This is a genomic window from Leifsonia sp. NPDC056665 (assembly GCF_042791795.1).
Lineage (GTDB): Bacteria > Actinomycetota > Actinomycetes > Actinomycetales > Microbacteriaceae > Leifsonia.
The window spans coordinates 1-54,335 of sequence record NZ_JBHTXK010000006.1 but is presented as its reverse complement, the minus strand read 5'-3'; the positions used below and the strand labels follow the sequence as shown (position 1 = coordinate 54,335).

Here is a 54,335-nt window from a genome sequence, read left to right as displayed (position 1 = left end):
GTGCCGGGCGACCTGCACCGGCGAGGCGCCGAGGACCCGGACGTTCGCCACCAGGTTCTGGTCGACCTCCCGCACGCCCTGGAAGGCGTTGAAGAAGACCACGAAGAACACGAGCACGGCGGCCAGCAGCACCTTGGGGAAGACGCCGAGGCCGAACGCGACGATGAAGATCGAGCCGAGCACGATGCGGGGGATCGAGTTCACGACCTTGATGTACGGGCCGAAGACCGACGCGAGGTAGCGGTTGGAGCCGAGCAGGATGCCGAACACGACGCCCAGCAGGGTGCCGAGCAGGAACCCGAGGAAGGCCTCCTGGACCGTGATCCAGAGGTTCTCCCAGATGGTCCCGAACGCGGTGCCCTGCGTGAACAGGTGCACCAGGCTGTCCCAGATGCCGGAGGGCTGGCCGTAGAAGAACTTGTCGACCCAGCCGACGGAGGTGAACCACTGCCAGCCACCGACCACGACGATGGCGACGGCGATGCGGCCCACCCACATCCAGGCGACCCGGCGCCGGTAGGCGCGGCGGCCTGCGACCCGGAGCTCGGTCTCGCGCTCGGCGAGCGGGGCTGAGGCGGGCGTGCCCGTCTTCTTGTCTGCGTTGTTCTTCTCTGCGTTGTTCTTCTCTGCGATCGTCATGGTGGTCACGCCGCCGCTCCCGCCGTCTGCTCGTAGGCCCGCGTGACCTCGTCACGGAGCGACTCCCAGATCCGGCCCTGGATGTCGAGGAACTTCTCCTCGTGCCGGATCTCCTGAACGTTGCCGCGCGGTCGCGGCAGGTCGATGTCGAAGATGTCCTTGACCGTTCCGGGGCTGCTGGTCATGATCACCACGCGGTCGGAGAGCGCGACGGCCTCGTCGAGGTCGTGGGTGATGAACAGCACCGACGGCCGCAGCTCCTCCCACAGGGTGAGCAGCTCGGTCTGCATGATCGCCTTCGTCTGCACGTCGAGCGCGCCGAAGGGCTCGTCCATGAGCAGGATGCGCGGGTTGTTGATCAGCGCGGCCGCCATCGCGACGCGCTTGCGCATGCCGCCGGAGAGCTGGTGCGGGTAGCGGTCCTCGAAGCCGGCCAGGCCGACGCGGCGCAGCCAGTCCATCGCGAGGGCCGTGGCCTCCTTCTTCGGCGTGCCGAGGAGGGTGGGGCCGATCATGACGTTGGCCAGCACGGTCTTCCACGGGAAGAGCGAGTCGGCCTGGAACATGTAGCTCACGCCGCTGGTGATGCCGTCCACGATCCGGCCGCCGACGCTGACGGAGCCGCCGCTCGGCCGCTCGAGGCCGGAGACCTGGGCGAGTGTGGTGGACTTGCCGCAGCCGGTCGGGCCGACGATGGCGCAGAACTGGCCGGGCTCGACCGTGAGGGTCACGTCGCGGATGGCCGTGAAGGTCTCACCCTTCGGCGTGAGGAAGCGTTTCGTCAGTCCGACGATGTCGATGCGCGCCGCCTCCTCGGCCGCGGGGGCCGCGGCGGCGCTTCTGGGTCGGTGTTCGACCATGGTTCAAGACCTCTCTGTCTTCGGATGCACGAGTTCCGTGTGCATGCCGTGTGATCACCGATGCTCCCCCGCGGGCCCCGCAGCTGTCTCGCTTGCGCCCGATTCACCCGCTTGTGTGCGTTGTCGCAGGTTTTGCGCATTCTGGGCGCACGCGCTCCCCAGCAGGAGATGAAACAATCTCGGGTGATGCGACGACGGATCAGACGACTCTCGAGCCAGATACTCCTGGCTCAATTGGCGATCCTCGTCGTCTCGATGCTGGTCGGCTTCCTCCTGCTGGCGCAGACCGCACGCAGCAACCTCGACTCCGACTACCAGGCGCGGGCCGCCGCGATCGCGCAGACCTTCGCGGGCATCCCGAACGTCCAGGACTGCATGGCGCACGGCGGGACGGGCTGCGACGCGACCATCCAGAACCTGGCGTCGCAGACCGCGAACAGCACCGGCGCGGCGTACGTCGTGGTGATCGACCGGAACCGCGTGCGGCACTCGCACCCCGACGCGGCGCTGATCGGGCAGAAGGTGGAGGAGCCCTTCGTCGCCGCCGACGGCAAGGTGCACCTGCGCACGGACACCGGCGCGACCGGCGTCAACGCGAACGCCCGGGTGCCCCTGTACGCACCGGCGTCGGACCAGATCATCGGTGAGGTCTCGGTCGGCATCCGGGAGAGCTCGGTGGCGAGCGAGCTGCTGTCCGAGCTGCCCGCCTACGGTTCGTGGTTCGTGCTGGCGCTCGCGATCGGCGCGCTCGCGTCGTTCGGGCTGGCCAGCCTCCTCAAGCGCCGCACCTTCGGCCTCGAACTCGACGAGATCGCGCGGCTGCTGCAGGAGCGCGAGGCCACGCTGCACGGCATCCGGGAGGGCGTCATCGCCATCGACCCGGCAGGCCGGATCACCGTCGTCAACGACGAGGCCCAGCGGCTGCTGCGGCTGCCGGAGGGCGCCAGGGGACGACTACTGGCGGACGTGCTGGTCGCCGGCCCGATCCGCGACACCCTGACCGGCACGTCAGAAGTGAAGGACGCGATCGCGATCACCGACGACCACGTGCTCGTGATCAACCGGATGCCGGTGAAGCTGGGCAACCGACCGCACGGCGCCGTGTTCACCCTCCAGGACCGCACCGAGCTGATCGGGCTGACCCGCGAGCTCGACGGCGAGCGCAGCTTCAGCGAGTCCATCCGGGCGCAGCAGCACGAGTTCTCCAACCGGATGCACGCCGTGTCCGGCCTCCTGGAGCTCGGGAGGACGAAGGAGGCGCTGGAGTACCTCAACGAGATCCGCGGCACGACCGCCGACCTCGACGCCACCCTGCGCTCGCACATCGGCTCGCCGCTGATCGTCGGCCTCCTGCTGGGCAAGGCCGCGGAGGCGAACGAGCGCGGCATCGAGCTGGTGATCGCGCCGGACACCGACCTCGGCGAGGCGCCGGAGCGGGTGCAGGCGCTGACGACGATCCTCGGCAACCTGATCGACAACGCGTTCGACGCCCTGTCCGGGGCTCCCGCGCCGCGACGGACGGTGGTCAGCGTCGTGGAGACGCCGGAGTCGGTGACGGTGCGGGTCGCGGACAACGGACCGGGCGTCCCCAGCACGGAGCTCCCGCGGATCTTCGAGAGCGGGTACTCGACCAAGCGCGGCTCGCTCGTGCGGCACAGCGGGCTCGGGCTGTCGCTCGTGCACTCGACCGTGACCAAGCTCGGCGGGACCGTGACGGTCTCCGGCGGGCCCGGCGCGACGTTCACGATCGTGCTGCCGCGTCACGCGGCTGTGGAGGCTGCCCCCGCTCCCGCGCGCACGGAACGAGCCGCACGATGAGCGCGCAGCCGGGAACGCCGTCGCTGAGCGTGCTGGTGGTCGACGACGACTACCGCGTGGCCTCCGTGCACGTCGGGTTCGTGGAGGCCGTCCCCGGCTTCCGCGTCGCCGGCCAGGCCCACACGGCGGCCGACGCCCTCCGGCTGGCCGGCGAGCTGCGGCCCGACCTCGTGCTGATGGACGTCTACCTCCCGGACGGGGACGGCCTCCAGGTCGTGCGGAGCCTGCTCGGCGAGCCGTCGGCGCCCGCGGTGATCGTCATCTCGGCGGCGAACGACATCGCCACCGTGCGCAAGGCCGTACAACTCGGCGCGCTGCACTACCTGGTGAAGCCGTTCGGGTTCGCGCAGCTCGCGGAGCGGCTGCAGGCGTTCCGGCGGGCGAACGAGGATCTGGGCGGCTTCCCCGACGAGCCGACCCAGCACGACATCGACCGGGTCTTCGACCTGCTGCGTCCGGCGACGACCGTCCAGGCGGAGGAGCTGCGCAGGCTTGCGCCGACCCTCCAGGCGGTCTACGACGCGGTGGCGGCCGGCGACGGGAGCCAGTCGGCGAACGACGTCGCCGCGGCCGTGGGGATCAGCCGGACGACCGCGCAGCGCGCCCTCACCCAGCTGGAGCAGAGCGACGTGCTGAAGCTGGAGCTGCGGTACGGCGCGACCGGCCGTCCGGAGCACCGCTACGGGGTCAAGCGCCGCTGAGTCAGGAGCGCGTCTGCGCCGACTGCGGCACCAACGACGAACGCGCCGGCCACAAGGGCCAGCCCGATGTAGAGCAGCGTGCGGGTGGCGCGGTCCTCGGTCCGCTGCAGCGACTGGCCGGCCACGATGACGCCGGAGCCGACCGGCTGCGCCACGATCGCGAAGCGGAGGCCCTGCTCGGGCTCCCAGCTCACGGCGTCGCCCTCCCCCGTCGCCTTCGCGTCGTCCAGGACGCCCTGCGCCACCTGGGCCAGCCTGCCGTCGAGGTAGCCGTTCCCGGCGATCGGGGCGCCGTGCGCGTCGTACTGCACCCAGAACGTGCCGAGGTAGGAGGTGAGGTCCACACGGTCGGGCTGCGTGGTGGCCGCCGTGGCCTCCCCGGTGGAGAGCAGCGCGCGCGGGGCGTCCTCCACCGCGTTGCGGCCCGACTGCTGCTCGACGACGTAGAGCGTGGCGAGCCCGCCCGCGAAGAGGGCCTAGGCGGCGACGGCGACGACGATCCTGCGAAACCACATGCTCGAATGATGCGCCTGCGCGTGGCCCGGCGGCATCCGCCTTGCGAGTGATTCCCGGCATTCCGCGGCAGACGCGAACGCGCCCCCACTCCCTCCCGCGCGAACAGGAGGAGGTGAGGGCGCGACTGCTGCGGTGCGGCCTCAGTGGGCCGCGGTGACCGCCGACTCGACCTGGTCGGCGACCTGCTGCACCTGCGAGCCGTAGCCGCCGCTCAGGGCGGTGGTCGCGAGGTGCTGGAGGTCGGCGGACTGCGCCGAGGCCGGAGCCGAGGCGAGCTGCGACAGGTCGCTGCGCAGCGAGTCGGGGAGCTTCGACGCGAGCTGGCTGTCGCCGGTCACGGCCGAGGCGATGCCGGTGACCTCGGAGCTGAGCTGCGAGGTGGCGCCCGACGTCGAGCCGGAGCCGAGGAGGTCGCCGCTCTGCAGGCCGGAGAGCAGGCCCTTGACGTCGAGGCCCTTCAGGTCGAGGCCGCCCTGGGCGTTGCCGTCCTGGTGGTCGCCGGCCTGGTCGTCGCTGTGCTCGGTCGCGCCCTTGAGCTGGTCGGCGAGCTTCTGGATGGCGCTGCCGTAGCCGCCGCTCAGCGAGGTCGAGACGAGCTTCTTGGCGTCAGCCGTGCGGTCCTGCGACGCGGCGTTCGCGAGGGTCTTCAGGTCGCTCTGCAGGCTGTCCGGCAGCATCGAGAAGACCGGGGTGTCCGCCACGATCTTCTTGGCGAGCTTCTGCGCCTTGGCGCCGTTGATGTGCCCGTTGAAGAGCGCGTGCACCTGGCCGGACAGCGAGAAGCCGTGGCCGAGGTCGAACCCGGCGGAACCACCGGTCGAGCCCGAACCGCCGGGCGTCGAGGTCGAGACCGTCGCCGAGCCGGAGCCGGCAGCACCGGTGTCGCCGGTGGCCGCGAAAGCCCCCTGCGCCCCCACGCCGATGAGTGCTCCAGCCGCCACGATCGAGGCGGCGCCGATCACGACGCGACGAGCGCCGAACGCGGTGCGGGTGGTTCCGGAGGTGTTCTGGATGGTGTTCTTCACGTGGATCCTTTCCGTCGCCCACGACGAGGCCGGCAGGGGTGCCGGCCTGAGTCGACCGAGGGCATTCGGCGACGTTACGAGACCCGTCTGGGCCTCCCGTCCGTACCCTCTGCGAGGTCGCGAAGAGCACTTGAAGCCGCCGGGGCATCGCGGTAGCGGGCGAGCATACCGACCGGTATGGAGCCACTCACGGGGCTACCACGACCGGCCTCCGCGGGTGCACCATGAGGGCAGCGGCGGGCCAGGCCGTCCGGCCGAGCCGTGAGATAAGAGCGGGAGCACCGGGTTTCAGGCGGCCCACCCCACGGGCAGCGCCAAGCAGACAACGGCTGGTCCCACCCGCCGCCGGACGGCCGCGACAAGCCGAGAGGGGAACGACGATGGACGATCTCGAGGGGACGGCGGCAGAGCGCCTCGACCGGCTCGCCGCAGTGGACGCCGGCGAGGTGACCCACGACTGGACACGCCGCCAGCTCGAGCGCGCACTGCGGGACTGGTCGGAGGACCAGGACACGCTGTCCGTGCTGGGCGAGGGGCGCGAGGACTACTAGCGGTCAGGCGCATGACCTTTCATTTCACACCGGCCGGAAGGCTCTAGACAGGCGCGGTTCCGCAGCGCTACCTTCCGAACATGTCCAGCACTCAACCATCCGCGTTCGCGTCGTTCTCGCTCAACGGGCAGGACCTGACGAAGTCGGCCATCAACAGTGTCCGCGTCGCTCTCGGGATCAGCGGCGCCGTCGCCCTGATCATCGGCGTCATCATCGTGTTCTGGCCGAGGACCGCCGCGGTCGGCCTCACGGTCCTGATCGCCATCTCACTGCTCATCTCGGGCATCGCCTACCTCGGCATCGGCATCTTCGCGCGGGGGATCGGCGGCGGGGCGAGAGGGCTCGACATCGCCTTCGGCATCCTGCTGATCGTCGGCGCGATCGTGGCGTTCGCCAACCTGGCGGGCACGACGGCGTTCCTCGCGGTCTTCATCGGCATCCTGGTCGGCATCGCGTGGATCGTGGAGGGCGCGATGACGTTCGCCCAGCTCGGGGACGCGCCGTCGCGCGGCTGGTCGATCTTCTTCGGCATCCTGAGCATCGTCGCCGGCATCGTCCTGCTGTTCACCCCGCTGTGGGGGATCGTGGTGCTGTTCATCCTCGCCGGGATCAGCCTCATCGTGCTCGGGATCGTGCAGATCGTGCGCGCGATCACGTTCGGGCGCGGGATCGCGACGCCGGCGAGCTGAGGCGGAGCCGGCGTCGGCGGCCGGTGGCACACTGGGCCTGTGCTCCTCGACACGATCGTCACCACGCTGGAGACCGTCGCGGGAACGCGCTCGCGACTGGCCAAGGTCGACGCGCTCGCCGGCCTGCTCGGCGACCTGCGGCCCGACGAGCTCGCCCCGGCGGTCGGCTTCCTTGTCGGCAAGCCGCGCCAGGGCCGGGTCGGCGTCGGGTGGCGCAGCGTCGGGGCGATGATGGGCGGGGTGGGGGCGGACGCATCGACGTTGACGGTCCTCGACCTGGACGCCCTGCTCGGCGAACTGGCCGCGCTCGGCGGTGAGGGCTCCGCGCGCGACCGCAGTGCCGCGCTGCGCGACTTCGCGGCCCGCGCGACGCCGGGCGAGCAGGACCTCCTGGCCCGCGTCCTGCTCGGCGAGATGCGCACCGGCGCCCTGGAGGGCGTCCTCCTCGACGCCATCGCCCGCACTGCCGACCGACCCGCGCCGGACGTGCGCAGGGCCGCCATGCTGACGGGCGACCTCGGCGCGACCGTGGTGCTGGCGCTGACCGGCAGCGCCGAGGAGCTCGCCGCAGTCGGCCTCGTGGTCGGCCGGCCGGTGCTGCCGATGCTCGCGGCCACCGCATCCTCCGCCGCGGCCGCGCTGGAGACGACCGGCCGCGCGTCGGTCGAGTACAAGCTCGACGGCGCGCGCATCCAGGTGCACCGCTCGGGAGACAGCGTGCGGGTCTTCACCCGGACGCTCGCCGACATCACCCACCGTGTTCCGGAGGTCGTGGAGATCGTGCGCCGGCTGCCCGCCCGGGACCTCGTTCTCGACGGCGAGACGCTGGCCCTCGACGAGGACGGCGGCCCGCGACCTTTCCAGGAGACGATGTCCCGCTTCGGCGCGGACGGGCGCGAGACGTTGCTGCACCCGTGGTTCTTCGACATCCTCCATGTGGACGGGCGCGACCTGCTGGACGAGCCGCTGTCGGTCCGGCTCGCGGAGCTGGAGCGCGTCGCCGGCGAGCACCGCATCCCCGGCGAGGTCACCGACGACCCTGACACCGCCGAGCGCGTCTCCCGCGACGCCCTCGCCGCCGGCCAGGAGGGCGTCGTCGTCAAGGCGATCGACTCGCCGTACGCCGCGGGGCGCCGCGGCGCGAGCTGGATCAAGGTCAAGCCGGTGCTCACCTACGACCTGGTCGTGCTGGCGTGCGAGTGGGGTTCCGGGCGGCGCGTCGGGATGCTCTCCAACCTCCACCTCGGCGCGCGCGACCCGGACGGCGCGTTCGGCGAGCCCGGCGGCTTCGTGATGGTCGGCAAGACGTTCAAGGGCCTCACCGACGAGCTGCTGCGCTGGCAGACCGAGGAGTTCCAGCGGATCGAGGTGCGCCGCACGCCGGGGACCGTGTGGGTGGCGCCGACGACCGTGGTCGAGATCGCGATCGACGGCGTCCAGCGCTCGTCGCGCTACCCCGGCGGCATCGCCCTGCGCTTCGCCCGGGTCAAGCGCTACCGCGACGACAAGCCGGCGGCCGAGGCCGACACCATCGGCACCCTCCGCGCCCTCCTCCGCGAGTAGCCGCCGCGAACGGAGGAGTCCCACCCTCCTCCGCCCCGAATCTCCTCCGTTACCTGCTTTTGGCGGCGTGCCGGGCCGCGATCTCCTCCGTTGCCGATTTGCGGGAGGAGAGGGGGCGCTGGGGGTTGGGTCAGCGGGTGGGGATCGGGGTGGGGTCCTGTTCGGTGGCGGGGGCAGGGGCGGCGTCGGCGGGGTCGCCGGGGGCCGGGGCGGGCGGCTCGTGGTGGCGGCGCTCGAGGGCGGCGCCCTCGACGTCGACGTTGGGGAGGAGGCGGTCGAGCCACTTCGGGAGCCACCAGGCGGCGCGGCCGAGGAGGTGCATCAGGGCGGGCATCAGCAGCATCCGGACCACGAACGCGTCCACCAGCACGCCGAACGCCAGGCCGAAGCCGATCGAGCGGATCATGGTGGAGTCGCTGAAGATGAAGCCGCCGAAGACCGAGATCATGATCAGGCCCGCAGCGATCACGACCGAGCGGCCGGCGCGGAGGCCCTTCGCGACCGCGAGCCGGGCCGGGGCGCCGTGCACGTACGCCTCGCGCATCCCGGACGCCAGGAAGAGCTGGTAGTCCATCGCGAGCCCGAACAGGATCCCGACCAGGATCACCGGCAGGAAGCTGAGGATCGGGCCGGTGTGGATGCCGAGCTGCTCCGCTCCCCAGCCCCACTGGAACAGCGCCGTGATCGCGCCGTAGGTGGCGAACAGCGACAGGATGAAGCCTCCCGTCGCGATCAGCGGCACCAGGATCGACCGGAACACCAGGATCATGATGAGCAGCGACAGCCCGACCACGACCACCAGATAGAGCGGGAGGACGGCCGCCAGGTTCGCGGAGATGTCCTGGTTGATCGCGGTCTGGCCCGAGACGCCGAGCGTGAACGTCCCGTCGACCGTTCCGAGCTGGCGGAGGGAGGTCACGAGGTTCTCGGTCGACACGCTGTTGGGGCCCTCCTTCGGGACGACCTGGAACGCGAACAGCGTGCGGTCGCCGGAGACGGCGATGGGCGCGACGGCGACGACGTCCTTCTGGTCGGCGAGCGTGCGGGCGATGTCGAGCTGCGCACCGGTCACGGCGTCCTTCGCGACGCCGTGCTCGGTGGTCGCGGTCACCAGCAGCGGGCCGGTCGCCCCGGCGCCGAAGGCCTTCTCGGTGACGGTGAACGCCTCGTAGGTGGTCGAGCCGAGCGGCTCGGAGGAGCCGTCGGGGAGGCCGACGCGCATCGACAGCGTCGGGATGGCCACGATCAGCAGGGCCACCACCGCGCCGACTGCGGTGAGGACGGCGCGCCACGTCTTCATCGGCTTGGCCTTGCTGTCGTCGTGGTGCACGTTCCCCACCGATGCGCGGGCGCGGCGGCTCAGCACGCGGAAGCCGAGGAGGCCGAGGAGCGCGGGCGTGAGCGTGACGGCGATGAGCACGGCGAGCACCACAGCGATCGCGCCGACCGTGCCCATCAGGCCGAGGAAGGGCACGCCGGTGACGTTGAGCGCGAGCAGCGCGACGACGACGGTGGTGCCCGCGAAGACGACGGCGTTGCCGGAGGTGCCGTTCGCGAGCCCGATGGACTCCCGGGGCTCCGCGCCCTCCAGGAGCTGCTTGCGGTGCCGGTTGATGATGAACAGCGAGTAGTCGATGCCGACCGCGAGGCCGAGCATGATCGCGAGGACGGGCGTGACGGAGGCCATGTCGACCACGCCGGAGAAAGCGAGCGAGCCGAGCGCGGCCACCGCGACGCCGAACAGCGCGGTGATGAGTGGCAGCGCGGCGGCGATCACCGAGCCGAGCACGACGAGCAGCACGACGGCGGCGAACACGACACCGATCGCCTCCCCGACTCCGACGACCTGCGGGACGCCCTGCGCGATGTCGGTCGAGAACGACACAGTGACGCCGGCGACGGGCGTCGCCTGGAAGTGGTGGATGACCGCCTGCTTGGAGGCCTCGGAGAGCTCCAGGCGCGGCTTCGTGAAGGCGACGTTCACCAGCGCGGTCGAGCCGTCGGACGAGACGAGGCGGATGCCCGTGGAGAGCTTCAGCAGCTCGGCGCCCTGGTCGAGCTGCTTCTGGGACGCGGTGAGCTTCGTCTGCTGCGCGGCGAGCTGGGCGAGGCCGTCGTCGATGGTCTTCTGCTGCGCGGCGAGCTGCGCCTGGGCGGCCGCGGCCTGCGCTGCGGGCATGCTCCCCTGCGGCGCGGCGGCGAGCTGGGCCTTCGCGGCGTCGAGCTGCGCCTGGCCGGAGGTCAGCTGTGCCTTGGCGGCGTCGAGCTGAGTCTGCCCGGCCGTGAGCTGGGCCTGGCCGTCGGCGACCTGCGCGGCCCGCTGGGCGCGCTCGGCCTCCGTCGCGAACGGGTCGTTCACGCCGGAGACGTCGGGCAGGTGCGCGCCGTCCGCGGCGAGGGCGCTGATCTGCTTCTTCTGCGCGGCGGTGAGGGCGGAGCCGTCGTTCGCGCGGAACACCACGGTGCCGGAGGCGCCGGCGTAGTCGGGCAGCTTGGCCGAGAGCTCGTTCACGACGGCGCCGGCGGCGGTGCCGGGGATGTCGAACGACGAGGTGAGGCCCTTGAAGCCGATCAGGAAGCCGACCACGACGATGCCGAGAACCGCGAGCCAGGCCACGATCACCGTCCAGGCGCGGCGCGCGGAGAACTTTCCGAGGCGGTAGAGCAGTTCGGCCATGACGGTCCCTTCGACGATCCGTAGAAAATAATACGCAACGGTCCGTCTCGTTGAATGTGGATATGCTGTGAGCCATGTCCGAAAGTCGACGGGGAGCGCCCCGCAGTGAAGCGGCGCGCCTGGCGATCCTGGAGGCCACGGCCGCGCTCTTCGCCGAGCGCGGGTACGACCACCTCAGCATCGAGGGCATCGCGGCCCGCGCGGGCGTCGGCAAGCAGACGGTCTACCGCTGGTGGCCGGGTAAGAGCGCGCTCATCGCCGACTGCCTCCTGGAGGGGATGCTGCTGCCCGAGCGCTTCGCCGTTGCGGACACCGGCGACCTCCGCGCCGACCTCGTCGCCTGGCTGACCGAGGTGGAGGCCGTGCTCGAGAGCCCGGCCGGGGAGGGGCTGTTCCGCTCCCTGATCGCGGCGGCGACCGAGAACGCGGAGGTCGCCAGCCGGCTGCGCGAGTCGCTGGCAGACCCACGGCTGTTCGCGCCCCGGCTGCGGGCGGCGCGCGACTCCGGGGAGGTGCGGGCCGACCTCCCGGTGGACGAGGTCAGCGAGGCGCTGATCGGCGCGGTCATGCTCCGCGCGCTCGCCCACACGCCCGCCGACCCCGGCCTCCCGGAACGCCTGGTCGACCTCACCCTCGGCCCGCGCCCGGCCTGACCACCTCCTGCTGCCGAGGGGCACGTTGTTGTCACTTTTCGCGCCAAAAAGTGACAACGACGTGCCCCTCGACGGTCTGTTTCGGCGGGAGGGCGGAGCGTAGGATGCGGGGCACGCCGCACCGGAGAGGAGATCGACGTGTCGAACAAGACGCCTCGCGAAGAGGAGATCCAGAAGGAGCAGGAGGCGAAGGACGCCGAGAAGGAGCGCCTCGAACGCGAAGAGGAGGAGCGCCTCCGCTAGCGGCGGGCGGTCGCGCGGGCGCCGGCGTCGTGCGGGAGCTGGAAGGCGCCCGCCAGCGGGATGAGCAGCAGCGCCGCCGCGAGCGCGAACGCCCAGTGGTACCCCGGCAGCGCTGAGCCGGTGACGCCCTCCGACACCGCGGTGGACGCTCGCACGAACACGGCCACCACCGCGAGGCCCAGGGCGGTCGCGACCTGCTGCAGCGCGGAGGCGAGGGTATTCGCGTTGTTGGTGTCGGTGGCCGCCACGTCCGCGAACTGGAGGGTGTTGTACGCGCTGAACCCGATCGACCGGAACACGCCGCTCGCCACCAGCAGCAGGAGCAGCACCGGCAGCGGCGCCGCGGGCCCGATGCCGACGAACGCGGCGAGCACCAGCATCCCGAGCAGGTTCGACCAGATCAGGACGGTGCGGAAACCGAACCGGCGGATGAGCGGGGTCGTGAACGGCTTGATCGCCAGGTTCCCGACGAAGATCGCGATGACGGTGAGGCCGGCGAGGGTGGCGCTCCAGCCGTAGGCGAGCTGGAACAGCAGCGTGAACAGGAACGGGGCGCCCGTGATGATCATGCGGTAGACGCCGCCGCTGATGTTCCCTGCACGGAACGAGTGCAGCCGCAGCACGCTCCAGTCGAACAGCGCGTGCTCGCGGCCGCGCGAGCGCGTGATGGCGGCCCAGCCGATCGCGATGGCCACGAGGATGGCGGCGCCGCCGGCAAGCTGCAGCCGGCCGTCCTCCGCGCTCAGCCCCTCCGCTCCCGCGGTCAGCAGCACCAGCGCGAGCGCGATCGCCGCGTAGCCGCGCCCGTCGAACGGGAGGTCGCGCTGCCGTTCCGTGTGCGGCACGAGGACCAGCCCCGCCACGATCGCGGCGATGCCGAACGGGAGGTTGATCAGGAAGATCCAGCGCCAGCCGATCGTGTCCGACAGGATGCCGCCGAGCGCCGGCGCGATCACCGGGGCGATGAGCGCGGGCCAGGTCAGATAGGCGATCGCGTCGAGGAGGTCGACGGGGTCGGTGTCGCGCAGCACCGCCAGCCTCCCGACCGGCACCATGAGCGCGCCGCCGATGCCCTGCAGCACGCGCGCGACCGTCAGCAGCGTCAGCGTCGGCGCGAAGGCGCACAGCAGCGACGCGAGCGTGAACACGACGATCGCGGTCAGCAGCACCGGCCGGATCCCGAGCCGGCGGGACAGCCAGCCGGTCGCCGGGATGCCCGCGGCCACCGCGAGCAGGTAGGCGACCATCGCGACGCTCACGTCGGCCGGGGCGACGCCGAACTCGCGCGCCATCGTGGGGGCGGCGGTCTGGATGATCGTGCCGTCCAGGTTCTCCATGAAGAACGTGGCGGCCACGAGGAGCGCGAGGCCGCGGCTGAACGACACGGCCGTGCGCGTCACCGGTGCGGGCCCTCGCTCGCCGGCTTCGTCGCGGCCCCTGGCTCCACCGCGCGCCCGCGGTTGCGTCGCCGGACATCCCGCGGCGCCCGGCCCGCGAGGAACGAGCGGCCGGGGTCGACCACGAAGCCCTGGCGGAGGGCCTCCCGACCCACGAGCATCCGGAAGCCCATCTGGTCGCGGTTGCTCAGGGTGGTCTCGGCGAGAACGGTCCGTCCGCCGAGCACGAGCTCCAGCAGCACGACGAACCGGTCTTCGGCGTGACCCGACGAGCTGCGCACGACGCGGCGGTCGTGGATGGGGACCTCGACCACTGAGGCGTCGGTGTCGGCGTCCTGCCACGGATGCACCGTGAACCGCACGCGGTCGCCGGGGAGCTCCTCCAGATCGAAGGCGTGCAGCGCCGAGCTGCGGGCTCCGGTGTCGATCTTGACTTTGGTCCACGGAATGCCGATGCTGGGCAGGCTCGCCCATTCACGCCACCCCACGACCAGGGTGTTTGAATGGAGATCACCGGCCATTCCCCTATCTTTGCAGGATCCATCGATGAAGCTCGCCATCCTCTCCCGCGCTCCGCACGCGTACTCGACCCAGCGGCTGCGTGCGGCCGCGCGCGACCGCGGCCACACCGTGAAGGTGCTCAACACCCTCCGCTTCGCGATCGACCTCTCCGGCCCCGAGCCCGACCTGCAGTACCGCGGCCGGCTGCTGTCCGACTACGACGCGGTCCTGCCGCGCATCGGCAACTCGATCACCTACTACGGCACGGCCGTCGTGCGGCAGTTCGAGCAGATGGACGTCTACACGCCCAACACGGCGAACGGCATCACCAACTCGCGCGACAAGCTGCGGGCCAACCAGATCCTGTCGCGGCACAACATCGGGATGCCGGCGACCACGTTCGTGAACAGCCGCGCCGACGTGCGCATGGCCATCGAACAGGTCGGCGGCGCGCCTGTCGTCATCAAGCTGCTGGAGGGCACCCAGGGCATCGGCGTCATCCTGGCCCCGGAGGCGAAGATCGCCGAGTCGATCGTGGAGACGCTGCACTCGACCAAGCAGAACGTGCTCATCCAGAGCTTCATCTCGGAGAGCCGCGGCCGCGACATCCGCGCGCTCGTCGTCGGCGACCGCGTGGTCGCGGCGATGCGGCGGGTGGCGAGCGGCGACGAGTTCCGCTCCAACGTGCACCGCGGCGGCACGGTCGAGAAGGTCGAGCTGACGCCGGAGTACGAGGAGGCCGCGGTGCGGTCCGCCCAGATCATGGGCCTCCGCGTGGCCGGCGTCGACATGCTCGAAGGCCACGGCGGTCCGCTGGTGATGGAGGTCAACTCCTCGCCCGGCCTGGAGGGCATCGAGCGCGCGACCGGTCTCGACGTCGCGGGCGCGATCATCGACTTCATCTCCAACCAGGTCGCGTTCCCGGAGATCGACGTGCGCCAGCGGCTGACCGTCTCGCGCGGCTACGGCGTGGCCGAGCTGCTCGTGCACGGCGACGCGGACCTGATCGGCAAGACGATCAAGGAGTCCGGGCTGTGGGACCGCGACATCACGGTGCTCACGCTGCACCGCGGCGCCAACGTCATCCCGAACCCGCGCAGCGGCGTGGAGCTGCAGGCGGGCGACCGGCTGCTGTGCTTCGGCAAGCTGGAGGAGATGCGGTCGATGATCCCCGACCGGCGGAAGCGCCGGAGCAAGGTGCGCCGGCTGCCGAAGGACCACATGGCGGAGGCCGCGTCGGCGTAGTTCCAGTCGGCGTAGGGCCTACGCAGGGCCTACGCAGCCTGCGTCTCGGCGTCCCACCAGCGCAGCACGCGCAGCGCCCGCAGGGTGAGCCACCGGCTCGGCATCCCCTCGTTGTCGCCGAAGTCGAACCACGCCGGGCCCTCGTGCCGGTTCTCCAGGTTCCAGAGGCCGTCGGCGTCGGCCTTGCCGCGCAGCAGCTCCACCGCGTCCGCGAGGCGCGGGTCGCGGCGGTCGACGGCGCGGAAGTGCTCCAGGCCGCGCAGGATGTCGTGGAACCAGCGCACCGGGTTGCTGAGCATCGTCATCCTCGGGTCGGCGACCTCGCCGGTGCTCAGCCGGCGGAACAGGCCGCGCGCCAGGAGGTACTCCTCGCCTGTGCGGAGCGCGTCGGCCGCCGACGCGTCGCCGCTACCGGTCGCGTTCCAGGCGGCGAGGCCTTCCACCGCGCAGATGGTGGAGTGGAACGACGAGACCCGCGCGCCGTACTCGGCCCAGCAGTTCCAGGCGCCGTCGTCGAGGCGGCCGCCGGCGAGCGTGGCGGCGGCATTCGAGCCGTCCTGGCCGAAGTAGGCGGCGAGCGCGAGCACGACGCCGTTGATGCACGGCTCGGTCTCGCCGTCGAAGTAGGGCTCGCCGGCATGATCCCAGCGGACGTGGTCGCGCACGTGGGAGACGGCCGCCAGCGCACGCGGGTGCGCGGGGTCGACGCCGAACTCGGCGAGCTGCTGCAGCGTGAAGTGGGTGGCGGTCCAGGCGTCGAAGAACGGGCGGTCCTCCTGCGCCCATCCGGGCCGGTAGACGCCGCCGTCCCAGCGGCCGTCCGGTCCCTGGGCGTCGAGGAGCTTGGCGCCCCAGCCCTCGGTCGCGACGCGATCGCGCTCGGCGGCGACGGTCTCGTCGGACGCACCGGCGAGGTCGCGGAGCACCTGCCAGCGGATGCTCGGGTCGGAGTCGAGGAGCCACTCGATCGTGTCCATGCCCCGCATGCTACTCACCGTCGCAGACACCCGTCTCGCGCAGCGAGGGGACGCAACACGCCGCGTCGCCGCGCGGGAGGCGGCGTGTTGCGACCCCTGGATGCTTCACCGCCGCGGGCGCTCGGCCACCAGCACCAGGACGACGATCGTCAGCAGCGCGGCGATGAGCGCGATGCCGGGCAGCTCGCCCGCCCGCAGCGGCAGCATCCACGCCGCGAGGAGGCCGGCCACGAGGGCTCCCGCTGCCCCGATGAGCCGGTATGCCCACGGGCCCAGCCGCAGCTCGCGGCGGTACTCCGCGTCCCCGACCAGGTAGACGGCGACGCCGCCGGAGAGCAGCCAGGCCGCGGCCGGCGGCACGGGTGCGAACGCATCCTCCAGCGAGAGGTGGAGGCCGGCGGCCACCCCGACGAGGCCGAACAGCATCACGAAGTGCGCGACGTAGTACGCGGTGAGGGCCAGCGTCGTTCCGCCCTGAGTGGGCAGCGCGCCGAGCGACCGCTCCGCGCGCTCGTCGTCGCCCGAGAAGTAGCACCACCAGAGCGCGGCCACCATCGCGACGGTCGCGACCGCGCCGAGCACGACCTGTGGACTGATCCCCGACGCGGACAGTCCCGCGCCGACCGACACGATCGACTCGCCGAACGCGATGATCATCAGGAGGCCGTGACGTTCGACGAAATGCGCTGCACCGATCGCGAAGGGGTCGGCCCTGGTGACGAGGCCGGAGAGGAGGAAGAGCAGGAGCGGGGCCAGGAACAGAGCCCATTCCAGCCATCCGGTCGCGAAGCCGGACGCGATCAGGAAAAGTGCCGCCACGACGTTCAGCGGCCCGACGCGCAGCATCACCCGCACCGAGCCGCGGCCCCCGCGGGCGATGAAGAGCCCAGCGTGGATGATCACGACCGTCAGGTAGGCCACCCCGAACAGCACGCCCGACCCGGTGAACACGTCCGGGATGGCGAGCGACAGCACCAGGAACGCGGCCATCGCCGCGATCAGCAGCAGCCGCACGGGCACGGTGTCGGGCACGGCCTGGTTGGTGAGCCACGCGAACGCGTCGTACATCCACCATACCACGGCGAGGATGGCGGCGGCCCGCAGCACCGACTCGGCGCCGGGGTGCTGCACGATGACCGCGGTGAGCTGGCCGATCGTGAACACGAACACCAGGTCGAACAGCAGCTCGATCGTGGACACGCGCGACGCCACCCGCGCGATCCGGCCTCCGGTCACCCCGCTCACACGCCCACGGTAGCGGGCGGTGCGCCCTACTTGAGAGGGTTGGCGCGGAACATGATGTTCAGGACATCGAAGGTACGAGCGTCGATCTCGACCACGGGGACGCCGAGCGAGCCGAGGACCGCCAGCTTCTCGTTCCCGTTGACCCCGTCGGCATCGCCGATCGGGTAGTAGAACCCGGGGCCGAGCGTCAGGTAGCCGCGCGCGGCGTTGTGGTAGGTGGTGATCGTGTCTTTGAGTGCCATGAGACTCCCTGCAATGGTCGGCGGCACGCCTGTATACGTGCCGGTGTAGTTGAAGTGCCAGTGTTCGCTTTGGATGCCCGAATAGCCGTAGGTGGCGGCGACTGAGCGGACCCAGGACTGCTGGGACGCGGTGAAGGCGCCCGGCTCGAAATCGAACGCCTGGCCGAATCCGTGGTTCGACTTTCCCGGCTCGGCGGCCAGCGCAGTGTTGTAGCCGTGGTGCCTCCACCAGTAGTCCTGTCCCGCGAGGGTGCGGTATCCCTCGTTGACCCGGAGGTAGCCGCCTGTCTGCCGGTGGTATTCAGTCAGCATCGCCAGGAGAGCGACGCCGGCGTCGGCTTTCAGATACACCGCGCTCAGCGAACCCGGGAAGGAGTCGGGTACGACACCCGGGTAGTCGATGCGCAGGAGCGCGCTCTCGGGGATCGCGCCATTCGCGTAGCCGCCCCAGGGGCCGAGTACCGCTCGCGCTGCCTGTGGCGAGTCGAGAATCGAGCGCAGCAGCCCATAGCCGCCCAGAGCCGCGGCTCCCGCGATGACCGTGCGACGCGAGGCGAGGCCCCGCACGAGCGAATCGGAGTCGGGGTCCGTTGTTTCCATGTCTCCATACTGGACTCCCCACCTGACATTCATACTTAACATTCCAACCAGCGGAAAGAATTAGCGCCCTCTAGGCTGGCCCCATGCCCACTCCTTTCGTCGCCGATCCCGCCCGCTACGACTCGCTGCCCTACCGCCGCGCCGGACGCAGCGGCCTCCAGCTCCCGCCGCTCTCGCTCGGGCTGTGGCAGAACTTCGGCACGGCGCGGTCGTTCGACACCCAGCGCGCCATCGTGCTGCGGGCCTTCGACCTGGGAGTGACGCACTTCGACCTCGCCAACAACTACGGGCCGCCTCCCGGCGCCGCCGAGGAGTTCTTCGGCCGGATCCTCGCCACCGACCTGCGCGCCTACCGCGACGAGATCGTGGTGTCGACCAAGGCCGGCTACCTGATGTGGCCGGGGCCGTACGGCGACTTCGGCTCGCGCAAGTACCTGCTGTCGTCGCTCGACCAGAGCCTCCGCCGGCTGGGGCTGGAGTACGTGGACGTGTTCTACCACCACCGCCCTGACCAGCAGACGCCGCTCGAGGAGTCGATGGGCGCGCTGACGACCGCCGTCGCCCACGGCAAGGCGCTCTACACCGGCGTCTCGAACTACGACCCGGCGCAGACCACCGCGGCGGCGGCGCTGCTCGCCGACGCCGGGACCCCGCTGCTGCTGCACCAGCCGCGCTACTCGATGTTCGACCGGCACGTGGAGGACGGAACCCTGAACGCGGTGGAGGCCGCAGGCGCCGCCGCGATCGTGTTCTCGCCGCTGGCCCAGGGGATGCTGACCGACCGCTACCTGAACGGCGTGCCTGACGGCTCGCGGGCGGTCACGAGCGTGTTCCTGCACGAGTCGGACCTGACCGAGGACGTGCTGGCGAAGGTGCGTGCGCTCAACGACATCGCGGCCGGGCGCGGCCAGAGCCTGGCGCAGCTCGCGCTGCAGTGGGTGCTGCGGAACCCGGTGGTGGTGTCCGCGATCATCGGGGCGAGCAGCGTGGCGCAGCTCGAGCAGAACCTCGGCGCGGTGCACGCGCCGGCGCTGGAGGCCGGCGAGCTGGCGGCGATCGACCGCGTGCTCGGGTAGCTCGACGCGGCGCCGCTAGGCGAGCGTCGGCAGCGTCGCGAGCGCCTCGTCGACGTGGGAGGCCAGCGTCGCGTCGGCGGGGCCGGCGATCCACTGCGCGAAGCCCACGTGGAACGCGCCCACCGCGGCCTGACCGGCAAGGCTGGCCGCGGGCTCGGCGACGCCGCGGGCGCGCAGTGCCGCTCCCGACGCGGTGGCGAGCGAGGCCAGCTTGAGCAGCTCGCGCTCCTGCAGGCTCGGGTTCGCCGCGATGACCGCCGAGCGGCGGCGCGGGAAGTCCGCACCGCGGCTGTCGATCAGCGCGGCCGCGGCGCGCATCCCGGCGGCGGCCACCGCGAAGGGCGGCGCATCGGAGGGCGCGGCGGCGATGGCGGCGAGCACGGCCTCCTGCATCACGGTCGAGCCGGCGAAGAGCACCTCGCGCTTGTCGGCGTAGTGGCGGAAGAATGTGCGCTCGGTCACGCCGGCGCGCTCGGCGATGTCGGCGACGGTGGTCCCCTCGAAGCCGCGCTCGGCGTACAGCTCGATGGCCGCCCTCTCCAGGCGGCCGCGCGCATCCGGTGTCCAGCGTCCCACGGGACGAGTCTAGCCGGTTCTCGCCGGGTGATGACAGTTGCTGACATCAGTGCTATCGTGATGTCAGTCACTGACGACAGTCACTGACATCATCGACACCCACCAACGATCCCATGACTCGGGAGGTCATCCCCATGCGCGTCTTCGTCACTGGAGCATCCGGCTGGATCGGCTCCGCCGTCGTCCCCGAACTGCTCGCCGCCGGCCACCAGGTGACCGGCCTCGCCCGCTCCGAGGCGTCCGCCGAGCGCATCCGCGCCACCGGGGCGACCGCCGTCCCCGGCTCGCTCGACGACCTGGAGAGCATCCGCTCCGGCGCCGCGGCGTCCGACGCGGTCATCCACCTCGGCTTCAAGCACGACTTCTCCGACTACGCCGGCGCCGGCCGCACCGAGCGCGCCGTGGTCGCCACGATCGGCGACGAGCTCGCCGGCTCCGACCGGCCGTTCCTCTTCGCGTCGGGCATCGTGGCGCGTCCAGGCGAGCTGCTGACCGAGGATGTGCCGTCGCCCTACGTCGGCCCGGATGCCCCGCGCGGCGGCGGCGAGGCGTTCGCGTTCGAGTACGCCGACCGCGGCGTGCGGCCGGTCGCGCTGCGGTTCTCGCCGACCGTCCACGGCCGCGGCGACCACGGCTTCAGCGCCGAGCTGGTCCGCATCGCCCGCGAGAAGGGCGTCGCCGGGTACGTGGGCGACGGCTCCAACCGCTGGCCGGCGGTCCACCGGCTCGACGCCGGACGGCTGGTCCGGCTCGCGCTGGAGCAGGCCACCCCGGCGGCGCGCGTGCACGCGGTCGGTGAGGAGGGCATCCCGGCCCGTGACATCGCGGCGGCGATCGGCGAGGGGCTCGGCCTGCCCGTGGAGTCCATCGCGCCGGAGGACGTCGACGCGCACTTCGGCTGGATCGGCCGGTTCTTCGGGATGGACATCCCGGCCTCCAGCTCGATCACCCGTGAGCGCTACCGCTGGACCCCGACCGGCCCGACCCTCCTGCAGGACCTCGCCTCCGGCTCCTACTTCGAGGCCGTCGCCGCGCGCTGAATCCAGCTGACAGGACATGCCGCGTCGCCACTCCGCGAGACGGCGTGTCCTGTCACTTCGTTCGCAGGGCTAGCGGGCGCGGGGCCGGCAGGAGGCCGATGACGGCGGCGGTGAGGAAGCAGACGGCGCCGCCGACCGTGCCCACGCCGGTCCAGAACACGCTGAGGAGGGCGTCGGTCCCGGGCAGCTCGAAGGCGCCCACCGCCGCGAAGCCGAACAGCACGGAGCCGAGCAGGTTGAGCACGGCGCCGGCGCCGTCCCGCCGCGACCCGCGCTGCCGGGCGACCGCGGCGACGGCGATCAGGCTGGAGACGAGGAAGCAGATCGACCCATAGGCGTCCGGCCGCCAGCCCGTGCCCCCGGCCGCGCCCGCGGGGACCGCCGCGGCGAGCGCGATCGTCGTGCTCGCGTTGAAGAACAGCGTCCCGACGAACTGGATGATCGACGAGCTCCGGTTCGGGACGCCGAGGGCCAGCCCCGCGCCGAGGGTGAAGAACACCGAACCGACCACGAACACCACGTTCGTGACGATCGCGCCCAGCGCCACTGCGACCGACGGCAGCGCGGCGAACGCGAAGCACACCGAGCCGACCGCGAAGGAGGCGTCGGAGAGCAGGAGTCTCCTCCGCTCCCCGCCGCCTCCTCCGTCGCTCACGCCGGCTCGCTAGTGCGCGAAGTGCGTCCGCGTGCGCGCGGACTCCGTCGCCTTCGCGGCCGGGTGCGTCGCGCCGGCCTTCTCGGCCTGCTCCCCCAGCTCGGCGACCACCGCGCGGATGTCGTTCACGAGGTCCTCGGCGAGGTCGGCGTTGAAGCCGTCGCGCACCACGATCCGCAGCACGGCGACGTCGGTCGCGTCGGCCGGCATCGTGTACGCGGGCACCTGCCAGCCCCGGGCGCGGAGCTCGTGCGACACCTGGAAGACCGTGAACGGCGTGCCGTCCTTCAGCGCGAACGAGATGACCGGGATGGCGGAGCCGTCCGTGATGACCTCGATCACCGGATCCTCGGCGAGGCCCGTCGAGATGAGCAGCGCGGTGTCGCGCAGCGCCTCCATGATCGCGGTGAACCCGGCGCGGCCGAGCCGCACGAAGTTGTAGTACTGGCCGACGATCTGGTTGCCGGGGCGGGAGAAGTTCAGCGTGAACGTGGGCATGTCGCCGCCGAGGTAGTTGACCCGGAACACCAGGTCCTCCGGCAGGTGCTCCGCCGAGCGCCACACGACGAACCCGATCCCGGGATAGGTGAGCCCGTACTTGTGCCCGCTGACGTTGATCGACACCACCCGCGGGAGGCGGAAGTCCCACTCCAGGTGCGGGTGCAGGAACGGGACGACGAAGCCTCCGCTCGCAGCGTCCACGTGCACAGGCACGTCGGGGCCGCCCGAGGCCGCGAGGGCGTCGAGGGCGTCGCAGATCGCGGCGATCGGCTCCAGCTCACCGGTGTAGGTGGTGCCGAGGATGCCGACGACGCCGATCGTGTTCTCGTCGACCGCCGCGGTGACCTGCTCCGGCGTGATGACGTAGCGGCCCTTGGAGACCGGGAGGTAGCGCGGCTCCACCTCGAAGTAGCGGCAGAACTTCTCCCAGACGACCTGCACGTTCGAGCCGAGGACCAGGTTGGGCACGCCTCCCGGGTCGGAGCCTCCGGAGACCCCCGCCCGCCTGGCCCGCCAGCGCCACTTGAGCGCCAGGCCGCCGAGCATGACGGCCTCGCTCGACCCGATCGTCGCGGCCCCGGTCGGCTCGCCCGGCTCGGCGTGGAACAGGTCGGCGACGATGGACACGCAGCGGCGCTCCATCGCCGCGGTCGCCGGGTACTCGTCCTTGTCGATCATGTTCTTGTCGAACGCCTCGGCCATCAGGATCTCGGCCTCCGGGTCCATCCACGTCGTGACGAAGGTGGCGAGGTTGAGGCGCGAGCTGCCGTCGAGCAGCAGCTCGTCGTGGAGCAGCCGGTACGTGCTGGCCGGGTCGGTGGCGTCGTCCGGCAGCGTGGCCGGAGGGCTCTTCCGCGACAGGCGCCCGGTGTAGGCGGGGGCGAGCCGGGTGTCACCGCTCGCCGTCTGGATGTCTGACTCGAGCCGCGCCATGCGCCGCCCCTCTCTGCCTCGGCTCCGCCACGGGTCGGCGGCGCCTGCCTATCGGCAGCGGATCAGTTCGACTTGTCGAGCTTTCCGATCTCGTTGCCGCTGATGTCGTAGACGACCAGGGTGCTGCCCTTCGCCGTCCCGCTCGACGCCTTCGCCAGCCACTCGTCGACCCCTTGGCACGCCATCATGGTGCTGGCGATCGGGCCGAAGGTGATGGTGTCGCCGTCGACGGAGCCCTTGCCGGTCAGCCGGTTGCAGCCGTCCGTGCCGGAGAAGGCGCCGTCGTTCTCGATCGTGAGGTTCGGCTGCGACGCGGCCGTCGAGCCCCAGGTTCCGACGAGCGCCGCGCCGCTCGGGGTGCCGGCACAGCCGGCGAGGAGGGCGAGAGCCGCCGCGGCGACGAAGCCGCCACCGAGGAGACGAGCCGGCGCCTGCCGGATCGTTCGCGTCATGTCGTCCTGCCCCTCTGCGATCCGCCGGGTGCTGCGGACCGCGTCACGAGGCCGAGGATAGCGGCGCGCGACGAAGGCGCACCAGGGTCGCCACCCGGGATTTCATCCGGTCGTGAGCTCATCCACGAGGGTCAGGACGGCCGGGCTGCCGAGGATGCGGAAGTGCCCGCCGACCGGCATCCGGAGGTTGCGCGCGCCCGGCAGCGCGCAGCCTCCCGGGATGTGCGGGTCGTACCAGCCCCAGATCGACACGACCCGGCCGACGTCCGCGCCGTCGCCCGCAAGTTGCGCCAGCTCGGGGTGGCCGGGCTGCAGCGCGCGCACCGCCGGGAACGGGACCCACGCCGCGAGCGGCGAGCCGGAGAACGGCGTCGCGATGGCGACCACGCGGCGGATGCGCGCCGACGCGTCCGGCCTCCCGAGCAGCAGGCGGGCGACGAGGCCGCCCTTGCTGTGCGCGACGACCGTCACCCCGCTCAGGTGCTGCTCGCGCAGGTAGTGCTCCACCAGGTCGGCGGCCTCCGCGAGCGACATGCCCAGGTGGCCGAGGGACGTGACGACGTGCACGGGATGGCCGGCGGCGTGGAGGCGGCGCGCCAGCGGGTGCAGGAAACGCCAGGTCTCGTAGATGCCGGGCAGCAGCAGGATGGGCTCGCCCTCCCCGGCCTCGTCCACCAGCGCCTCGGGAGGGTCGCGGTCGAAGTTCGCCCGGAGCTGGTGCCGCAGCACGTACTCGTAGTCGGCGAGGAGCACCCCGGCCTTGCGGACGAAGCGCAGCGCTGCGCGGACCGGGCCGCGGCGCGCGTTCTCTTCCACACGGTCAGCATCGCGCCGTCGGACCGCTCTTGCCAAGCTCCTGCTCTTGCCAACCTCCTGCTCTTGCCAAGCTCCGGGGCCGGGTGGATAGTTGCGGCATGGGCGATGTGATCGCATTCATCCTGTGCTTCGTGCTCTTCCTGGTGGGGCTCTTCCTGCTGGGCCTCGCGGACACGCTCCCCGCCTGGCAGGGGCTGGTCTTCTTCGCCGGGATCGTCTGCGTCGCGCTGTCGTTCGGCATCCCGGTGCACCTGCTCGGGCACTCCGAGCTGTAGGCGGACCGCCCGGCCCCTAGGGTGAGGGCATGATCGAGATCGACCCGACCGCGTCCGTCGCGCCCAGCGCCGTGCTCACCGGGGACGTGACGCTCGGGCCGGGCGCCCGCGTGCTGGCCGGCGCGGTGCTCGACGGCACCCGCGGACCCGTCGTGCTCGGGGAGGACACGGTAGTCATGGAGCACGCCGTACTCCGCGGGCGCGCCGGGCATCCCGTGACGGTCGGCGACGCCGTGCTGATCGGCCCGCACACGAACATCACGGGCGCTCGCGTCGAGGACGAGGTCTTCGTCGCGACGGGCGCCTGCGTGTTCGCCGGCGCAGTGGTGGGCGTGCGGTCGGAGCTGCGCATCCATGCCGTCCTGCAGGTCAACTCGACGCTGCCTCCGGACTCGGTGGTGCAGATCGGCTGGATCGCGGCGGGCGACCCGGCCCAGCTCTTCCCTCCCGACCGGCACGACGAGCTGTGGGCGGTGCAGCAGGGCCTCGACTTCCCCGGCGCCATGTACGGCGTCCCGCGCGGCACACCGATGCGCGAGATCATGCGCAGGGTGAGCGAGGTGTACGACCCGCGGGCCTAGCCGGCGCGGGCGGGCCTACTCCCGTCGAAGGATCACATGTCGGGAGGCGTGTGGACCCCGGCGTCTGCGCGGAAGCCGGCCGTTGCCTCCTCGTAGGTGGTGTGCTTGCGGGCGGGGTGGGACTCGGCGGGCGGCGGGACGTCGGCGCGGCTCAGCGCGTGCAGCACGAGCTGCTCGACCAGGTCGGCGGCGGTCGTCTCCCGGTGGCGGGCGATGCGGACCAGGGCGGCGAACTCGCGCTCGCCGAGGCGGATCGTCAGGGGGATTCCTGCAGGCGCACGGCCAGGGCCGTGAGCGGACGCGGGCTCAGCGACATCAATAGCGTGAGAATCCTTCATGAATCGATCGTCTCATGGGCGCGCTCTGATTTGAAGAACCCAAATCCACGAACGGTACGCGCAATTCGGATTGTGTCCAGTGAGACAGCCGTTCTGCTTGCGCGCGATCGGCGATCACCCCCCGTTCGGGGCTGTAGCCGTGACGGTCTGGTGAACAGCGGATGAAGCAGCCTCCGGGAACGCACAGGCGGCTCCTAGGCTCGCTGCTGTCCGCTCCCCTGGAGGCAAGTCGGCCATGACCAAGCGCGCCCGTCTCACGGCGTTCTTCGGCGTACTTGCCGCGCTCGTAGTGGTCGCCGTCGTCGTGTCGGTCGCGGCGCGTCCGGCCGCCGTGCGCGCGGCGTCGTTCTCGGAGGTCGAGGTCAGCGCGGGGACGGACGACTGCGGTCACGGCTGGGCCGACGACGGCCGCGCCCTCGGCGGCACGGTCTCCTTCGACGTCTCCAACACGACGATCGCCGGCATCGAGGTGTACCTCCAGTCGGTCGACTCGAAGAAGGTCTACCTCGACCTGGAGAGCATCGGCGCCGGCGCGCACGCCCACGCCCGGGTCGCGATCGGCTCGGGACGGTACCGGTTCGTCTGCCTCCCCGCGGACGCCGATCCGGCGAACGGGCCGACGGTCCGGGTGGGTCCTGCTCCGCCGGGGACGGCGCTCACCCCTGGCATGGTGCCGGTGACCCGCGCCGACCTCATCCCGCCGGCCCAGGCGTACGGCGCCTGGGTCGCATCGCGCCTGCCCGCCCTGCGTCAGCAGGTCGCTGCCGTCGCGGCCGACGCCGAGGAGGGCGACTTATCGGCGGCGAAACGCGACTGGCTGACCGCCCACGTCACCTATGAGACGCTCGGCGCCGCCTACAGCGCGTTCGGCGCGGCCGGCGACGCGATCGACGGGCTGCCCGGCCACGGACTGACCGGCTTCCACGCCGTCGAGGCGCCCCTGTTCTCCGGCGCGGCGGCCGCGGCCGTCGTCGGGCCGGCGCAGCAGCTCGTCTCCGACGTCGACACGCTCCTCGCGCAGTTCCCGAAGGCGCAGATCGACCCGGGCGACATGGGGCTGCGCGCGCACGAGATCGTGGAGGACGCGATCCGGGACGTGCTGGCCGGCGCGGCCGACGCCGGGTCGGGCAGCGAGCTGGCCACGATCGACGCCAACCTGAGCGGCGCGGCCCAGGCGCTGGCGCCGCTGCACGACATCCTCGCGTCGCGCTATCCGCAGCTCGCCGCGACGCAGCAGTCGATGGCCGCCACGCAGCAGCTCGTGGAGGGCTTCCGCGGCGCCGACGGGACCTGGACCCGGCTGTCGGCACTGACCACCGCCCAGCGCGAGCACGTCGACGCGGCGCTCAGCGAGACGGCCGAGCTGCTGGCGCCGGTCGCGGCGATCTGCGACCCGAGGAGGGAACCGTGACGGGACTGGGGCGGAGGGACTTCCTGACCGCGGGCGCGGGCGTCGCGGCAGGGGCTGCCGTGACCGGAGGTGCGGGCGCGGTGCTGGCGCCGGACGCGGCGAGCGCGCACCCGGCTGCCGCGGTCCCGGCCGTCCGCGCGGCAGCGGTCCCGTTCCACGGCGAGCACCAGCAGGGCATCCTCACGCCGGTGCAGCGCTCGGCCGCGTTCGTCGCGCTCGACGTGACCGCGGCCTCCCGCGCCGAGCTCGCCGACCTGCTCAAGACGATCACCGAGCGCGCACGCTTCCTGACCACAGGGGGCACCCCGCCCGACCCCGGGCTGACCGCGCCGCCGCGCGACTCCGGCGTGCTCGGCCCGACCGTCGTGCCGGACGGGCTCACCGTCACGCTCTCGGCGGGAGCCTCGCTCTTCGACGGCCGCTACGGACTCGCGTCCGCGCGGCCCACGCAGTTGCGGACGATGGACGAGTTCCCCGACGACTCCCTCCACCGCGAGGTGTGCGACGGCGATCTCCTGCTGCAGGTCTGCGCGGACGACCGGGACGCGGTCACGCACGCGGTCCGCGAGATCGCCAGGGCGACGCGCGGCGGGATGGGGGTGCGCTGGCGGCAGGACGGCTTCGTCTCCCCGCCGCGGCCCAGCGGCACGCCGCGCAACCTGATGGGCTTCAAGGACGGCACGGGCAACCCGGACGTCCACGACGCCGCGCTGATGAAGCAGCTCGTCTGGGCGCAGGGGACGGGAGGCGAGCCCTCCTGGACCGCCGGCGGCAGCTACCACGTGGTCCGCGTCATCCGGATGCTGGTCGAGTTCTGGGACCGGGTGAACCTGCACGAGCAGGAGAACATGATCGGCCGCCGCCGCGACACCGGGGCGCCGCTCACGGCCTCCGCCGAGTTCGACGACCCGCACTACGAGAACGACCCGACCGGCGACGTCATCCAGCTCGACGCCCACATCCGGCTCGCCAACCCGCGCACGACGGCGAGCGCCGATCAGCGGATGCTGCGTCGCGGCTACAACTACGACGGCGGCGTGGACGCCAACGGGACGCTCGACATGGGACTCGTCTTCGTCGCCTTCAACCAGGACCTCGACCGGCAGTTCGTCGCCGTGCAGAAGCGGCTCGCCGGCGAGCCGCTGACGGACTACATCCAGCCGTTCGGCGGCGGCTACTACTTCGCGCTCCCCGGAGCCCGCGACTCCTCCGACTGGCTCGGGCGCAGCATGCTCGCGTGAGCCGGAGGCACCAGGTAACACCCACCGACAGAAGGAAGCAGAAATCGTGACCAGACTCTCTCGTCTGCGCCGCCACCCGGTCGCCTCGGCCGGGCTGGCGCTGCTCGGCGCGGCGACCCTCGTGGGCGCCGGCGTCCTCGCCATCGCGCCCGCGTCGGCGTTCCCGGCCCACGGGACCCCCGACCACTCCAACCAGACCCAGACGCCGATCAAGCACCTCGTCGTGATCTTCGACGAGAACATCTCCTTCGACCACTACTTCGGCACCTACCCGAAGGCCGCCAACACCGACGGCACGACGTTCACGGCCGCCGCCGGAACCCCCGCGGCCAACACCCTCGCCAGCAGCGGGACGCTCACCAGCAACCCGAACCTCTACGCCCCGCAGCGGCTGACCCCGGCGCAGGCCCTCACCTGCGACCAGAACCACGGCTACGCCGCCGAGCAGGCCGCGGTCGACGGCGGAAAGATGGACATGTTCGTCCAGAAGACCGAGACCGACACCTGCACCGGTGCGTTCGGCCAGCCGGGCCTGGTCATGGACTACTACGACGGCAACACCGTCACCGGGCTGTGGAACTACGCGCAGAACTACTCGATGAGCGACAACATGTGGGACACCACGTTCGGCCCATCGACCCCCGGCGCGCTCAACCTGATCTCGGGCCAGACCCACGGCGGCACCGCCTACGACCCGAAGACCGGGGCGGTCCTCCCGGCCTCCACGTCGGTCCAGTCCAAGAACGCGGCAGGCGTCGGCACCGTGATCGGCGACCCCGACCCGGTGTACGACGACTGCTCGGACGCCGACCACACGTCCACCTCGGCGCTGGTCGGGATGGCCGGCAAGAACGTCGGTGACCTCCTCAACGCGCGCGGCGTGAGCTGGGGCTGGTTCCAGGGCGGCTTCACGCCGACCACCGCATGGAACGGCCAGGCCGGCAGCTACGCCAAGTGCGACGCGACCACCGCGAACATCGGTGGCGCGACGCCGAAGGACTACTCGCCGCATCACAACCCGTTCTCGTACTACAAGTCCACGTCGAACCCGCACCACCTGCCGCCGACGTCGACCCAGGCCATCGGTCACACCGACCAGGCGAACCACCAGTACGACCTGACCTCGTTCGACAAGGCCGTGGCGGCGAACAACCTCCCGGCCGTCTCGTTCCTCAAGGCCCCGGAGGCCCAGGACGGCCATGCCGCCTACTCCGACCCGCTGGACGAGCAGAAGTTCCTCGTCAACGAGATCAACGCCCTCCAGAAGTCGAAGGACTGGAAGAGCACCGCTCTCGTCGTCACCTACGACGACTCGGACGGCTGGTACGACCACGTCGCGCCGACCGTGGCCAACGGCTCGAACGACGCGGCCGTCGACTCGGCGGTCTGCACCAACCAGACGAAGATCGCTGGTGGCTACGCGGACCGCTGCGGCCCGAGCCAGCGCCTGCCGTTCCTGGTGGTCTCGCCGTGGGCGGCTCAGAACAAGGTCGACCACACCGCGATCGAGCAGACCAGCCCGCTGAAGTTCATCGAGGACAACTGGGGCACGAGTCGGATCGGCGACGCGTCCTTCGACGCCCGCGCCGGCTCGCTGAACGGGCTGTTCGACTGGAGGCACCCGCAGCAGCGCGAGGTGCTGCTCGACCCGGCCTCCGGCGCTGTCAGCGCGGTCATCCCGACCCACGGCCACAGCGGCCGGCCCTAACCGCACGCAGTAACCCACCCCGAGGGGCACGTTGTTGTCACTTCCACGCCAGGAAAGTGACAACGACGTGCCCCTCGTCGCTGCGTACGGGTGGCGAGCGGCGCGGCTCAGGCGAAGTGGGACGCGACGAACGCGAGCTGGGCGGGCGCCTCGCGCCGCCAGTAGTCGAGGTCGTGGCCTCCCGGGGTGAAGCCGCCGGCCGGCCGCGGGTGGAGGCCGGCGACGTAGTCCTGGACGTTCGGGCAGAAGCCGTCTCCCGTGCCGCACTCCACGCGCAGAGGGATCCCGGCGAGCGCCGCCTCGTGGCCGAACGGCATGTTCGCGGCGAAGTCGGCCGCGCCGTCGAACGCGCCGTGGGCGGCCTCCTTCGCGGTGTGCCAGATCGCCGGGCTCTCCGCCACCACCGACGCGACCCGCGCGGCGCCCATCAGGCCGGCGACGTGGAGCGCGCCGTAGCCGCCCATCGACCAGCCGAGGAAGGCGACCTTCGTCGTGTCCAGGCCGGCCTTCGCCAGGAGCGGGATGAACTCGCCGGACAGCATGGCGGCCGCGTCCTCACCGGTGGCGCGGCGATGCCAGTAGGTGTTGCCGCCGTCCGCCGACGCGACGGCGAACGGCCGCGCGCCGTGCTGCACCGCCTGGGCGAGGAAGCGGTCGAGCCCGAGCCCGGATCCGAACGCGGAGCCGTGGTCGCCGCCGAAGCCGGGCAGCGCGATCAGGACCGGGAGGGCGTCGCCCGGCGTCGACCCCGGCGGGTAGCTCACGGTCCAGCCGACGGTCGTGCCGAGCCGCGCGGCGGAGACGAACGAACCGCTGACGGCCGGCCCTGGAGTGACAGACGGGATGCGGCCGGGCGTGCCGTTCAGGCCCAGGAGCCTGTGCAGCTCCGAGCGGCCGGGCAGGAGTCGCTCCTCCACGGCGAACGCCGCACCTCCGCCGAGTACGCCGAGGGCGGCGACACCGATCCCGGCGCCGATCAGGGTGCGACGCGCGACGCTCATGCGCTCACCCTAACGGCGCTTGACCCTCACACCGTGTCAGGCTGGATCGTGGCCTCCAACATGTACACCATCGGAGAATTCGCCGCCATCGGGCGGGTCAGCGTCCGGATGCTGCGGCACTACGACGCCATCGGCCTGCTGCCGCCGGCGCGCGTGGACGAGGGCAGCGGCTACCGCCGGTACTCGGACGCGCAGCTGGCGAGCCTGCTGCTGATCGTGGAGCTGCGACAGCTCGGAATCGGCCTCGACGCGATCGCCGCCGTGCTCGCGTCCAACGACCCGCGGCCCGCCCTCACGGCGGCGCTGCGGCAGCGCCGGGCCGAGCTGGCGGCCGGCATCGCCGACGACCGAAACCGGCTCGACCGTCTGGAGCGACGCCTCCGCCTACTGGAAGGAACAGAGATCATGACGACACCCGTCGAATACCGCCCGCTGGAGCCTGTCACCGTCTACGCCGTCAGCGGCACCGCGCCCGGGATGGGCCCGGAGCTGGTCGGCCCGATGGTCGGGCCGCTCATCGGCTCGCTCGACCAGGCGCTGGAGGCCGCGGGGCGCCCGCTGCTCGCGCCGTCCGTGTTCTGGTACGAGGCCAGGGACGACGAGCGGCTGGAAGTGCACATCTCCTACCCGGCCGAGACCCCGCCGCGACCCGGCGACGGCTACGAGGTCGTCGACCTCCCTGCCGTCCCGCTCGCTGCGACGCTGCTGCACCGCGGCGACATGACCGGCATCGGGGACTCGTGGATGGCGCTGATGGAGCGCCTCGCCGCCGACGGCTACCACGTCACCGGCCCCACCCGCGAGGTCTACCTCGAGGCCACCGGCCACGAGCCCGGCCCCGACTGGCTCACCGAGCTCCAGGCCCCCGTAGCCCCCACCTCCTGACCAGCTCATCGATTCCGGAGTTGTGTACACCGCGGCCCGGCGTGTCGCGTACACAACTCCGGAAAGGATTGTGTGGGGGGTGGGGGTGGGACCCGGCCGCCGACGCCGATGACATGCCGGCGGCCGGGGGTCTGTGGGGCTAGAGGCCGCGGGCGAGGCGGTAGTAGGCGGCGTTCCAGTCGAGCTCGCGGGAGAAGGCGCGGAGCGTCGTGTCCTCGTCGATGATGAGGAGCTCGGTGCGGGCCATGCGGGCGAAGTCCTCGAACGCCTGGATGCCGACCGCGGTGCTCATCACGGTGTGGTGGGCCGCGCCGGCCTCCAGCCAGGCGGTCGCCGACGTAGTGAAGTCGGGGGCCGGCTTCCACACGGCGCGGCCGACCGGGAGCTTCGGCAGCGGGGCGGTCGGCTCCACGACCTCCACGACGTTCGCCACGAGCCGGAAGCGGTCGCGCATGTCCGACAGCGCCACGACCACGGCCGGGCCCGGGTCGGCGGTGAAGACCAGGCGCACCGGGTCGTCCTTACCGCCGATGCCGAGCGGGTGGACCTCCAGGGTCGGCTTCGCGCTGCTGAGCGACGGCGAGACCTCCAGCATGTGCGCGCCGAGGATGCGCTCGTCTCCGGGCGTCAGGTCGTAGGTGTAGTCCTCCATGAGCGACGCGCCGCCGGGGAGGCCCGCACCCATGACGTTCGCGGCGCGGACCAGGATGGCCGTCTTCCAGTCGCCCTCGGCGCCGAAGCCGTAGCCCTCCGCCATCAGGCGCTGCACGGCGAGGCCCGGCAGCTGCTTCAGTGCGCCGAGGTCCTCGAAGCTGGTGGTGAAGGCGCCGAACCCGCCCTCCTCCAGGAAGGACCGCAGCCCGACCTCGATCGCCGCGCCGTCACGCAGCGACTGGTGACGCTCGCCGCCGCGGCGCAGCTCGGGGACGACGTCGTAGAGGTGCTCGTACTCGGCGACCAGCGCGTCCACGGCGGCGTCGGAGGCGGCGGCGACCGCGTCGGCCAGCTCGTTCACGCCCCAGGTGTTGACCTGGACGCCGAACCGCAGCTCCGCCTCGGTCTTGTCGCCCTCCGTCACCGCCACGAAGCGCATGTTGTCGCCGAAGCGGGCGAGCTTCAGGGAGCGGGTGGCCGCGTGGCCGGCGGCGGCGCGCGTCCACGTGCCGATGCGTTGCGTGACGGCCGGGTCGCTGACGTGACCGACGACCGTCGTGCGCGGCACCCCGAGCCGGGTCTGGATGTAGCCGAACTCGCGGTCGCCGTGCGCGGCCTGGTTGAGGTTCATGAAGTCGAAGTCGATCTCGCCCCACGGCAGCTCGACGTTCGCCTGCGTGTGGAAGTGCAGCAACGGCTTCTGGAGGGCGTCGAGGCCGGCGATCCACATCTTGGCGGGGCTGAAGGTGTGCATCCACGCGACGAGTCCGATCACGGCGTCGTCGGCGTTGGCCTCCAGCACGATGCGGCGGATGGCGTCGGCGTCGGTCAGCACCGGCTTCCAGACGACGCGGACGGGCACGTCGGCGGACGCGCCCAGCCGGTCGCTTATCGCGCGGGACTGCGCGGCGACCTGCGCGAGCGTCTCCGGTCCGTAGAGGTGCTGGCTGCCGGTGAGGAACCAGACCTCGTAGTGGTCGAGGGAGGTGGTGAGCTTCGGCATCAGGCGAGGGAACCTTCCGGGTTCTGTCCGTAGACGTTCTGGTAGCGGTCGAAGAGGCTGTCGATGGCCTCCTGCGGGAGGGGGACGAGCGGTCCGCCCTGCCGTGCGATGTGCACGGTGCGGGCGACGTCCTCCGTCATGACCGCGGCCTTGACGGCGTCGCGCGCGTCGCGGCCGATCGTGAAGACGCCGTGGTTCTGCATGAGCACGGCCCGGCTGCGGTGGCCGTCGAGGGTGGTGACGATGCCGCGGCCGATGGAGTCGTCGCCGATGATCGCGAACGGCCCGACCGGGATCGGGCCGCCGAACTCGTCGGCCATCGCGGTGATGACGCACGGGATGGGCTCGGCGCGCGCGGCCCACGCGGTGGCGTAGGTGGAATGGGTGTGCACGACGCCGCCGACCCCGGGCATGCTCCGGTAGACGTAGGCGTGGGCGGCGGTGTCGGAGGAGGGGGACCGGTCACATCCAGCCGAGCCAGGGACGACCTCGCCGTCGAGGGTGCAGAGGATCATGTTGTCCGGAGTGAGGTCGTCGTAGCCGACGCCGCTCGGCTTGATGACGAAGAGGTCCTCGCCGGGGACGCGGCCCGAGATGTTCCCGCCGGTCCAGACGACGAGGTCGTAGCGGACCAGCTCGGCGTGGAGGGCGGCGACCTGCTCGCGGGTGCGGCGGGTGGCGGGGGACTCGGGGGTGGTCATCGGGCGGCTCCCTTCAGGGCGATGGCCGCGACGGCGGCGCGCTCGGCGGCCAGGCCGTCGTGGTAGCGGGCCAGGTACGCGGCGAAGCCGGCGACGTCCTCCGCGTCCGGCTCCACGGTGTCGACGGTGAAGCCCCCGAACACGTCGCGGTCGAGGTAGACGTCGAGTGGCGTGCCGGAGCGGGCCGCCCGCAGGTACGCGGCGAGCACGGCGACGCCCCACGCCCCGCCCTCCGACGCGGTGTCGGCGACGGACACCGGCGCATCCAGCGCTCCGGCCAGGAAACGCTGCGCGACGCCGGCAGTGCGGAACATCCCGCCGTGCGCGAACATCCGGTCGAGGGCGGCGCCCTCCGCGTGCAGCACGCGCATCCCGAGGGCGAGCGTCCCGAAGACGCCGTAGAGCTGGGCGCGGGCGAAGTTGGCGAGCGTCAAACGGCTGTCGGGCGTGCGGACGACCAGCGGGCGCCCCTCGTCCAGGCCGGTGATCGGCTCGCCGGCCAGGTAGTTGTAGGCGAGGAGGCCTCCCGCGTCCGGCTCGCCGTCGAGGGCCTCGCGAAACAGTGTCTCGAAGACCGCGTCGGGGGCGACCGGGGCGCCGGCGGCCTCTGCGAACCTCCCGAACAGCCCGGCCCACGCCGACAGCTCGCTCGCGCCGTTGTTGCAGTGCACCATCGCGACGGCGTCGCCGGCGGGCGTCGTCACCAGGTCGAGCTCGTGGTGCGCCTCGGCGAGCGGGCGCTCCAGGACCACCATCGCGAAGATGCTCGTGCCTGCGCTGACGTTACCGGTGCGCGGGGCGACCGACGCGGTGGCGACCATCCCGGTGCCGGCGTCGCCCTCCGGCGGGCACAGCGGGATGCCGGGCTGGAGCTCGCCCGACGGGTCGAGAAGGAGGGCGCCGGCGGGCGTGAGGTCTCCGGCGGCCTCCCCGGCGACGAGGACCTCGGGAAGGAGGTCCCGCAGGGCCGGCAGCGTCGCCCTGTCCCGCACGAGGCCGTCGTAACGGGCGACAAGCTCGGCGTCGTAGGTCTTCGTGGCGGAGTCGATCGGGAACATCCCCGACGCGTCCCCGACTCCGAGCACGCGGCGACCGGTGAGGCGTTCGTGCACGTGGCCGGCGAGCGTGGTGATCGAGTGCAGGCGCGCGAGGTGGGGCTCGGCGTCGAGGACGGCCTGGTGGAGGTGCGCGATCGACCAGCGCAGCGGGATGTTGACGCCGAACAGCGCGCTGAGCTCGGCGCTCGCGGGGCCGGTCGTCGTGTTGCGCCAGGTGCGGAACGGCGCCAGCAGCTCCCCCGCGGCGTCGAAGGCGAGGTAGCCGTGCATCATCGCGGAGACGCCGATGGCGCCGAAGGTCCGCGGCCGGACGCCGTGGCGCGTCTCCGCGTCGGCGACGAGCGCGGCGTACGCGGCCTGGAGGCCGGACCAGACGGCGTCGAGCGAGTAGGTCCACACGCGGTCGGCGAACTCGTTCTCCCAGTCGTGGGAGCCGACGGCCAGGACGGTCGCCGGGTCGTCGGCGTCGACCAGGCAGGCCTTGATCCGGGTGGAGCCGAGCTCGATGCCGAGCGCGGTGCGTCCGGCGACGAGGGCGTCGCGCTGGGTGTTCATGGTTCTCTCACTCCGTTGTGACCGGTCACATGTGATGGAACGAGTGTAGACGATCCCCTGCGGGAGGTGTCAAGCCGAGTCGCGCACCACCAGCACCGGCGCCACCGGCGCGTCGAACGCCAGCTCGCGTCCTTCGATCAGCGCCACCAGGCGCGCGACGCCGCGGCGGCCGAGCTCGGCGAAGTCCTGCCGCACCGTCGTCAGCGGCGGCGCGAAGTACGCGGCCTCGGGGATGTCGTCGAATCCGACGACCGCGAGGTCCTCCGGGACCCGGCGGCCGCGCTCGCGCGCCGCGTGCAGCAGCCCGAGCGCCATCTGGTCGTTCGACGAGAACACCGCGGTCAGCTCGGGGTCGTCGAGGAGCTCCGCCCCGATCGCCGCACCGGACGCAGCGGTCCAGTCGCCCTCCCGCGAGACCACCGGATCCCGCCCGGCGGCGGCCAGCTCGGCCAGGTAGCCGTCGCGGCGCGCCCGCGCCTCGGACCAGTCGCCGGGGCCGCTGAGGTGCGCGATCCGGGTGTGGCCGCGCGCGAGGAGGTGCCGGGTGGCCAGCCGGGCGCCCTCCACCTGGTCGACGAACACGCCGTCGTCGCCCGCGACCCCGGCTCCGTGCAGGGTGACGGACGGGACCGCCAGCGAGAGCGCGGTCATGGCCTCCTGTACGGCCCGCTGCGGGGCGATGACGATGACGCCCTCCACCGACTGCGCGCCGAGGTGGTCGACGGCCGCGCCGAGGTCCGCCGGGTCGAGGGAGGCCGCGTGCGCGACGGTCACGAAGTATCCCGCGTCGCGCGCCGCCCGCTCGACGGCGTCGATGCTGGAGGCCGGCCCGAACAGCGAGGACGCCGACGACGCCAGCACGCCGATGGTGCGCGAGCGCGCGGTGGTGAGCATGCGCGCGGCGCGGTTCGGGCGGAAGTTGAGGTCGGCCATCGCCGCCAGCACCCGCTCGCGCGTCTCCGGCCGGATGCTCGGGTGGTCGTTGAGCACGCGCGACACGGTCTGCCGCGAGACGCCCGCCGCGGCCGCGACCTCCCGCACGCCCGGCGCGCGCCCGCTCTCACTCACATCCACACCCTACTGGCCGTCGGATGCGCCCGCCGCCACTCCGCCGAAGGGCACATTGTGGCCCTTATTCCGGCGTTTTAGGGGCGTTTACGTGCCCCTCGACGAAGGTGGGACCTCAGTCGATGAGGTCGAGGGCGGCGAGGCGCTCCAGGACCGCGTGACCGGCGGGCGGGCAGCGGTCGGCGTCGGCCGTCGTCACCCAGTGCACCGCGTCCACCTCACCGGAGGGCGCCGGCTCGGCGTCCGTCTCGGCACGGAACACCCGCATCTGCACCTGCCGGCCGTCCGGCTCCCCGTGGGCCTGCGTCCGCACCTCGAACAGCTCGGCCAGGGCGTCGACGTCGAGCGCGAGCGCGACCTCCTCCTCGGCCTCCCGCGCCGCCGCCTCGGCCGCGGTCTCGCCCGGGTCCACCTTGCCGCCCGGCATGTAGTAGACGTCGCGCCCGCGGGAGGTCACCATGAGCACACGGCGGTCGCGCACCACCGCGACGGCCGACACCAGCAGCGGGGCCAGCGTCATGACTCGACCAGCATCTTGAGCCGGCGGAGTCCCTTCTCGAAGTCCGGGCCGACCAGCTTGTCGAGGTTGAAGAACCGGCTGAAGAACGTCCGCGCGCTCTCCATCCGCCAGATCACGCGCGTCCGGTCGCCCTCCTGCGTGAGCAGGAAGCGCACGTGGCTGCTCGACTTGAACGGCCGCGTGAAGTCGAGCGCGACACCGACGCCGTCGGGCTGCACGGACTCGATCCGCATCTTCCCCGCCCCGGCCTTGCGGTTGCCGCTCCACTCGTAGGTCGAGCCGACCGCGCCGGGCTCGCCGGTGTACTCGCGCTTCATGGCGGGGTCCATGCCCTCCCACGGCGACCAGTCCACCCAGCGCGGCAGCTCCGCGATGTGGGGCAGCAGCGCCTCGGGCGTGGTCTGGATGGTGTCGGTGCGTTCCACGACGATGGTTCCGGCCATGCGCACACCTTAGCGGCATGGCATGATCGGGCTGTGACCGGGCGAACGATGCTCCTCGACAGCGCATCCCTCTACTTCCGCGGGTTCTACGGCGTCCCCGACACGGTGCGCGCGCCGGACGGGACCCCGGTGAACGCGATCCGCGGCTTCCTCGACATCATCGCGAAGCTCGTGACCGACTACGGGCCGGAGTCGCTGGTGGCCTGCTGGGACGACGACTGGCGGCCGCGCTGGCGGGTCGACCTCATCCCGAGCTACAAGGCGCACCGCGTGGCGCGGGAGGTCCCCGGCGGCGTCGACGTGGAGGAGGTGCCCGCCGAGCTCGTGGTGCAGGTGCCGGTGATCCGGGAGGTGCTGGACGCCCTCGGCATCGCGATCGTCGGCGCGGCGCAGCACGAGGCGGACGACGTGATCGGCACGCTCGCCACGGTCACGCCGGGGCCGGTGGATGTCGTGACCGGCGACCGCGACCTGTTCCAGCTCGTCGACGACGACCGGGACGTGCGGGTGGTCTACACGGCGCGCGGGATGAGCAACCTCGAGGTGCTGACGGACGCGGCGATCGTGGCCAAGTACGGCATCCACGCGAACCAGTACGCGGACTTCGCGGTCATGCGCGGCGACTCCTCGGACGGACTGCCCGGCGTCGCCGGCGTCGGCGAGAAGACGGCGGGTGCGCTGCTCGCCGAGTACGGCGACCTGAGCGGGATCGAGGCGGCGGCGGCCGACCCGGCGAGCGCGATGAAGCCCGCGCTGCGGACCCGGTTCGCCGCCGCCGTCGACTACCTCTCCGTCGCGCCGACCGTCGTGGAGGTCGTCCGCGACCTCCCGCTCGGCGACGTCGACGCCCGCTTGCGCGGCCCGGACGACGCGCAGCGCGCGACCCTGGAGTCCCTCGGAGAGCGCTGGGCCCTCGGCGGCTCCCTCGACCGCTGCCTCGCCGCGCTCACCGCCGCCGCCGCTCGCTCCTAGCCCCACCCCCTCCTACAGAAGCGCCGAGGGGCACGTTGTTGTCACTTTTCGCGCGCAAAAGTGACAACAACGTGCCCTTCGGCGGAGCGGGCGAGCGGGGTCAGGGTGCGGCGGGGTCGAAGCGCCAGAGCTCGCGCTGGGCGAGCAGCGCCAGCTCGCGGAGCACGTCGAGGTCGCTGTCCGACTCCGCCGGCTCCCGCGGCGCGCGGCCGAAGACGCACATCGCGCCGATGCGGGTGCCGTCCGGCGCCTCCACCGGGTACCCGGCGTAGAAGCGGAGGTGGGCAGGGCCGGTGACGAGCTCGCTCGCCGCGAACCGCGGGTCGTTCTCGGCGTCGGGCACGACCATCCCGTCCGGCGACTGGAGCGTGTGCAGGCACGCCGACTGCTCGATGGGGATCTCGCGCGGCGACGCCCCGACCGCCGCGATCGGCCACTCCGTGCGGTCGTCGAGCACGGTGAACATCGCGATCTCGGCGCCCAGCGTGCGCTGCGCGGTGCCGACCAGCCCCTCCAACCGGCCGTCCTGCCTGTGCTCGCCGAGCCGCAGCCGGCTGATCGCCGCCACCCGGTCCTCCGCGGTGGAGGTGTGATGCCCGGCCTCGACGGGATGGCCGATCAGGGACGGGGCGAGCTCGTCGGTGATCCAGCGCGCCCAGAAGAGGTAGTCCGCCGGGCTCCTGTGCCGCCCGCCCTCGGGCTTCGGCGACTCGGGCAGCGGGAGGAAGATCGCGCCCGTGTCCGCACAGGCGCGCTCCGCCACGCGGTTCAGCCGCTCGGCGTGCTGGCGCACGAAGTCGCGGAAGTCGTCGTCGAACGGCGGCAGCGACCGGATCGGCTGCGCTCCGAGCCAGGCGACCAGCCCCGCACCGCTGCCGCGCACCTCCCGCAGCAGCGCGGCGACGTGGGCGCCCCACCGCCGGGGTTCGACCATGCGGACCGTGTCCGCGACGGTGGCGCTCAGGATGACGAGGTCGTACCGGCCGGCGCCAGCGCCGCGGACCATCCCGGCCACCCTGTGCACGCCCGCGGTCTCGTGCGTCACGACGTCCACCACGACGCCGCGTCCGGTGGTCGCCGCGATCGCCCGCGCGAGCGCGCCGGGCAGCGCGAGGTCGTGGCTGCCGACGCCCCAGCCGGAGACCGGGCCGGAGCCGGCCAGGAGCACGCGGAGGCTCTGCCGGCCCGCGACGAAGGCCTGCGGGGAGTCCGCCGGGCGCACCAGCGTCTGCCTGACCCCGCCGACGCGCAGGAGCCTCAGCCTCGCCGCGAGCCGCCGCGAGGCGCCGAGCCGGACGTCTTCCACTTGGGTGACGGTATCCCGCCCGCGCGCTGAGCGGCACCCACGGCTCGCCGGACGCCCTCGAGTGGGCGCATTATCCGCCCACTCGGCGGTTTCGAGCGGACTTTGCGCCCAGTCGACGGTTTACGGGAGGGTGTGGCCGGCGAGGCGGAAGAGGCGGTACCACTCCTCGCGGGTCAGCGGCAGGTCGGAGCCGGCGGCGGCCTCCTGCACCCGGCCCGGGTTGGTGGTGCCGAGGACGACCTGCATGTTCGCGGGGTGCCGGGTGATCCAGGCGGTCGCGACGCCGGTCGGCGTGACGCCGTACTTCGCGGCGAGCTCGTCGAGCGCCTCGTTCAGCTCCGCGTACTCTTCGCGGTCGCCGAGGAAGACGCCGTCGAAGAAGCCCTTCTGGAACGGCGACCACGCCTGCAGCGTGATGTCGTTCAGCCGGGCGTAGTCGAGGATGCCGAGGTCGCGGACGACGGACTGTTCCAGCCCGCCCATGTTGGCGGCGACCCCCTGCGCGATGATCGGCGAGTGCGTGATGCTGAGCTGGAGCTGGTTCACCTTCAGCGGCTGCTTGACCCAGCGGCGCAGCAGCTCGATCTGGCCCGGCGTGTGGTTGGACACGCCGAACGCGCGGACCTTGCCTGCGGCCTCCAGCTCGTCGAACGCCGCCGCGACCTCCTCCGGCTCGACCAGGGTGTCCGGACGGTGCAGGAGCAGCAGGTCGAGGTAGTCGGTGCGCAGCGCGGCGAGCGACTCGTCCACGGTGGTGAGGATGTGCTCACGCGAGAAGTCGAAGTACCCATTGCGGATGCCGACCTTCGACTGGATGACGACCTGGTCGCGCTCGGCGGCGGGAATCGCGCCCGCCTCGCCGAACCGGGTCTCGCAGCCGTGGCGCTCCCCGCCGTAGATGTCGGCGTGGTCGAACACGGTGACGCCCGCGTCCCTGGCGGTGCCCACGAGGGTGCGGATCTCCTCGTCCGACAGCGGGCTGATCCGCATGAGGCCGAGGATGACGTTGGAGGCGGGCACAGCGATGTTCGGAAGACTCAGGGTTTTCATAATTCCATCTAACCCCCCGTCAACCCCCTGGCCAGATTCGCGCGACACACTTACCGTCGAGATGCGGGGAGTCGGGGCTCCGCCGAGCGGAGGAGGGGACCGATGACGATGACGCCAGCGGCGAGGACGGCGGTCGAGGGGTTCCGGCAGGAGACACGGCTCGAATCCCCCCAGTCCCACGGTCCCGGGTATATCGTGCACGCGCTCGGACGCGACTTCCACGTCAGCGACGAGATGGCGCGCATCTTCCTCAACCAGGTGGAGCGCGTCGCGGAGTCCGATGCGTCGGCCCTCGTGATCCTGCGCCACGCGCAGGGCGTCGAGCTGCTGATGATCACGGATGCGAGCTCCTTCTCGATCCGCCCGGGGACGACGGCCGACCGGAGCGCCACCCTGGCGGCCTATCCTCGGATGCGTGGATGAGCTGAGCGACGAGGACTCCCGCGACCGGGAGGCCGTCGCCGGCATCCGCGACGCGCTCACGGAGGCCGTGCGGCGTTTGACGGAGGCTGGCGCCCGGGACGAAGCGCTCGCGGTCCTGGTGCCGCGGCGCCGCACGTTCGGCATCCCGCGCGAGCCGGTGCTGCGACCGGAGGGGCGGGTCTGGCGGCTGGGCGTGCTCCTGCTCGGCCGCGACGGAACGCTGTTCGCGACCGGTCGGCTCGTGCGGGCGACACCGCCCGGGCGGACCCAGTACGTGTCGGTGTCGGCGCAGACCCGGCGCGCGTACCGCGCGGCGGCCGAGCGCGGGCATTTCCGCGACGGCGAGACGGTGGACTTCGACGCGCCGGAGATCGAGCTGACCGTGGAGGCGTTGCGGGCCGCCACGGGCCCGCTGCTGCTGCGGGACGGCGAGGCGCTCGTGCGGTGGAGCGCGTCGTCGGAGCAGACGGTCGGCTTCCCCGCCTACCTGGCGGAGCGCGTCGACCTGCTGGCGCACCCGCCCCAGGGGGCCTGAGCCGGTCAGGGGGCCTGAGCCGGCCCAGTGGCCCGAGGCGGGTCCGCCCTCACGCCTCGGTCGGCGTGGTGTCCGCCTTCTTGCCCGTGACCTCGTCGAGCTTGTCCGACGCCTTGCCCACAGCTTCGGTGACCTTGTCGCTGAGGTCGGAGGCGGCCTGACCCGCGAAGTCGCGGACGCCGTCCTTCACCTGCTGCACCTGATCCGAGCCGGAGAAGCCCTGCCACTTGTTCCGCATGTTCTCGTACGTGCCCCGCCCGGCCCGGGAGCCGATCATGAACCCGACGGCGACACCTGCCACAAAGATGATGACCTTCATGGGCTGCACCGTACGCGCGCCGCGACGACGGCACCAGGAGCAGAATGGCCGGGTGACGGAACCGATGCAGGACACCGACGACGCGGTGGCACGCTTCGAGCGCGCAGCGGCCGTGTGGTCCGAGCGCGCCGGCGCCGTGCCCGTCCCCGTGCCGCCCGAGCTCGCCGCGGCGCTGCTCGTGGAGGGCGCGAGCGACCGCGCCGCGTGCCGGGAGGCCTCCCGCCTGCTCGGGGTCGACCCGGCCGCCGCGGGGGTGGCGATCCTGCCGATGGGCGGCGCGATGAGCGTGCGCCGGTTCGTCGGGATGCTGCGCCCGGCGCACCTGAGGCTGCACGGATTGTGCGACGCCGGCGAGGCGGCCTTCTTCGAGCGGGCCGGGCTGGACGAGGCCTCCGTGTCGGTGTGCCGGCCCGACCTGGAGGGCGAGCTGCTGCGGGCGCTCGGCACCGAGCGGGCGGAGGCCGCGCTCGCGCGGGAGGGCGACCTGGGACTGTTCCGCACGTTCCAGCGGCAGCCGGCGCAGCGCGAGCGGCCGGTGCTCGCCCAGTTGCACCGGTTCCTGGGCACGACCTCCGGCCGCAAGGAGCAGTACGGGCGCGTCCTCACCGAGGAGCTGGCGCCGTCCGAGCTGCCCACGCCGCTGCGGGAGGCCGTCGAGAGCGTGCTGCGCCCCTAGGCTGGTTCGCATGCCCGCCACCTCCCCCGAGCTGCTCGACCGTCTCGCCCTGCTGTTCGCCGCGCGCGACCGCGAGAACATGGGGCCGACCATCGACGCGTTCCTGGCGGTGCTCGCCGAGCATCCCGACGACCCGCACGTGCTGTACGAGGTGGGTGGCTCCTACGACACCGCGGGCGAGGAGGAGACGGCGGCCGGCTACTACGAGCGCGCGCTCGAGGTGGGGCTGGAGGGCGACACCCGCCGCAAGTGCCTGCTGCAGTACGGGAGCACGCTGCGCAACCTGGATCGCTTCGACAAGTCGCTGGCGGTGCTGGCCCGAGCACGGGACGCCTTCCCGGAGTCCGAGTCGGTGCGGGTCTGGCACGCGCTCTCGCTGCACGCCGCCGGACGCAGCGACGCCGCGGTCGCGGAGCTGATGGAGCTCGCGGCCGACCGCATCCGCACCCCCGACCTGCTGCGCTACGAGGCCGGCCTCCGCGGCAACGCCGAGTACCTGCGCGAGCTCGACGCGAACATTCGGCACGAATCGCGCCTCTGAGCGCGCCAAAGGCGACATTCGGCACGAATCGCGAGTGAGTCAGGCCAGGAGTGCCGCGATGACCAGCAGCACCGGCACCGCGAAGAGCGTGGTCAGCAGCACGATGTCGCGTGCCACCGGCATCCCGCGCTCGTAGCGGGCGGCGAAGTTGTAGACGTTCTGCGCGGTCGGGAGGGCGGCGAGCGCGACCGCCGCGAACAGCGCGTGACCCTCCAGGCCGAACGCGAACCGTGCCACGGCGAAGGCGACCAGCGGCATCCCGACCGACTTGAGGAGCACCGCGGTCGCGATCTCCGCCCGCCCGTGCCCCGCCTGGAGCGGCCGCGACCCGTGCAGCGACATCCCGAACGCCATCAACACGAGCGGCACCGCGGCGCCGCCGAGCAGCTCGAACGGCTGGTAGACCGCGGCCGGGATCGGGATGTGCAGCACGTCCACGAGGATGCCGAGCAGGGAGGCGATGATCATCGGGTTGCGCACCGGCTGCGTCAGGATCGACCACAGCGACACCGTCCCTCGACTGGTGATGTCGAGCACCGTGAGCGCGATCGGCGCGAACACGATGAGCTGCAGCAGCAGCACCGGCGCCACGTACGACGCGCTGCCGAGTACGTAGACCGCGACCGGGAGGCCGATGTTGTTGGCGTTGACGTAGCCGGAGCCGAGCGTTCCGATGGTCGTCTCCGCGGCCGGCCGCCGGAAGAACAGCCGCGACAGCAGCAGGAAGAGGCCCGCCGCGGCTACCGCGGCGATGGCGGCGACGACGAGCTGGGTCGAGAACACGACCTTCAGGTCGGCGTGCGCGAGGGTCACGAACAGGAGCGCCGGGTTGGTGACGAAGAACGCGATCCGGTTGAGCACGTACGGAGCGGTGGGTCCGCCGACCCGGAACCGCCCGGCGAGGTAGCCGACCAGGATGACGAACGCGATGATCCCGAACCCGGTCAGCACTCCAGCCATCGCGTCGGCGTCTCCTCTCGTCCCCCCTGGACGATCGTGTCAGGAAGTTCGCGGATCGCGTGCATCCGCGCGCCGCCGCGCCACCACCAGCACCCCGATCCCCGATCCGATCAGCGCCCCGATGGTGTTCGCAATCACGTCGTTCACGGTGCCGAACCGGGAGGGCAGCAGGAAGTGCTGGGTGAGCTCGATCGCGACGCTGCAGAGCAGGCCGGCGAGCGGGGCCACCCACCAGCGGCGGAGACCGGCGATCAGCACGATGAGCAGAGCGGGCGGCACGAAGAACGCCACGTTGGCCGTGAACTCGATAACGTCGTAGGCGTCGAGCGGCCGGATCCCGACGACCTCCCCTGCGCCGAGGAGGCGGAACAGCAGCGGATCGAACGGTCGGTCGACCGGCGCCGGCCAGAGTCCGACGGCGGCGACGAACGCGGTGTACGCCAGGAGTCCGGCGGTCGCGCGACGGCGGGTGCGGCGGGCGGGCATCCACTGAGCGTAGGCGCCGCGCATCGGGAAATCCTGTGTGTCAGACCTCAGGTTCCACCGAGGTCAGCTCCGCCTCGGCCGCCCGCCACGAGCCACGCGCACCGCCACAGCGACCATGATCACGAGGATCCCCGCGGCGAGCGCCGTGACCGCCACGACCGCGCTCGGGAGGCCTCCCACCACGCGCGAGACGGCGATCCAGACGAGTCCCCACGCCGACGCGACCGCGGGGGCCAGCCGGCCGCGGTCCCACACCGCGAGCGCACAGGCCACCACGGCGACCGCCGCGAGGACCACCATCGCCCAGACCTCCGGCGGGAACCCGGATCCGGTGAAGCCGGCCGCCTGCAGCCACGCCGCCAGGTCCGCGGCCGTCGCCACCATGACCCAGCCGAGGTAGAGGCCGACGGTCCCGTCGAGGAGGACGGCGTCGGCGGTCGTTCCGCCCGGCTCGTGCCGCAGCCGGGCGAACGCGACGACGAGGACGACGAGCAGGAGGACGATGACCGGCACGCTCAGCGCGAGCAGCCCCGCCTGCACCGCCAGGATCCAGGCCGCGTTGAGGAGGAGCGAGGCGATCATCCAGTAGCCCACGGCACGCTGCCGGTGGCGTGCGGCCTGCGACGGCAGCGCCTGCCAGATCGCGTAGCCGGCCAGTCCCAGGTAGATCACGGACCAGATGGCGAACGCCGGGCCGGCCGGCGCGAGGAGCGTGGCGTCGGGTCCGAGGGCGCCGCCCGCGACGCGCGGGATGGGGTGGCCTCCGGCGAGCCCGGATCCGTACACCGCGCCGCACAGCGCGACGACGGTCGCGGCGATCACTCCGCTCTGCCGGATGCGGTCGAAGACGGTCGGGTGGGTCACACCGAGCGGCAGCCTTCGGGTAAGGCTGGTCATGGCGTGGAACTTAGACCGAAAACAGGAAAAAGGGTATCCCTTGCGCCGCCGCGGGTTCTAGGGCTTCGGAGGCCGCAGGGACGCGATCACGACCGTCCCGTCGAGGTCGTCGTCGGTCACCACGCGCGCGGCGAGCCCCGCCGCCTCGAACAGGCCCGCAGTGCGCGCCGCCTGTTCGTCGCTGGTCTCGATGACGATCGAGCCTCCCGGCGCCAGCCAGTCCGGACCCTCGGCGGCGATCCGGCGGTGGAGGTCGAGGCCGTCCGCGCCGCCGTCCAGCGCCACCGCCGGCTCGTAGAGGCGCGCCTCCGGCGGCATCAGCCCGATGGCGTCCGTCGGGACGTACGGCGCGTTCACCGCGATCACGGCGAGCGCTCCGTGCAGCTCCGTCGGCAGCGGGGCGAACAGGTCGCCCTCGAACACGCGGGCCGGGTCGAGGTTCGCGCGGGCCGCACGCACGGCGGCCGGCTCGACGTCGGCCGCGTACACCAGCGCCTCTGGCACCCGCGCGGCGATGACGGCGCCGATCGCACCCGCCCCGCAGCACAGATCGAGCACCGTGTCGCCCGGCCGGGTCAGCGCCGCCGCCTCGCGCGCGAGCAGCTCGGTGCGGCGGCGCGGGACGAAGACACCCGCGTCCACGTGGATGCGGAGGCCGCCGAACTCGGCGAAGCCCAGCAGCGGCTCCAGCGGCTCGCCCGCCACGCGGCGGGCGACCAGGGCCTCCAGCTCGTCCGGCGATGCGGCCGCCTCGAGCAGCAGCGCGGCCTCCTCCTCGGCGAAGACGCAGCCCGCGGCCCGCAGCCGGCGGACGATCTCATCCTCCTCGATCGCGCTCACCGGCCCATGCTAGTCGGGAGAGGTCAACCCCCCGGCCGGAACCTTGACCGCTTGCCGTTCCGCACGTATTGATGGGTCATGAAGCGGATCCACTACGCGAGCGGCTCCCTGCTCACCGGCGACGCGATCGCGGACGTGCTGGTGAAGTACGCGGCGGCGCTGGCGACCAATACGGCTGCCGCCGAAGTGCACGCTCCGGCGATCCTCGAGACCGGCGAGGTGGGTGAGGTCGTCATGCTGCTCGGGCCGGCCAGCCAGATCATGGGGGAGACGGAGCACTTCGACGGGCCCGAGTTGCGCGACGACGACTTCGTCAACGGGCTCGAGGACCGGGTCGCCGCGCTCGGTCCGCGCAGAGCGACGTTCGTCAAGCTCGGCACGGAGGGATACGACGACCTCGACGTCGACATGCTGTGAGTGCTGGAACCGACGAAACGACCGGGGGCGAGCCGCTCTCGATACAGGACTGCACTGGTAGAAAGGGGATGGGCGCGTACTATCTGGCGGGAAGAGCAACTTCGGGGAGTAGGACATGCAGGTGTTCCACGTCTATATCGATGAACTGAGGTTCACGTTCGTCGATCGCGAGCCTGTCGAAGAGCTGAAACGGCGGGTGATCCAGGCGAGCCGCAGCGACGGCGACTTCGTGGCCATCACGCAGTCGAGCCGTCCGCCGAGCGAGATCTTCGTGACCAGCCAGACCCGCGTGCGCATCGAGACGGCCAGCATCCCCCGCGAGCCGGCCACGGCCAGCGACCACGAGGAGGACGACTCGTTCTGGTTCGACTTCGACTCGCTGACCTGACGGCCGCTGGGCCACGCAGGACGCGACCGCCGGTCGAGCCGGATTCGCGGCGCGCGCGCGGACTATAGCCCGAGTTCCGGTCTTCCAGTATCGTCGCGAGCATGACCATTCCTGAGGACGAGAACAAGCCGCAGCCTCCCGAGGGCGGCAACACTGCCGGCGCCGTCCCGCCGGTCCCCGAGCCCACCGAGCCGGCCGCCGAGCCCGCTCAGCCTGCGCCCCCCGCCTCCGACGTGCCTCCCGTACCGCCGGTGACGCCGCCGGCCGCCGCTCCCGCCGGCGCTTACCCGCCCGCCCCTCCCGCGCCGCAGGCCGGCGCCGTGCCGTCGCCGCCCGGCGCCTTCCCGTCGTACGCGGCCGTTCCCCCGCCGCCCGTCGCCGCGCCGACCCGCATCCCGACGACCGTCAACACGGCGTTCTGGCTGTACATCGCGAGCGCCGTGCTCAGCGTGATCGGCGGCATCGTCACCATCGCGACCGCGAGCACCGGCCGGGCGGCGATCATCCGCCAGCTCCAGAGCTCGAACGTGAACCTGCACGGGCAGAACATCGACACACTGGCCAACGCGGCGGTCGGCGTCGCGATCGGCCTGTCGGTCGTCACGCTGATCTTCTGGGCCATCGTATTCGTGCTGTTCGCCTTCTTCATGCGGCGCGGCGCCAACTGGGCGCGGATCGTCCTCACGGTGCTCACCGCGGTGTCCCTGCTCAACATCCGGCCGGGTTTCCCGTTCGGCCTCATCCAGGTGATCGCCTCGATCGTCGCCGTCATCCTGATCTGGCTGCGGCCGTCCTCGGCGTGGTTCGCGGCGATCAAGGCGTCGAAGGCTCCGCGCGCGTAGTCACGGTCACGCGTACACTCGCGCCATGAACCTGCGCGACGTGGCCGCGGACCTGTACGGGGTCGAGCCCGCGGAGTTCGTCGCCGCGCGGGCCTCGGCCGCCGCGGGAGCCGACCGCGAGCTCGCCAAGAGCATCAAGGCGCTGAGGAAGCCGACGGCGTCCGCCGCGGCGGTCAACGCGCTGACGCGCCGCGATCCCGAACTGGTCGACCGCATCCTCCAGCTCGGCGACCGGATGCGGGACGCGTTCGCCGCGCGCGACCGGGACGCCATCCGCGACCTGACCCGGGAGCGGCAGCGGCTGCTGCAGCGTGCCCTCCGCGACCTGGGGACGAGCGCGGCGGTCGGCCGCGAAGTCGAGGAGACCCTCCAGGCCGCCGTCGTGGACCCGGTCGCGGCGGCCGCGGTGCGCAGTGGGATGCTGCTGCGCGCGCTCGAGTCGACCGGGGTGGAGTCGGTGGACGTGGCCGACGCGGTCGCGCTGCCGTTGGACGAGGAGTCGCTGGCCGCCGCCGTCGAGCGGAGCGCCGAGCCGCTGGCCGCCCCGGGGCCCGCGAAGGCCCGGAAGGCCGCCCCGCCGCAGGACGACGGCGAACACGCACCCGACACGGGGACCGAGTCCGCCAGCGAGCGCCGCGAGCGGGAGCGCACGATCCGCGCGGCCGAGCGCGCTCTCGAACGCGCGCGGGCCGACGCCGAGTCGCTCGACGACGAACTGGACGCGGAGGTCGAGCGCCGCTCCGACCTGCAGGCCGAGCGCGACGCGATCGAACGCCGCCTCCAGCGCACCGAGGCCGAGCTCAGCGAGTCGAAGGCCGCCGAGCGCGCGCTCCGGCGGCGCATCCCGGAGCTGCAGCGCGCGGTGCGGGACGCCGAACGCGCCCTGGACGACGCCCGCGGCGACTGAGCGGTCCGGTCAGGAAGGAAGGTGCTGTTCGAGTTCGTCCTCGGCCATCACGACCATGCCGCCGGTGCGCTGCGAGGTGTGCATGAGGGCCTCCAGCCAGTGCGGGTTGATCGCGGGGGGCCGGCTGCCGGCGAACTGGAAGGCGAGCGGGATCTCACGGCTGATCCAGAGCGACACACGCCCCGAACCCTGGTCGACGGGGATGTCCCAGTTGAGGAGGAAGCTCTCGTGGCGGCGCAGTTTGGCGACGACCGCGAGCTTGACGTGGCTCAGCACGCGGTCGTCGAGGTCATATTCCTGACCTGCGCCGTAGAGCAGTTTTCCCATAGCTGCAATAGTGCCTTAGATCGACTCCGAACTGCGGCTCGAATAAAGGGGATTGACACACCCTCCCTATCCCGTTAAAGGCGAGGCTCCGACCTCCGGAAGGGTGCGGCCAGCGCCCTCGCCAATCCGCGACCCCGGACGGCGAACAGCACGACCGCCAGCAGCGCGTAGCCGGCCGAGACGATCCAGCGCGCCTCCGTCGACGGGAACACGAAGGTGGCCGCGAACAGCGCGAACAGGGCGACCGCCCACCGCCAGTCGAACCGCAGCGACAGCAGCATGGCGACGCCGAGGAGGGTCTGCGTCACGGTGAGCACGAACTCCTCGGTCTGCCGGCCGTCGAGCGGCAGCGCCCAGCCTCCGCCGCCGATCGCGTGCGCCAGCGGGAGGGTGCCGACGAGCGCCGTCCACTGGTTGACCTTGCTGGCGAGCAGGATGCCGAGGCCGGCCGCCGCCCGGCCGCGCACGACGAAGAGCACCGCGATCACGAACTCCGGCGCCTCGGAGGCGAGCGCGGCGAGCCACTGCACGAGCAGGAAGTCGTCGATCCCGAGCGCGCGGCCGCCCGAGATCAGGCTGTGCGCGAACGGCTCGGCGAGCGCCAGGATGACGAGGGCCGCGACCACGAAGATCGCGACGACGGTCGCCCGTCGCGCGCGCGTCGGCAGCGCGCCCAGGTCGCGGGCGACGCCGACGAGCTCTGGCTCCTCGGTCTCGGTGCGCGCCACGCGGACCAGGTAGTAGACGAACAGCGCCAGGAGGACGACGCCGAGCGCGACGTCGATCCGGCCGGTCAATGGGATGACCATCGTCAGTGCGGACGCGATCAGCAGCAGGCCGAGCTCGGTGCGGTTCTCCCGCGGCAGCGCGATGGCGAACGGTCGGCGCCGCACGTCCGCGTCGGGCGAACGACGGGCGCGCAGCGCGCGGAGCGCCAGGAACGCGACGAGCACGAGGAACGGCCAGCCGAACCCGAGCAGGAGCCGGTTGGACCCCGTCATGTTGGCGGCCGCATACGGGGCCAGCGACGGGTCGGACCCGGCGGAGAACGCGAAGTAGAGGTCGATCGCGTACTCGGGCAGGATCGCGACGACCGCGAGGAGGCCGACAGCGAGGCCGCCGGAGATGTCCAGCTCGGCGGCCTCCCCGGCCCAGGCGAGCGCGAACGCCGCCGCGACGATGGCGAGGCCGAAGGAGAGCATCCCGACGAGCGGCGGGATGTCCACGCCGGTCAGGCGCAGCGCGACGCCCTGGGCCGCGACGGCGACCACGATGCCGAGCGGGAGCAGGAGGCGCACGGCGGGCCGGCGCGGTGCGGTGACGGCGGGGGCAGGGGCGGGGCTGACGGTGGGGGCGGGTCCGGGCATCGGACGGTCCTCTCGCTCGCGCGGCGACCGGGCGCGCGAGGAGACCGGCCACCGCTGACGGGTGGCCGAAGGTCTCGCTCGCCCCGCGGACGCTGCCCGCGAGGTGGCACGCCGGGCCGGGCTTCGTGGCCGGCCAGTATGTCGACGTGCCGCGGGGAGCTACTCCCCTTCGACCCGTCCAGCCTGTCAGCGCGCGCAGTCGAGCGTGGCCCCGGCGGGCGGATTGCCAGCGTTTCGCGCGCCCTAACTCGGCGGCTCGAGCGGCCTGGCGCCGGTGTCAGGCACGCGTCAGGTCAGCGGTGCGTCGAGGAACGCCAGCAGGTGCGGGAGGAAGGCCCGAAGCGCTCGGTCGTCGCCCGCCGCCGCCAGCACCTCCCCCAGGTAGTCGCCGTGCGTGCCCGGCACGATCAGCAGCCGGGCGTCGGGCAACCGGGCCGCGACCGCCACGAAGTGGCCGGCACGGACGACGTCGCGGTCGGCGCCCACGACCAGGGTCGGCGCGGTGACCGAGCCCACGAGTTCGTCCGGGAAGTCCGCGAAGCCGAGCATCAGCGCGCGGTCGAGCTCGAACATCCGCCTGGCGTGCTCCGGGTCGCGGCTCACCGCCGCGTCAGCCTCCGCGTACACGGCGGGGAGGTCCTCGAAGCGGCCCGCCTCCAGTCCCTCCCAGAATCCGTCGACCATCGCGTCGCGTCGCAGCGGGGCGGACGCCAGGACCAGCTTGCGCACCAGCGCGGGATGCCGCGCGGCGAGCTGGAACGCGACCTGACCTCCGTTGCTGAAGCCGAGCACGTCGACCGGGCCGACGCGCAGGTCCGCAAGCACGGCGGCGACATCGTCGGCCGACTCCTCGAACGACGGCTCGCGGTCGCCTGCCGGCGTACGGCCGTGCCCCTGCAGCTCGACCGCGAGCACCGAGCGGCTGCGCTCCAGCAGCGGGAGCAGCATCCCCCAGTTCGACTCGATCGTGGAGCCGCCGCCATGGATCAGCAGCAGCGGCGGATGCGGCGAGTCCTCGTCGCCGTGCCATTCGCGATGCAGAGGGATGCGCGTCACAGTGCCAGACGCTACCGCTCGCGCCCGCTGCGCACTACTTCTGCTGGCAATCCGGCAAAAGACGTGCGGCGGACGAGGAGAAGTGATTAGGCTGGTCGGGTTCGCGCGCATCGAATACCAGGCAAGGAGGCCTTCACAGGCATGTCCAATCCACTCGCTGTCGCTGCGCTCGGCTTCTGGCACGTCCACGGCAAGGATTACGCCCGCGACGCCCAGGAGCATCCCGGCACCACGCTCGTCGCCATCTGGGACGACGACCCCGAACGCGGCCGCGAGGCCGCCGAGAGGTTCGGAGTCGAGTTCGTCGCCGACCTGGACGAGCTGCTCGCCCGTGACACCCTCGACGGCGTCACGGTCACCACCTCCACCGACCAGCACGTCGACGTGATCTCGCGCGCCATCGCCGCGGGCAAGCACGTCTTCACCGAGAAGGTGCTCGCCGCGACCGTCGCGGACGCGGACGCACTGGTGACCGCCGCCGACGCCGCGGGCGTCTCGCTCGTGGTCTCGCTCCCGCGCCTCCACCACGGCTACACCGCCGCGATCGAGGAGGCCCTGGACGCGGGCACGCTCGGCGAGCTGGCCTACAGCCGGGTGCGCCTCGCACACGACGGCTGGATCGCCGGCTGGCTGCCCGACCGGTTCGGGAACCCGGCGGAGGCCTACGGCGGCGCCCTCACCGACCTCGGCTGCCACCCGATCTACCTGACCCGCCTCTTCCACCGCAGCGAGCCGCAGCGGATCACCGCGACGTACGCGAGCCTCACCGGCCGGGAGGTCGACGACAACGCCGTGGTCACGGCCGAGTTCGACGGCGGCCGCATCGGCGTGATCGAGGCGAGCCTCGTGCAGACCCCCGGCGACTTCACCATCGAGCTGCGCGGCACCCAGGGCGCGCTCTCGTACGGCGGAGCAGCAGGCGGGCTCTTCCTGAACACCGGAGACGGCTGGCAGGAGCTGACGGTGCCCGACGACGGCGCAGGCGCGTTCGACGAGTGGGTGCGGCGCATCCACGACGGCAGCAGGGCCGACGCGAACCTCGACCACGCACTCGCGCTCACCCGCGTCGTGGTCGCCGCGAACGCCTCCGCCGCCGAGGGCCGCCCCGTCGCGCCCCTCCTGACGCCCACGCGCTAACTCCCCCCTCGCCAAACCATTCACCGCCGAGGGGCACGTAAACGCCCCTAAACGGCACCTTTTGGGGCGTTTACGTGCCCCTCGAATCAGCTTTTGGAGACTTCTATGTCCAGCACCACCGTCCGTATCGGACTCATCGGCGCAGGCGGCATCGCCGGCGCGCACGTGGAGGGCTACCTCCGCAACCCCGACCTCATCACCTTCGCGGCCGTGGCCGACCCGGTGCGTGAGAGCGCGGAGAACCGCGCCGCGGCGTCCGGCGCGGCCGTCTACGCCGACTACCGCGTCATGCTCGCCGAGGCGGACATCGACGCCGTCGACATCTGCCTCCCGCACCACCTGCACAAGGACGCCATCGTCGCCGCGGCCCGCGCCGGCAAGCACATCCTGTGCGAGAAGCCGCTCTGCCTGACCCCGGAGGAGGCCGCCGAGGTCTCCGCCGCAGTCGAGGAGGCCGGCGTCACCCTGATGTGCGCGCACAACCAGCTCTTCCTGCCGGCCGTCGCCCGGGCGAAGGAGCTGATCGAGTCCGGCGCGATCGGGCGCGTCTACGAGGTGCGCACCACGGACTCGTTCTTCAACGACTTCGACCCGGCGAACATGGGCTGGCGCGCGCACGCGTCGACCTCGGGCGGCGGCGAGCTGATCGACACCGGCTACCACCCCACCTACCTGCTGCTGCACCTCGCCGGCGGCGCCCCGGTGGAGGTCACGGCGATGCTGGCAACGCACCGCCTGTCGTTCATGGAGGGCGAGGACTCCGCGACCGTACTGGTCCGCTTCGACAACGGCGTGATCGGCACCGTGGTCACGAGCTGGGCGTACGAGGCGGCGCCGGGCACCGAGAAGTTCTCGGCGGTCGGCGAGCTCGGCAGCCTGACCTCCGACGGCACGACGCTCACCCTCAGGAAGCGCGGGGAGGCCGAGCCGACCGTGGTCGAGCTGGAGCCGGTGCACGAGTTCGGCGAGGAGCTGGGCCACTTCGCGCGCAGCATCCTCGACGGCACCCGCCCCCTGCACACGCAGAAGGAGGGCATCGAGGTGCTCGGCATCATCCTCGGCGCCTACGAGTCGGTGCGCACCCGCGCCGTCGCCGCGATCCCCGCCCTCTCCCCCACCCGCTGACCGCCCGCCGAGTACGCGATAAATCAGCCGGAAACAGCGGCGGTTTCAGTCGGTGGATGCAACGAGGAGTTCGTTGAGTCTTTCGGTTGGATTCTGCCAGTTGAGGGTCTGTCGGGGTCGAGTGTTGAGTT

The 54,335-nt window shown here is 72.1% G+C and carries 59 protein-coding genes (1 of these 59 running past the window's edge); 26 read left to right on the top strand and 33 right to left on the bottom strand.

The window, feature by feature from the left end:
• Positions 1-639, bottom strand: the 5' portion of a protein-coding gene (locus tag ACFQ9V_RS08345) for an ABC transporter permease (RefSeq protein ID WP_382458820.1). The gene continues 279 nt to the left of window position 1, outside the view; only the first 639 of its 918 coding nucleotides appear in the window; the start codon lies at positions 637-639; its stop codon lies beyond the left edge, outside the window.
• A gap of 5 nt (positions 640-644) precedes the next feature.
• Positions 645-1,499, bottom strand: coding sequence for an ABC transporter ATP-binding protein (locus tag ACFQ9V_RS08340; protein ID WP_382458702.1), 855 nt, complete (start codon positions 1,497-1,499; stop codon positions 645-647).
• Between the two features lie 234 nt (positions 1,500-1,733).
• Here ACFQ9V_RS08340 and ACFQ9V_RS08335 point away from each other — a divergent pair, with 234 nt between their 5' ends.
• Complete coding sequence (locus tag ACFQ9V_RS08335; RefSeq protein ID WP_382458701.1) at positions 1,734-3,317, top strand: ATP-binding protein; 1,584 nt, start codon at positions 1,734-1,736, stop codon at positions 3,315-3,317.
• Entirely contained in the window at positions 3,314-4,018 is a 705-nt protein-coding gene (locus ACFQ9V_RS08330) for a response regulator (RefSeq protein ID WP_382458700.1), read from the top strand. Before ACFQ9V_RS08335 ends, ACFQ9V_RS08330 begins: the two co-directional genes overlap by 4 nt.
• On the opposite strand, the gene ACFQ9V_RS08325 is transcribed toward ACFQ9V_RS08330, so the two are convergent.
• Together ACFQ9V_RS08325 and ACFQ9V_RS08320 are read right to left on the bottom strand one after the other, a co-directional pair.
• Entirely contained in the window at positions 3,997-4,431 is a 435-nt protein-coding gene (locus tag ACFQ9V_RS08325) for a hypothetical protein (protein WP_382458699.1), read from the bottom strand. The two genes, ACFQ9V_RS08330 and ACFQ9V_RS08325, sit on opposite strands and share 22 nt — an antisense overlap.
• 243 nt (positions 4,432-4,674) lie before the next feature.
• Positions 4,675-5,559 (bottom strand): hypothetical protein, encoded by an 885-nt coding sequence (locus tag ACFQ9V_RS08320; RefSeq protein WP_382458698.1) that lies wholly within the window; start codon positions 5,557-5,559, stop codon positions 4,675-4,677.
• 380 nt (positions 5,560-5,939) lie between these two features.
• Between ACFQ9V_RS08320 and ACFQ9V_RS08315 the strand changes: the two genes are divergently transcribed.
• The 3 genes from ACFQ9V_RS08315 to ACFQ9V_RS08305 all read left to right on the top strand — a co-directional run bounded on the left by ACFQ9V_RS08315 (position 5,940) and on the right by ACFQ9V_RS08305 (position 8,362).
• Positions 5,940-6,110 (top strand): hypothetical protein, encoded by a 171-nt coding sequence (locus ACFQ9V_RS08315; protein WP_382458697.1) that lies wholly within the window; start codon positions 5,940-5,942, stop codon positions 6,108-6,110.
• A gap of 80 nt (positions 6,111-6,190) precedes the next feature.
• The gene (locus tag ACFQ9V_RS08310; RefSeq protein WP_382458696.1) at positions 6,191-6,799 is read left to right on the top strand and encodes an HdeD family acid-resistance protein; all 609 of its coding nucleotides are present in this window, start codon (positions 6,191-6,193) and stop codon (positions 6,797-6,799) included.
• A 39-nt stretch (positions 6,800-6,838) separates the two neighbouring features.
• Entirely contained in the window at positions 6,839-8,362 is a 1,524-nt protein-coding gene (locus ACFQ9V_RS08305; RefSeq protein WP_382458695.1) for an ATP-dependent DNA ligase, read from the top strand.
• A 130-nt stretch (positions 8,363-8,492) separates the two neighbouring features.
• Here the strand turns inward: ACFQ9V_RS08305 and ACFQ9V_RS08300 are convergent, their stop codons facing one another.
• Positions 8,493-11,039 carry an MMPL family transporter gene (locus ACFQ9V_RS08300; protein ID WP_382458694.1) on the bottom strand — a complete coding sequence of 849 codons (2,547 nt, stop codon included), beginning with the start codon at positions 11,037-11,039 and terminating at the stop codon, positions 8,493-8,495.
• A gap of 74 nt (positions 11,040-11,113) precedes the next feature.
• Here ACFQ9V_RS08300 and ACFQ9V_RS08295 point away from each other — a divergent pair, with 74 nt between their 5' ends.
• Positions 11,114-11,692 (top strand): TetR/AcrR family transcriptional regulator, encoded by a 579-nt coding sequence (locus ACFQ9V_RS08295; RefSeq protein ID WP_382458693.1) that lies wholly within the window; start codon positions 11,114-11,116, stop codon positions 11,690-11,692.
• 239 nt (positions 11,693-11,931) lie between these two features.
• Here ACFQ9V_RS08295 and ACFQ9V_RS08290 read toward each other — a convergent pair whose 3' ends face one another.
• Positions 11,932-13,335, bottom strand: a complete 1,404-nt coding sequence (locus ACFQ9V_RS08290) for an MFS transporter (protein ID WP_382458692.1) — start codon at positions 13,333-13,335, stop codon at positions 11,932-11,934.
• The gene (locus ACFQ9V_RS08285) at positions 13,332-13,853 is read right to left on the bottom strand and encodes an ATP-dependent zinc protease (protein WP_382458691.1); all 522 of its coding nucleotides are present in this window, start codon (positions 13,851-13,853) and stop codon (positions 13,332-13,334) included. Before ACFQ9V_RS08285 ends, ACFQ9V_RS08290 begins: the two co-directional genes overlap by 4 nt.
• A gap of 25 nt (positions 13,854-13,878) precedes the next feature.
• Here ACFQ9V_RS08285 and rimK point away from each other — a divergent pair, with 25 nt between their 5' ends.
• Positions 13,879-15,078, top strand: a complete 1,200-nt coding sequence (rimK, locus tag ACFQ9V_RS08280; protein WP_382458690.1) for a 30S ribosomal protein S6--L-glutamate ligase — start codon at positions 13,879-13,881, stop codon at positions 15,076-15,078.
• A 29-nt stretch (positions 15,079-15,107) separates the two neighbouring features.
• Here rimK and ACFQ9V_RS08275 read toward each other — a convergent pair whose 3' ends face one another.
• The 3 genes from ACFQ9V_RS08275 to ACFQ9V_RS08265 form a co-directional block, all read right to left on the bottom strand.
• Entirely contained in the window at positions 15,108-16,055 is a 948-nt protein-coding gene (locus tag ACFQ9V_RS08275) for a hypothetical protein (RefSeq protein ID WP_382458689.1), read from the bottom strand.
• A 105-nt stretch (positions 16,056-16,160) separates the two neighbouring features.
• Positions 16,161-17,300, bottom strand: coding sequence for a low temperature requirement protein A (locus ACFQ9V_RS08270; protein WP_382458688.1), 1,140 nt, complete (start codon positions 17,298-17,300; stop codon positions 16,161-16,163).
• 26 nt (positions 17,301-17,326) lie between these two features.
• Entirely contained in the window at positions 17,327-18,142 is an 816-nt protein-coding gene (locus ACFQ9V_RS08265; protein ID WP_382458687.1) for a M15 family metallopeptidase, read from the bottom strand.
• Positions 18,143-18,225: 83 nt separating this feature from the next.
• Here ACFQ9V_RS08265 and ACFQ9V_RS08260 point away from each other — a divergent pair, with 83 nt between their 5' ends.
• The gene (locus ACFQ9V_RS08260; RefSeq protein WP_382458686.1) at positions 18,226-19,218 is read left to right on the top strand and encodes an aldo/keto reductase; all 993 of its coding nucleotides are present in this window, start codon (positions 18,226-18,228) and stop codon (positions 19,216-19,218) included.
• Between the two features lie 15 nt (positions 19,219-19,233).
• Here ACFQ9V_RS08260 and ACFQ9V_RS08255 read toward each other — a convergent pair whose 3' ends face one another.
• Positions 19,234-19,794 carry a TetR family transcriptional regulator gene (locus tag ACFQ9V_RS08255; RefSeq protein WP_382458685.1) on the bottom strand — a complete coding sequence of 187 codons (561 nt, stop codon included), beginning with the start codon at positions 19,792-19,794 and terminating at the stop codon, positions 19,234-19,236.
• A 113-nt stretch (positions 19,795-19,907) separates the two neighbouring features.
• Here ACFQ9V_RS08255 and ACFQ9V_RS08250 point away from each other — a divergent pair, with 113 nt between their 5' ends.
• Positions 19,908-20,834 (top strand): SDR family oxidoreductase, encoded by a 927-nt coding sequence (locus tag ACFQ9V_RS08250; RefSeq protein WP_382458684.1) that lies wholly within the window; start codon positions 19,908-19,910, stop codon positions 20,832-20,834.
• 52 nt (positions 20,835-20,886) lie between these two features.
• Here the strand turns inward: ACFQ9V_RS08250 and ACFQ9V_RS08245 are convergent, their stop codons facing one another.
• The 4 genes from ACFQ9V_RS08245 to ACFQ9V_RS08230 all read right to left on the bottom strand — a co-directional run bounded on the left by ACFQ9V_RS08245 (position 20,887) and on the right by ACFQ9V_RS08230 (position 24,191).
• The gene (locus tag ACFQ9V_RS08245; protein ID WP_382458683.1) at positions 20,887-21,489 is read right to left on the bottom strand and encodes a hypothetical protein; all 603 of its coding nucleotides are present in this window, start codon (positions 21,487-21,489) and stop codon (positions 20,887-20,889) included.
• Between the two features lie 9 nt (positions 21,490-21,498).
• Positions 21,499-22,923 carry a glutamate decarboxylase gene (locus tag ACFQ9V_RS08240; protein ID WP_382458682.1) on the bottom strand — a complete coding sequence of 475 codons (1,425 nt, stop codon included), beginning with the start codon at positions 22,921-22,923 and terminating at the stop codon, positions 21,499-21,501.
• 62 nt (positions 22,924-22,985) lie between these two features.
• Positions 22,986-23,375 (bottom strand): META domain-containing protein, encoded by a 390-nt coding sequence (locus tag ACFQ9V_RS08235; protein WP_382458681.1) that lies wholly within the window; start codon positions 23,373-23,375, stop codon positions 22,986-22,988.
• 102 nt (positions 23,376-23,477) lie between these two features.
• Entirely contained in the window at positions 23,478-24,191 is a 714-nt protein-coding gene (locus ACFQ9V_RS08230) for an esterase/lipase family protein (protein ID WP_382458680.1), read from the bottom strand.
• A 98-nt stretch (positions 24,192-24,289) separates the two neighbouring features.
• On the opposite strand from ACFQ9V_RS08230, the gene ACFQ9V_RS08225 reads away from it, so the two are divergent.
• Both ACFQ9V_RS08225 and ACFQ9V_RS08220 read left to right on the top strand, forming a co-directional pair.
• Positions 24,290-24,466, top strand: a complete 177-nt coding sequence (locus ACFQ9V_RS08225; RefSeq protein WP_345838911.1) for a hypothetical protein — start codon at positions 24,290-24,292, stop codon at positions 24,464-24,466.
• A 29-nt stretch (positions 24,467-24,495) separates the two neighbouring features.
• Positions 24,496-25,047, top strand: coding sequence for a gamma carbonic anhydrase family protein (locus ACFQ9V_RS08220; RefSeq protein WP_382458679.1), 552 nt, complete (start codon positions 24,496-24,498; stop codon positions 25,045-25,047).
• A gap of 32 nt (positions 25,048-25,079) precedes the next feature.
• Here the strand turns inward: ACFQ9V_RS08220 and ACFQ9V_RS08215 are convergent, their stop codons facing one another.
• Complete coding sequence (locus ACFQ9V_RS08215; RefSeq protein WP_382458678.1) at positions 25,080-25,385, bottom strand: hypothetical protein; 306 nt, start codon at positions 25,383-25,385, stop codon at positions 25,080-25,082.
• Between the two features lie 235 nt (positions 25,386-25,620).
• Here ACFQ9V_RS08215 and ACFQ9V_RS08210 point away from each other — a divergent pair, with 235 nt between their 5' ends.
• Genes ACFQ9V_RS08210 through ACFQ9V_RS08200 form a run of 3 tightly spaced genes read left to right on the top strand, consistent with a single transcriptional unit; the run spans position 25,621 to position 29,745 of the window.
• Positions 25,621-26,796: an imelysin family protein gene (locus ACFQ9V_RS08210; RefSeq protein ID WP_382458677.1), complete on the top strand. Its 1,176-nt coding sequence runs from the start codon at positions 25,621-25,623 to the stop codon at positions 26,794-26,796.
• Positions 26,793-28,037, top strand: a complete 1,245-nt coding sequence (efeB, locus tag ACFQ9V_RS08205) for an iron uptake transporter deferrochelatase/peroxidase subunit (RefSeq protein WP_382458676.1) — start codon at positions 26,793-26,795, stop codon at positions 28,035-28,037. The genes ACFQ9V_RS08210 and efeB overlap by 4 nt, the downstream gene beginning before the upstream one ends.
• 46 nt (positions 28,038-28,083) lie before the next feature.
• Positions 28,084-29,745, top strand: coding sequence for a phospholipase C (locus ACFQ9V_RS08200; RefSeq protein WP_382458675.1), 1,662 nt, complete (start codon positions 28,084-28,086; stop codon positions 29,743-29,745).
• A 107-nt stretch (positions 29,746-29,852) separates the two neighbouring features.
• Here ACFQ9V_RS08200 and ACFQ9V_RS08195 read toward each other — a convergent pair whose 3' ends face one another.
• Positions 29,853-30,746 carry an alpha/beta hydrolase gene (locus tag ACFQ9V_RS08195; protein WP_382458674.1) on the bottom strand — a complete coding sequence of 298 codons (894 nt, stop codon included), beginning with the start codon at positions 30,744-30,746 and terminating at the stop codon, positions 29,853-29,855.
• Between the two features lie 33 nt (positions 30,747-30,779).
• Between ACFQ9V_RS08195 and ACFQ9V_RS08190 the strand changes: the two genes are divergently transcribed.
• The gene (locus ACFQ9V_RS08190; RefSeq protein WP_382458673.1) at positions 30,780-31,631 is read left to right on the top strand and encodes a MerR family transcriptional regulator; all 852 of its coding nucleotides are present in this window, start codon (positions 30,780-30,782) and stop codon (positions 31,629-31,631) included.
• Positions 31,632-31,770: 139 nt separating this feature from the next.
• On the opposite strand, the gene araA is transcribed toward ACFQ9V_RS08190, so the two are convergent.
• The 6 genes from araA to ACFQ9V_RS08160 all read right to left on the bottom strand — a co-directional run bounded on the left by araA (position 31,771) and on the right by ACFQ9V_RS08160 (position 37,633).
• The gene (gene araA, locus ACFQ9V_RS08185) at positions 31,771-33,288 is read right to left on the bottom strand and encodes an L-arabinose isomerase (RefSeq protein WP_382458672.1); all 1,518 of its coding nucleotides are present in this window, start codon (positions 33,286-33,288) and stop codon (positions 31,771-31,773) included.
• Complete coding sequence (locus tag ACFQ9V_RS08180; RefSeq protein WP_382458671.1) at positions 33,288-33,989, bottom strand: L-ribulose-5-phosphate 4-epimerase; 702 nt, start codon at positions 33,987-33,989, stop codon at positions 33,288-33,290. The genes araA and ACFQ9V_RS08180 overlap by 1 nt, the downstream gene beginning before the upstream one ends.
• Positions 33,986-35,602: a xylulokinase gene (locus ACFQ9V_RS08175; RefSeq protein WP_382458670.1), complete on the bottom strand. Its 1,617-nt coding sequence runs from the start codon at positions 35,600-35,602 to the stop codon at positions 33,986-33,988. Before ACFQ9V_RS08175 ends, ACFQ9V_RS08180 begins: the two co-directional genes overlap by 4 nt.
• 69 nt (positions 35,603-35,671) lie before the next feature.
• On the bottom strand, positions 35,672-36,670 hold the full coding sequence (locus ACFQ9V_RS08170; protein ID WP_382458669.1) for a LacI family DNA-binding transcriptional regulator: 999 nt from the start codon (positions 36,668-36,670) through the stop codon (positions 35,672-35,674).
• 115 nt (positions 36,671-36,785) lie between these two features.
• The gene (locus ACFQ9V_RS08165) at positions 36,786-37,190 is read right to left on the bottom strand and encodes an NUDIX domain-containing protein (protein WP_382458668.1); all 405 of its coding nucleotides are present in this window, start codon (positions 37,188-37,190) and stop codon (positions 36,786-36,788) included.
• On the bottom strand, positions 37,187-37,633 hold the full coding sequence (locus ACFQ9V_RS08160) for an SRPBCC family protein (RefSeq protein WP_382458667.1): 447 nt from the start codon (positions 37,631-37,633) through the stop codon (positions 37,187-37,189). Before ACFQ9V_RS08160 ends, ACFQ9V_RS08165 begins: the two co-directional genes overlap by 4 nt.
• A 33-nt stretch (positions 37,634-37,666) precedes the next feature.
• On the opposite strand from ACFQ9V_RS08160, the gene ACFQ9V_RS08155 reads away from it, so the two are divergent.
• Entirely contained in the window at positions 37,667-38,605 is a 939-nt protein-coding gene (locus ACFQ9V_RS08155) for a 5'-3' exonuclease H3TH domain-containing protein (protein WP_382458666.1), read from the top strand.
• A gap of 100 nt (positions 38,606-38,705) precedes the next feature.
• On the opposite strand, the gene ACFQ9V_RS08150 is transcribed toward ACFQ9V_RS08155, so the two are convergent.
• Entirely contained in the window at positions 38,706-39,911 is a 1,206-nt protein-coding gene (locus ACFQ9V_RS08150) for a GDSL-type esterase/lipase family protein (RefSeq protein ID WP_382458665.1), read from the bottom strand.
• 120 nt (positions 39,912-40,031) lie between these two features.
• The gene (locus ACFQ9V_RS08145) at positions 40,032-40,961 is read right to left on the bottom strand and encodes an aldo/keto reductase family oxidoreductase (protein ID WP_382458664.1); all 930 of its coding nucleotides are present in this window, start codon (positions 40,959-40,961) and stop codon (positions 40,032-40,034) included.
• Between the two features lie 102 nt (positions 40,962-41,063).
• On the opposite strand from ACFQ9V_RS08145, the gene ACFQ9V_RS08140 reads away from it, so the two are divergent.
• Positions 41,064-41,384, top strand: a complete 321-nt coding sequence (locus ACFQ9V_RS08140) for a TetR family transcriptional regulator (RefSeq protein ID WP_382458663.1) — start codon at positions 41,064-41,066, stop codon at positions 41,382-41,384.
• A complete protein-coding gene (locus ACFQ9V_RS08135; RefSeq protein ID WP_382458662.1) occupies positions 41,377-41,919 on the top strand; it encodes a hypothetical protein in 543 nt (180 codons plus the stop codon). The genes ACFQ9V_RS08140 and ACFQ9V_RS08135 overlap by 8 nt, the downstream gene beginning before the upstream one ends.
• 49 nt (positions 41,920-41,968) lie before the next feature.
• Here the strand turns inward: ACFQ9V_RS08135 and ACFQ9V_RS08130 are convergent, their stop codons facing one another.
• Positions 41,969-42,238, bottom strand: coding sequence for a hypothetical protein (locus ACFQ9V_RS08130; RefSeq protein ID WP_382458661.1), 270 nt, complete (start codon positions 42,236-42,238; stop codon positions 41,969-41,971).
• Positions 42,239-42,290: 52 nt separating this feature from the next.
• Between ACFQ9V_RS08130 and ACFQ9V_RS08125 the strand changes: the two genes are divergently transcribed.
• Positions 42,291-42,914: a TOPRIM nucleotidyl transferase/hydrolase domain-containing protein gene (locus tag ACFQ9V_RS08125; protein ID WP_382458660.1), complete on the top strand. Its 624-nt coding sequence runs from the start codon at positions 42,291-42,293 to the stop codon at positions 42,912-42,914.
• Positions 42,915-42,924: 10 nt separating this feature from the next.
• The gene (locus ACFQ9V_RS08120; RefSeq protein ID WP_382458659.1) at positions 42,925-43,455 is read left to right on the top strand and encodes a tetratricopeptide repeat protein; all 531 of its coding nucleotides are present in this window, start codon (positions 42,925-42,927) and stop codon (positions 43,453-43,455) included.
• A gap of 39 nt (positions 43,456-43,494) precedes the next feature.
• Here ACFQ9V_RS08120 and ACFQ9V_RS08115 read toward each other — a convergent pair whose 3' ends face one another.
• From ACFQ9V_RS08115 to ACFQ9V_RS08100, 4 genes are read right to left on the bottom strand one after another with little or no spacing between them, the layout of a single operon-like run.
• Positions 43,495-44,415, bottom strand: a complete 921-nt coding sequence (locus ACFQ9V_RS08115; RefSeq protein ID WP_382458658.1) for an AEC family transporter — start codon at positions 44,413-44,415, stop codon at positions 43,495-43,497.
• Positions 44,416-44,454: 39 nt separating this feature from the next.
• Positions 44,455-44,925: a VanZ family protein gene (locus tag ACFQ9V_RS08110; protein ID WP_382458657.1), complete on the bottom strand. Its 471-nt coding sequence runs from the start codon at positions 44,923-44,925 to the stop codon at positions 44,455-44,457.
• Between the two features lie 39 nt (positions 44,926-44,964).
• Positions 44,965-45,798 (bottom strand): TspO/MBR family protein, encoded by an 834-nt coding sequence (locus ACFQ9V_RS08105; RefSeq protein ID WP_382458656.1) that lies wholly within the window; start codon positions 45,796-45,798, stop codon positions 44,965-44,967.
• Positions 45,799-45,855: 57 nt separating this feature from the next.
• The gene (locus ACFQ9V_RS08100; RefSeq protein ID WP_382458655.1) at positions 45,856-46,638 is read right to left on the bottom strand and encodes a putative protein N(5)-glutamine methyltransferase; all 783 of its coding nucleotides are present in this window, start codon (positions 46,636-46,638) and stop codon (positions 45,856-45,858) included.
• A 78-nt stretch (positions 46,639-46,716) separates the two neighbouring features.
• Here ACFQ9V_RS08100 and ACFQ9V_RS08095 point away from each other — a divergent pair, with 78 nt between their 5' ends.
• From ACFQ9V_RS08095 to ACFQ9V_RS08080, 4 genes are all read left to right on the top strand, one after another.
• Positions 46,717-47,055: a hypothetical protein gene (locus ACFQ9V_RS08095; RefSeq protein ID WP_382458654.1), complete on the top strand. Its 339-nt coding sequence runs from the start codon at positions 46,717-46,719 to the stop codon at positions 47,053-47,055.
• Positions 47,056-47,170: 115 nt separating this feature from the next.
• Complete coding sequence (locus ACFQ9V_RS08090) at positions 47,171-47,443, top strand: hypothetical protein (RefSeq protein WP_382458653.1); 273 nt, start codon at positions 47,171-47,173, stop codon at positions 47,441-47,443.
• A 101-nt stretch (positions 47,444-47,544) separates the two neighbouring features.
• Complete coding sequence (locus ACFQ9V_RS08085; RefSeq protein ID WP_382458652.1) at positions 47,545-48,285, top strand: hypothetical protein; 741 nt, start codon at positions 47,545-47,547, stop codon at positions 48,283-48,285.
• 25 nt (positions 48,286-48,310) lie between these two features.
• Entirely contained in the window at positions 48,311-49,192 is an 882-nt protein-coding gene (locus tag ACFQ9V_RS08080; protein ID WP_382458651.1) for a hypothetical protein, read from the top strand.
• 9 nt (positions 49,193-49,201) lie between these two features.
• On the opposite strand, the gene ACFQ9V_RS08075 is transcribed toward ACFQ9V_RS08080, so the two are convergent.
• The 3 genes from ACFQ9V_RS08075 to ACFQ9V_RS08065 form a co-directional block, all read right to left on the bottom strand.
• The gene (locus tag ACFQ9V_RS08075) at positions 49,202-49,519 is read right to left on the bottom strand and encodes a hypothetical protein (RefSeq protein ID WP_382458650.1); all 318 of its coding nucleotides are present in this window, start codon (positions 49,517-49,519) and stop codon (positions 49,202-49,204) included.
• 74 nt (positions 49,520-49,593) lie between these two features.
• The gene (locus tag ACFQ9V_RS08070; RefSeq protein ID WP_382458649.1) at positions 49,594-50,886 is read right to left on the bottom strand and encodes a sodium:proton exchanger; all 1,293 of its coding nucleotides are present in this window, start codon (positions 50,884-50,886) and stop codon (positions 49,594-49,596) included.
• A 288-nt stretch (positions 50,887-51,174) separates the two neighbouring features.
• Positions 51,175-51,942 (bottom strand): alpha/beta fold hydrolase, encoded by a 768-nt coding sequence (locus tag ACFQ9V_RS08065; RefSeq protein WP_382458648.1) that lies wholly within the window; start codon positions 51,940-51,942, stop codon positions 51,175-51,177.
• A 141-nt stretch (positions 51,943-52,083) separates the two neighbouring features.
• Here ACFQ9V_RS08065 and ACFQ9V_RS08060 point away from each other — a divergent pair, with 141 nt between their 5' ends.
• On the top strand, positions 52,084-53,079 hold the full coding sequence (locus tag ACFQ9V_RS08060) for a Gfo/Idh/MocA family protein (RefSeq protein ID WP_382458647.1): 996 nt from the start codon (positions 52,084-52,086) through the stop codon (positions 53,077-53,079).
• A 105-nt stretch (positions 53,080-53,184) separates the two neighbouring features.
• The gene (locus tag ACFQ9V_RS08055) at positions 53,185-54,204 is read left to right on the top strand and encodes a Gfo/Idh/MocA family protein (protein ID WP_382458646.1); all 1,020 of its coding nucleotides are present in this window, start codon (positions 53,185-53,187) and stop codon (positions 54,202-54,204) included.
• Positions 54,205-54,335 lie beyond the last annotated feature (131 nt).

Coding starts and splice junctions, on each gene's coding strand:
- ACFQ9V_RS08235 (WP_382458681.1), bottom strand. CDS start 23,375: ATGACGCGAACGATCCGGCAGGCGCCGGCTCGTCTCCTCGGTGGCGGC.
- ACFQ9V_RS08080 (WP_382458651.1), top strand. CDS start 48,311: ATGAACCTGCGCGACGTGGCCGCGGACCTGTACGGGGTCGAGCCCGCG.
- ACFQ9V_RS08180 (WP_382458671.1), bottom strand. CDS start 33,989: ATGACCACCCCCGAGTCCCCCGCCACCCGCCGCACCCGCGAGCAGGTC.
- ACFQ9V_RS08215 (WP_382458678.1), bottom strand. CDS start 25,385: ATGAAGGATTCTCACGCTATTGATGTCGCTGAGCCCGCGTCCGCTCAC.
- ACFQ9V_RS08120 (WP_382458659.1), top strand. CDS start 42,925: ATGCCCGCCACCTCCCCCGAGCTGCTCGACCGTCTCGCCCTGCTGTTC.
- ACFQ9V_RS08340 (WP_382458702.1), bottom strand. CDS start 1,499: ATGGTCGAACACCGACCCAGAAGCGCCGCCGCGGCCCCCGCGGCCGAG.
- ACFQ9V_RS08210 (WP_382458677.1), top strand. CDS start 25,621: ATGACCAAGCGCGCCCGTCTCACGGCGTTCTTCGGCGTACTTGCCGCG.
- ACFQ9V_RS08110 (WP_382458657.1), bottom strand. CDS start 44,925: ATGCGCGGCGCCTACGCTCAGTGGATGCCCGCCCGCCGCACCCGCCGT.
- ACFQ9V_RS08250 (WP_382458684.1), top strand. CDS start 19,908: ATGACTCGGGAGGTCATCCCCATGCGCGTCTTCGTCACTGGAGCATCC.
- araA (WP_382458672.1), bottom strand. CDS start 33,288: ATGCCGAAGCTCACCACCTCCCTCGACCACTACGAGGTCTGGTTCCTC.
- ACFQ9V_RS08130 (WP_382458661.1), bottom strand. CDS start 42,238: ATGAAGGTCATCATCTTTGTGGCAGGTGTCGCCGTCGGGTTCATGATC.
- ACFQ9V_RS08295 (WP_382458693.1), top strand. CDS start 11,114: ATGTCCGAAAGTCGACGGGGAGCGCCCCGCAGTGAAGCGGCGCGCCTG.
- ACFQ9V_RS08145 (WP_382458664.1), bottom strand. CDS start 40,961: ATGAAAACCCTGAGTCTTCCGAACATCGCTGTGCCCGCCTCCAACGTC.
- ACFQ9V_RS08105 (WP_382458656.1), bottom strand. CDS start 45,798: ATGACCAGCCTTACCCGAAGGCTGCCGCTCGGTGTGACCCACCCGACC.
- ACFQ9V_RS08315 (WP_382458697.1), top strand. CDS start 5,940: ATGGACGATCTCGAGGGGACGGCGGCAGAGCGCCTCGACCGGCTCGCC.
- ACFQ9V_RS08220 (WP_382458679.1), top strand. CDS start 24,496: ATGATCGAGATCGACCCGACCGCGTCCGTCGCGCCCAGCGCCGTGCTC.
- rimK (WP_382458690.1), top strand. CDS start 13,879: ATGAAGCTCGCCATCCTCTCCCGCGCTCCGCACGCGTACTCGACCCAG.
- ACFQ9V_RS08070 (WP_382458649.1), bottom strand. CDS start 50,886: ATGCCCGGACCCGCCCCCACCGTCAGCCCCGCCCCTGCCCCCGCCGTC.
- ACFQ9V_RS08090 (WP_382458653.1), top strand. CDS start 47,171: ATGCAGGTGTTCCACGTCTATATCGATGAACTGAGGTTCACGTTCGTC.
- ACFQ9V_RS08060 (WP_382458647.1), top strand. CDS start 52,084: ATGTCCAATCCACTCGCTGTCGCTGCGCTCGGCTTCTGGCACGTCCAC.
- ACFQ9V_RS08310 (WP_382458696.1), top strand. CDS start 6,191: ATGTCCAGCACTCAACCATCCGCGTTCGCGTCGTTCTCGCTCAACGGG.
- ACFQ9V_RS08160 (WP_382458667.1), bottom strand. CDS start 37,633: ATGGCCGGAACCATCGTCGTGGAACGCACCGACACCATCCAGACCACG.
- ACFQ9V_RS08265 (WP_382458687.1), bottom strand. CDS start 18,142: ATGGAAACAACGGACCCCGACTCCGATTCGCTCGTGCGGGGCCTCGCC.
- ACFQ9V_RS08140 (WP_382458663.1), top strand. CDS start 41,064: ATGACGATGACGCCAGCGGCGAGGACGGCGGTCGAGGGGTTCCGGCAG.
- ACFQ9V_RS08300 (WP_382458694.1), bottom strand. CDS start 11,039: ATGGCCGAACTGCTCTACCGCCTCGGAAAGTTCTCCGCGCGCCGCGCC.
- ACFQ9V_RS08260 (WP_382458686.1), top strand. CDS start 18,226: ATGCCCACTCCTTTCGTCGCCGATCCCGCCCGCTACGACTCGCTGCCC.
- ACFQ9V_RS08275 (WP_382458689.1), bottom strand. CDS start 16,055: ATGGACACGATCGAGTGGCTCCTCGACTCCGACCCGAGCATCCGCTGG.
- ACFQ9V_RS08165 (WP_382458668.1), bottom strand. CDS start 37,190: ATGACGCTGGCCCCGCTGCTGGTGTCGGCCGTCGCGGTGGTGCGCGAC.
- ACFQ9V_RS08075 (WP_382458650.1), bottom strand. CDS start 49,519: ATGGGAAAACTGCTCTACGGCGCAGGTCAGGAATATGACCTCGACGAC.
- ACFQ9V_RS08115 (WP_382458658.1), bottom strand. CDS start 44,415: ATGGCTGGAGTGCTGACCGGGTTCGGGATCATCGCGTTCGTCATCCTG.
- ACFQ9V_RS08175 (WP_382458670.1), bottom strand. CDS start 35,602: ATGAACACCCAGCGCGACGCCCTCGTCGCCGGACGCACCGCGCTCGGC.
- ACFQ9V_RS08095 (WP_382458654.1), top strand. CDS start 46,717: ATGAAGCGGATCCACTACGCGAGCGGCTCCCTGCTCACCGGCGACGCG.
- ACFQ9V_RS08055 (WP_382458646.1), top strand. CDS start 53,185: ATGTCCAGCACCACCGTCCGTATCGGACTCATCGGCGCAGGCGGCATC.
- ACFQ9V_RS08285 (WP_382458691.1), bottom strand. CDS start 13,853: ATGGCCGGTGATCTCCATTCAAACACCCTGGTCGTGGGGTGGCGTGAA.
- ACFQ9V_RS08225 (WP_345838911.1), top strand. CDS start 24,290: ATGGGCGATGTGATCGCATTCATCCTGTGCTTCGTGCTCTTCCTGGTG.
- ACFQ9V_RS08330 (WP_382458700.1), top strand. CDS start 3,314: ATGAGCGCGCAGCCGGGAACGCCGTCGCTGAGCGTGCTGGTGGTCGAC.
- ACFQ9V_RS08195 (WP_382458674.1), bottom strand. CDS start 30,746: ATGAGCGTCGCGCGTCGCACCCTGATCGGCGCCGGGATCGGTGTCGCC.
- ACFQ9V_RS08240 (WP_382458682.1), bottom strand. CDS start 22,923: ATGGCGCGGCTCGAGTCAGACATCCAGACGGCGAGCGGTGACACCCGG.
- ACFQ9V_RS08085 (WP_382458652.1), top strand. CDS start 47,545: ATGACCATTCCTGAGGACGAGAACAAGCCGCAGCCTCCCGAGGGCGGC.